We start from the raw sequence: 56,690 nt of genomic DNA, 5'->3' as shown, positions 1-56,690 counted from the left end.
CGAATGCGTCCGGCACCGGGTGCAGGTGCGCGGCGCTGTCGATGCGATCGCCTTCGTCCTCGGTGTCGAGGGGCTCACGCTCCGGGGCCGGCGGTACCACGCTGGCAGGCGTGGGCGCGGGCATGGGGGTCAGCATCGGCTGCTCGGATTCGGTGTCCAGCAGTGGCTCGTCGTAGGCCTCGGGTTCGGCTTGCAGCGGCGCAGCGGGTTCGTTCCAGGGCAAAGCCGGGTCGTCGGCGGAGTCTGCTTGCGCGACTGGCGCAGATCCCTGTAGCGAGGGGGCTTGCCCCCGATTCCCGGCCCCATCCGTATCCATAGCCAGCACTGGCGCTACGACGGCAGGCGCCGAACCTGTGGGAGCTGGCGCTGCCTGCGAAGCTTGCGTGGCGTGCGCACCGACGTCTTCGCGGGCAGAACTCGCTCCCACGGGGGCTGCGGCTGCTACCGGCACACTCGGGGCTGCGGCAGCGACTGGCGCACTCGGGGCAACCGCTGGCACCGCCACTGCTTTGGAAGAATCAACTGTGGCCTGGCTGATCCCCACTGGCTTTAGCGTTTGCGGCGGCGCCTCACTGTTGCCCGCCGGCCTGAACGCCAGCATGCGCAGCAGGACCATCTCGAAGCCGCTGCGCGGATCCGGAGCCAAGGGCAGGTCTCGACGCCCGATCAACCCCATCTGGTAGTAGAACTGCACGTCCTCGGCCGGCAACGCCTGGGCTACGGCCAGTACTCGGTCGCGGTCGCCCTGGCCGTTGTCCACGGCTTCGGGCAAGGCCTGCGCAATCGCCACGCGGTGCAGCACATTGAGTATTTCCGCGAGCACACCGTTCCAGTCCGGCCCCTGCTCGGCGAGATGACGCACGGCTTCCAGCAAACCGCGCGCATCGCCTTCGAGCAATGCCTGCAGCACGCCATAGACCTGGCCGTGATCCAGAGTGCCAAGCATGGCCCGCACATCCGCCGCCAGCACCTTGCCCTCACCAAAGGCGATGGCCTGATCGGTGAGGCTCATGGCGTCGCGCATCGAACCGTCGGCGGCACGACCCAGCAGCCACAGAGCGTCGTCCTCGAACGGCACGTTCTCGACACTCAACACATGGCTGAGGTGCTCGACCACGCGCTCGGGGGTCATGTTCTTCAGCGAGAACTGCAGGCAGCGTGACAGAATGGTCGCCGGCAGTTTTTGTGGATCGGTGGTGGCAAGGATGAACTTGACGTAGGGCGGCGGCTCCTCGAGCGTCTTCAACAAGGCGTTGAACGAGTGGCTCGAGAGCATGTGCACTTCGTCGATCAGGTAGACCTTGAAGCGCCCGCGGCTGGGGGCGTATTGCACGTTATCGAGCAGCTCGCGGGTGTCCTCGACCTTGGTGCGGCTGGCGGCGTCGATCTCGATCAGGTCGACGAAACGGCCCTCGTCGATCTCGCGGCACACCGAGCAGGTACCGCAAGGTGTCGAAGTGATGCCAGTTTCACAATTTACGCACTTGGCAATAATTCGCGCGATGGTAGTCTTGCCTACACCCCTGGTCCCCGTGAAGAGATAGGCATGATGCAGGCGCTGATTGTCCAACGCGTTGATCAAAGCCTTGAGCACATGGGTCTGGCCGATCATTTCGCGGAACGAGCGCGGACGCCATTTACGTGCAAGAACCTGATAACTCATCGAAAACCATCGCGACTGGGTTGCAAAAGACCGCTAATCGTAGCGGACAAGGGGGCAAAAAGCACCCAGCGAACGTGTGTATTACCCGACACCTGCCCAACGAACGCTGTTTTCCGACTTTCGGGGGCTTGATGCGCAACGCTTGGTGCACTTGGTTGGGCGCGCTTTTAGCCTCTACTCTGGTATCGGACGCGCTGGCGGACACCCGGCCGATACGCTTTATCGTCTCGGATTCCTGGTCCATGCCGTTGATGGAGATCGACAACGGCCAGCCCACCGACGGTATTTTGTTTCAGATCATGACCAGCCTGGCCGCCCAGATCGGCGCGCCGGCGGAATTCCATGTGCTGCCGCGCCTGCGGCTGCAAGCGGCGATGGAAAGCGGCCAAGTGGATGTGCGCTGCTACACCTCGCAGTCGTGGGGCCCGAACCTTTCGGGAGATTACATCTGGAGCCTGCCGCTGATCACTCAGAAGGATTACCTGATCGGCAGCGCCGACCATGCCCTGCCCGTGGGCCCGGGGCAACTGCCGGTACAGAAGATCGGTACCGTGCTGGGTTACAGCTATCCGAACCTGCAACCCTACTTCGACAGTCACAAGCTGATCCGCGACGATGGGCGCAATCAGGTGCAGGTACTGATGAAACTCAAGGCCGGACGCTATGAGTACGCCATGAGCAACCAGATGGCGCTCAACTGGTTCAACGGCACCTTGCCCGCCGATCAGCAACTGCACCCCTTGCGTCTGATGAGCGCCCAAGGCCTGGGCTGCTACGTGCGCAACGATCCGCAAGTCCCGGTGCAGCGGATCTTGCGCACCCTGCTGCGGATGAAGATGTCCGGTGAAATCGACCGGATCATCGAGCGCTACAGCGGCTCGGCGAGCCCCGATCAGCGTTGAGCTCAGTCCTTGCGCAGGCGCACGGTGTAGTGGGCCTCGACGGAACTCATCTGCGGCTGGAAGTGGGTGTTGGTGATCAGGTAGGTCTCGACGCTGCCGTCGGCGCGGATGCGCTCCAGGGTGTCGCCGGCCCCGGCATTGAGGGTCACTTCATAGATCAACGCCTTGTTGGGCTCGACCTCGGTGCTGTAGGGCCCGAAACGGGTACCGTCGATGCGCACGATATAAACCGTGTCGGTTGCGGTGTTGCGTGAGTGTTCCACTGACAAATGCTCCGTGACGTGTTCCAGGCTCGTAAACGGCTGAAATCATGAATCAGTCGGGCAGCGTTGTCCATGTGCGGATGTGTCTGAGCTTAGGTCCGCAAGTGTCTAAGGCGCCGCCGGGGCGGGTTCGGGTAAGATCGCGGACACCCCGATTTCGATCAAGGAAGAGCTCTATGCAATTCGATTGGCACAGCGCCGTCATTACCCGCGACACCCCGGTGACGAGCGGCTACAAGAACACTCAGAACGTGCGCCGGTTCATGGTTGAGCAGTGTGGCGCGTCGTTCAGGTTCGACCGGGAATTCATGGCATGGATCATTGATGGTGCGCCCAAGAGCATGGGGGATGTGGTGGATGAGTGGCTGAAGCGGCGGGGATAGGTGCTCAAATCCCCTGCCGCCGCTGCGCCCGCGCCAGCCGCTGAGCCTCCTGCACACCCTCGGCCAGCACTTCCTGCACGTAGTGAATATGCCGATTGGAGATGTCCCGCGCCTCTTGCGCGCGGCCTTCGATGATGGCGTTGAAGAGCTCGCTGTGCTGGGCCATCAGCATGTCCCGCGTCTCGTCACGCAGGGCGTACATGCCACCGATATTGGTCATCACGTTGCGCTTGAGCAGGTCGAACAGACCGCGGATGGTGTGCAGCAGCACCGCGTTGTGGCTGGCCTCGGCGATCGCCAGGTGGAAGTTGGCGTCGGCCAGGGCTTCCTGGGCGCGGTCAAGCTTGCCCTCGCTGGCATAGCATTGCTGCAAAGTTTCGAAGGCGTCGCGCAGGCGCTGATGATCGAGCCGGGTGGCGCGCTGAGCGGCGTAGAAGGCACAGGAGCCTTCGAGGGTGTGGCGAAATTCCAGCAGGTCGCGCTGCACGCTGGAGTTGTTCTCCAGCAAGTGCAGGAGCGGATCGCTGAAGGTCGAGCCCAGCGAATCGGCCACATAGTTGCCGCCGCCCTGACGACTGACCAGCAGGCCCTTGGCCGCCAGTTTTTGCAGGGCCTCACGCAACGATGGCCGGGACACGCCCATTTGCTCTGCCAGTGCACGCTCGGCGGGCAAACGCTCGCCGGCCTTGAGCGTGCCTTCGACGATCATGCTTTCCAGTTTGCTGACGATGTCATCCGACAATCGCCGCTGCTGTACCTGTCCGAATCCCATGCCCTTCTCCGAAAATTGACATCCTTCGCCCCATCCTTTTAATCTGGTTCGCACAACTTGTAAATTGGTAATACCAATCACCGCCGCCGCTCTCCCTATACAACAACAGAGAACGCCGCCCCATGATCATCTCCGCGTCCACCGATTATCGCGCCGCCGCGCAACGCAAGCTGCCGCCGTTTTTGTTTCACTACCTGGACGGCGGCGCTTACGTCGAACACACCTTGCGCCGCAACGTCGCCGACCTTGCCGACATCGCCCTGCGCCAGCGGGTACTGCGCAACATGTCCCAGCTGAGCCTGCAGACCCAGCTGTTCGGCCAGACCCTGGCCATGCCTGTGGCCCTGGCGCCGATCGGCCTGTGCGGCATGTTCGCCCGCCGCGGCGAAGTGCAAGCCGCCAAGGCCGCGGACGCCAAGGGCATCCCGTTCACCCTGTCGACGGTATCGGTGTGCCCCATCGAAGAAGTCGCGCCCGCCCTCACCCGGCCCATGTGGTTCCAGCTCTATGTACTCAAGGACCGCGGCTTCATGAAAAACGCCCTGGAGCGCGCCAAGGCCGCCGGTGTCACCACCCTCGTGTTCACCGTCGACATGCCCGTGCCCGGCGCCCGCTACCGTGACGCCCACTCCGGCATGAGCGGCCCCAACGCGCCACTGCGACGCATGTGGCAGGCCGTCACCCATCCAGCCTGGGCCTGGGACGTGGGGCTCAACGGCCGCCCCCATGACCTGGGCAATATCTCCAAATACCGGGGCAACCCGACAGGCCTGGCGGATTATATCGGCTGGCTGGGCAGTAATTTCGACCCGTCGATTTCCTGGAAGGATCTAGAGTGGATTCGCGACTTCTGGGACGGCCCGATGATCATCAAAGGCATCCTCGACCCCGAAGACGCCCGCGATGCCGTGACCTTCGGCGCCAACGGCATCGTCGTCTCCAACCACGGCGGCCGCCAACTCGATGGCGTGCTCTCCAGCGCCCGCGCGCTGCCGGCGATCGCCGACGCGGTCAAGGGCCAACTGGCGATCCTCGCAGACTCGGGAGTGCGCAACGGCCTGGACATCGTGCGCATGATCGCCCTGGGCGCGGACAGCGTGCTGCTCGGGCGCCCGTTCATTTACGCGCTGGCGGCCGCCGGCGGCCAAGGAGTGAGCAATCTGCTGGACCTGATCGAAAAGGAAATGCGCGTAGCGATGGTGCTGACCGGGGCCAAGTCGGTTAGCGAAATCAGCGGTGAATCACTGGTGCGGGAATTGCGGCAGGCCTCACTTTAACCCTTCATTTTGCCCATCCGGCAGCTTCTATAGCCAAAGGCTTACACGCGGTGGTGGTGTTTGGCTCTATTGCTCACCCCGCCGGCGCAGTAATCTGAACCCATCAACAGCAACGCAGGCAGCGCTGCTGGATCAGGGACGATCGACCATGGCCATGAGGCCGCCGACAAGGAGGTGGAATGGTCTTGGGAAAACCCGCTTCGGCGGGTTTTTTATTGCCTGCCATTTGCCCCTGCGGTGGCCGACATCAGGCCCTCGGCCCTTGGCAGACGCCATCGTATAACCCCTGCGCGAGATCTTCTCGGCTCGCGTCCACCCTCGCCGTGGACAGCTCCCATCCCAACCTCACCAACTCGGTACGCTGACGCGCGATCTCATTGGCATCGTTGCCATGCTGGACCACCAACACCGCGATGCGCTGCCGGCAGGCGCGCAACTCGGCGTTGGTCTCGTCGAGCTCGGTGGCCAGCAACGCGCATTGCTGCTCGAGCATCTCCAGCGCGGTAGGAAATGGCCCGCAGTCAGGTTCGTGGTTCAGGAGGTCAGTGTCGGTCATAAGCATGTGCCAGCCAGGAGAGGTATCTAGGTCCAGCCGACAGGGTAATGCCAACCACTGTATGGATCAACAGTGATCGACGAAGTATTTATCCTGCGCCTCTGCGCAGGAGGCTAGGGACAACGTCACGGGAAAGCTGTACAGATCAGATTGGGGCCGCGTCCAGAAACAGCACCCCGCCATCAAATAATTCCCTTTCGAAACCTCGGGTTACGCCCTGTTCTCGCGCTGCAGCCCGACTCGTGCAGCTTGAATTTTGTACAACCCCTGTATAGACCACTGTATAAAAAGCGACGAATGGCAGGTTTTTGGCGTCAAGTTTTTACTCTAAACGGGGATAACCCAGTAACTCGCAAGCGCAGCTTGCACCTGCTACCTGGTTATGGACGCCCTTTATGACTCCCCTCCGTAAAGCCCCGCTCGCTGCTGTCATCGCCCCCGGTATCGTCGTGGCGCTCCTCGCCTTCGCTCTGCTTTGGACCCAGCTGGGCGGGGCTTTGTCCTGGCCGCTGGTGGCAGGCTGCAGCCTCCTGCCGAGCCTGACAGCCAGTTTCTATTCGTTGTGGCTGGTGCGTAATACCGAGCGCCAGGGCCAGGCCCGGTTGCAGGCATTGAGCGAATCCCACGCGCAATTGCACACACAGGCGCCACGCCCGGTGGCAGAAAACCTGTTTCAACAGGCCTTGCCCATCTGGGTGCGGCAGATCGATACGTCGCGGGAACAGACCGAACAGGCCATCAACGACCTGACCGCACGCTTCGTCGATATTTCCGGGCGACTGGATCACACCGTGCAAGCCTCCCAGGCCGCAGCCGGCAACGGCGCGCAGGGCGCTGGCGGGCTCAGCACCAGTGAAAGCGAGCTGTATCAGGTGGTGGAATCGCTGCGCATCGCCCAGCAGAGCCGCGACGAAATGCTCGGCGAGGTCAGCAACCTCACCGCCTACACCGGCGAGTTGCGGGCCATGGCGGCAGACGTGGCAGCGATCGCCGCACAGACCAACCTGCTGGCGCTCAATGCCGCCATCGAGGCCGCCCGCGCCGGGGAAGCCGGACGGGGTTTCGCGGTGGTGGCCGACGCCGTGCGCACCTTGTCGAGCCAGTCCAGCGAGACCGGCCAGAAGATGTCCGTCAAGGTCGACATCATCAACAACGCCATCACCCGCCTGGTCGAGGTCGCCGGCCAGAGCAGCGAGCGCAGCCATGACAGCGTCAGCGCCTCGCAGGACACCATTGAAAGCGTACTCGCGCGGTTCGGCGCCATCACCAGCCAACTGCGCGACTCCGCCGACGGCCTGCTCAATGAAAGCGCCGGCATCGGCGAAGAAATCAGCCAGGTGCTGGTCGCCCTGCAGTTCCAGGACCGCGTCAGCCAGATCCTCGCCCAGGTGCGCGACCGCATGAACGCCCTGCACGGCGAACTGCAACAGGCCGAACAGCGCGGCCAGCCGATGGCGCTGGACATCAACGCCTGGATGGCCGACATGGAGCGCGGCTACGCCATGCGCGAACAACGCCAGAATCATCACGGCAGCGCCGCCAAGGCCGCCGACGAACACGCAATCACATTTTTCTAAGGAGAGGACTGATGGCCAAGACCGTATTGGTAGTCGATGACTCGGCGAGCATTCGCCAGGTCGTGGGAATCGCGCTCAAGGGCGCGGGTTACGACGTGCTCGAAGCCTGCGATGGCAAGGACGCGCTGAACAAACTCACCGGGCAGAAAGTGCACTTGATGATCAGCGACGTGAACATGCCGAACATGGACGGCATCACCTTCGTCAAGGAGGTCAAGAAACTCGCCGCGTACAAGTTCACGCCGATCATCATGCTCACCACCGAATCCCAGGAAAGCCGCAAGCAGGAAGGCCAGGCCGCCGGCGCCCGGGCGTGGGTGGTCAAGCCGTTCCAGCCGGCGCAGATGATGGCCGCCGTGGCCAAGTTGATTCTGCCGTGATCACCGCCCACAGCCTCGAAGGCATCACCCACATGGCCGTGCAGGGCGAGATGACCATCTACAGCGCCGCCGAATTGGCCGCCCTGTGGCTGCCGTGGCTCACCGATGCGCAGCGCTGGCAGCTGGATCTGACCAACGTCGCGGAAATGGACGGCGCCGGCCTGCAATTGTTGCTGCTGGCCCAGCGCGAACTGAACGCGGCCGGGGCCAGCCTGCAGCTGGTGGCGCAGAGCCCGGCAGTGGAACAGGTGCTGACCCTGTGCCAGCTCAAGGCGCAATTCACCGTAGCGCATTAAGCCCCCACCGCCTCAAGGACACCCGGGCCTGACACGCCCTTTGACAGGACAGCCACCGTGAACATCGACCTCGAACAGGCCCTGCAGACCTTTATCGCCGAAGCGCGCGAACTGCTCCAGGACATGGAGCAATCCCTGCTGCAGCTCGAACACGCGCCCGAGGATGCCGACCAGCTGGCCAGCATTTTCCGCGCCGCGCACACCATCAAGGGCTCGGCCGGGCTGTTCGGGCTGGAGCCGATCGTCAGCTTCGCCCATGTGGTCGAAGACGTGCTGGACCGCCTGCGTGACGGTCAGGTGCAGGCCAACCGTGAACTGATCGCCCTGATGCTGGAGTGCAACGACCACCTGCTGGAACTGGTCGAGGTGGTCGCGGTGCAGCGTTCGACGCTCGGCGCGCAAAGCCTCGGCCATGAAACCCAGCTGCGAGAACGCCTCAACCGCTACCGCCAGGCCCAGGAACCAACCGAACCAAACGCCGCAACGCCCCAGGCAGCCTGGCACATCTCGGTACGCTTCGGTCCTGACATGCTGCGCAACGGCATGGACCCGCTGTCCTTCCTGCGTTACCTGGCCACCCTGGGCGAACTGCTGGGTGTGGTCACCTGCGCAGAACAACTGCCAGCCGCCGCGCAGATGGACGCCGAAAGCTGCTACCTGGGCTTCGAGATCAGGCTGCTCTCGGAGCAGGACGAAGCGACCCTCGCCGAAGCCTTCGAATTCGTGCGCGACGACTGTCGCCTGTTCATCTTAGCCCCCGATACCGGCGCTGCGCAGTATCGCCAGTGGCTGCAGGAGATGGGCGCCGAAGGTCCATGGCTGGCCGACGCGCTGGTGCGCTGCGGCACCCTCACGGCCGACGATCTGCTCGAGCCCTCGCCGGCTCCCGGCGCTGAACACCCCGCAGCGCCGAGCGGCCCGGACAAAGCCGCTGGCGAGGTGAAAAGCCAGCGCTTCATCCGCGTGCGCGCCGACCAACTGGAAACCCTGATCGACCTGGCCGGCGAGCTGATCACCGCCAGCGCCGGCGCCCAATTGCTGGCCCGCGAACAAGGCGACGAACACCTGAGCGAGGCCACCTCGGTGGTCGCCAGCCTGGTCGAGCAGTTGCTCGATGGCGCCCTGGCCATGCGCATGGTGCCCATCGGCGATACCTTCAATCGCTTCCAGCGCGTGGTACGGGACGTCAGTGAAGAGCTGGGCAAAGACATCGAACTGATCATCAGCGGCGCCGACACCGAGCTCGACAAGGCGTTGGTCGAACGCATCGGCGATCCCTTGATGCACCTGCTGCGCAACGCCATGGACCACGGCATCGAAGCCCCCCAGGTTCGAGTCGCGGCCGGCAAACCGGCCCGTGGCACCCTGCGCCTCAACGCTTTTCATGACTCGGGCAGTATCGTTCTGGAGCTGATCGATGATGGCGCAGGCCTAAATCGCCAGCGCATCCTCGCCAAGGCGCGCGACAAGGGCCTGATCGGCGCCGTGGAGCCCAGCGAGCGCGAGCTGCTCAATCTGATTTTCGAACCCGGCTTCTCGACCGCCGAAGCCGTCACCAACCTGTCCGGGCGTGGCGTCGGCATGGACGTGGTCAAGCGCAACATCACCAGCCTGCGCGGCAGCATCGACCTGTACAGCCAGCCGGGCCTGGGCACCACAGTGCGTATCCGTCTGCCGCTGACGCTGGCGATGATCAGCGGCCTGCTGGTGGAAGTGGCCAGCGGCGGCTTCGTGGTGCCGCTGGACGTGGTGCATGAATGCATCGAGCTGCCCCACGGGCAGCGCGACACCCTGCGCGAGCGGGGCCATATCGACCTGCGTGGTGAAGTCCTGCCGCTGGTGTTCCTGCGTGAACACCTGGCGCTGGACGGCGACTTGCCGCGCCGGGAAAACGTGGTGGTGGTCAAGGCCCAAGGCCAGAAAGCCGGCTTGGTGGTCGATCGTCTGATGGGCGAACACCAGACTGTCATCAAGCCGTTGGGGCCGCTGTTCGGCGGCCTGCGCGGCATCAGCGGGTCAAGCATCCTGGGCAACGGCAGCGTGGCGTTGATCCTTGATATTCCCGCCTTGCTCAAGACCCTGATCGAACAGCACAGCCAGCCTCGGCAGCGTTCGCTCGAACACTCGACTCTTACTCGCAACACCTTCTAGGCCGGGCTAGTCCCAAGGACGTTCATCATGCAATGGTTCTACAACCTGAAAATCTCCACCAAGCTGCTGACCTCGTTCATTGCCGTGCTGTCGCTCACGGTCATCATGGGCGCGTTCTCCATCATCGAGCTGGCCAAGGTCAACGACACCTCGACCGAGATGAAAGAAAACTGGATCCCGTCGATGCGCACGGCGTCCGGCATGCGTTTCTATATGGCGCAGTACCGCACCCGCGAAGCGCGGCACGTGCTGTCGGAGGACAAGGACAAAGCCAGCATCGAAACCCAGATAGGGCAATCGCACGCGGATACGCAAAAACGCCTGGAGCAGTACGGCGCTCTGATCAGCAGCCCCGAAGAACGCCAGCTCTACGATTCGGTCAGCGCCGACATGACCACCTACTACAACCTCAGCAAAACCTTGCTGGAGCTTTCCCGCCAGGATCAAGTGGAGCAGGCGCGGACATTGCTCAACGGCGAGTCCAAAGTGGTGTTCGACCGGATCTCCGACACCCTGGCGCGGCTGGTCCAGCTCAACGACGACGGCGCAGGCGCTGCCAGCGCCGAGGGTGACCGGGTGTACGCCAGTGCCCGCGTGGCCATCGTCAGCGTGCTGATCGTCGCGCTGCTGCTGGGCCTGTTCATGGCCTGGTTCGTGTCGCGGATCATTTCCCGTCCGCTCAAGCAGGCTGCGGAAATGGCCCAGCGCCTGGCCGACGGCGACCTCACCGCCCATCTCGACGTCACCAGCCGTGATGAAACCGGGCAGTTGGTCGGCGCCATGCAGAACATGGTCGGCAAGCTGTCGCGCATCATCGGCGAAGTGCGCCACGCCGCCGACGGCCTGGCCAGCGCTTCGGAAGAAGTCAGCGCCACCGCTCAGTCGATGAGCCAGGCCACCAGCGAGCAGGCCGCCAGCGTCGAGGAAACCAGCGCGTCGATCGAACAGATGAGCGCCAGCATCAACCAGAACACCGACAACGCCAAAGTCACCGACGGCATGGCCAGCAAGGCCGCGCGGGAAGCCGGCGAAGGCGGTAAATCGGTGGACCAGACCGTCGCCGCCATGAAGAAGATCGCCCAGCGCATCGGCATCATCGACGACATCGCCTACCAGACCAACCTGCTGGCCCTCAACGCCGCCATCGAAGCGGCCCGGGCCGGCGAGCATGGCAAGGGCTTTGCGGTGGTCGCCGCCGAAGTGCGCAAGCTGGCCGAACGCAGCCAGGTGGCCGCACAGGAGATCGGCGAGCTGTCCACCAGCAGCGTCGATCTGGCCGAACGCGCCGGTGCCCTGCTCGGCGAAATGGTGCCGTCGATCACCAAGACCTCCGACCTGGTCCAGGAAATCAGCGCCGCCTCCGAGGAGCAAGCGGCCGGTGTGGCGCAGATCAACATCGCCATGGTCCAGCTCAATCAAGTGACGCAACAGAATGCCTCGAGCAGTGAGGAACTGGCCGCCACCGCCGAAGAAATGAGCAGCCAGGCCGAGCAACTGCAGCGCGCCATGAGCTTCTTCACCCTGGAATCCGAAAACAGCGAGCCGGCGCCCATGGCCCGCCCACGCACTCAGGTCCAGCGCCCGGCCCCGGTCCGCGCCAAACCGCGGGCTGCGCAGCCGGCACTGGAACTCAACGAAGCCGAATTCACCCACTTCTGAGGGCGCGACCATGAGTACCGCCGAGAAAATCCCGGCCAGCGATAGCCAGGACAACCAGTACCTGACCTTCACCATAGGCGAGGAGCTGTTCGCCCTGGCGATCCCGGGCATCAAGGAAATCATCGAGTTCGGCCAGCTCACCGTGGTGCCGATGATGCCCGACTATGTGCGGGGCGTGATCAACCTGCGCGGCGCCGTGGTGCCGGTGGTCGACCTGGCGGCGCGCTTCGGCCAGCCGCGGTCGACCATCAGCCGACGCAGCTGCACGGTGATCATCGAAGTGCTGGCCGAAGATGGCGAACGCCAGGTATTCGGCCTGTTGGTGGATGCGGTGTCGGCCGTGCTGGACATTCCCGCCGAGGCCATCGAACCGCCGCCTAGCTTCGGTTCGCGCATCCGCACCGATTTCATCAGCGGCATGGCGCGCATCGATGGGCGTTTCGTGATCGCTCTGGACGTCGATCATGTGCTGAGCGTCGAGGACATGGCCGTGCTGTCCCACGTCAACGCAGACAGCGCCGCATGAACAGCGTCGCCCTGAAGGACAGGGAATTCCAACAGTTTCAGGCCTGGCTGCACGCCACCGCCGGCATCCATATGAGCTCGGCGAAAAAGGCCCTGGTGGCAGGGCGCTTGTCCAAGCGTCTGCGCCACCATGAACTGACCAGCTACGGCGATTACTTTCGTTTGATCAGCAGCCAGGAAGGCGCCGCCGAGTCGTTGATGGCGCTGGACATGCTGACCACCAACGAGACCTATTTTTTCCGCGAGCCCAAGCATTTCGATTTTTTGCGCGAACAGGTCCTGCCCCACGCCTCGACCACCCGGCCGCTGCGGATCTGGAGCGCCGCCTGCTCCAGCGGCGAAGAACCCTACAGCATCGCCATGACCCTGGCCGACGGCTTGGGCAATGGCCCTTGGGAGGTACTGGCCTCGGACATCAGCACCCAGGTGCTGGACAAGGCCCGCGCCGGCCACTACCCCATGGAGCGCGCGCGCAACCTGTCCCACGATTTGCTGAGCCGCCACTGCCTCAAGGGCATCGGGCGCCAGGCCGGGACGCTGCTGGTGGAGCGGCGTCTGCGCGAGCGCGTGCAGTTCAGCCGCATCAACCTCAACGAGCCGTTGCCGCGCCTGGGCGAATTCGACGTGATCATGCTGCGCAACGTGATGATCTACTTCGACATGGCCACCAAACGCCAAGTGGTGCAGCGCTTGCTGCCGCACCTGCGCCGCGGCGGGTACTTTGTGGTCAGCCATTCCGAGAGCCTCAACGGCGTGTGCGACAGCCTCGACGTCATCTCGCCTTCGATCTACCGCAAGCCATGATGAACCGGATCAAAGTCATGGTGGTCGACGATTCGGCGGTGGTGCGCCAGGTCATCCAGGGCATCCTCGAAGGCGAGCCGGACATCCAGGTGCTGGGCGCCGCCAGCGATCCGCTGTTCGCTCTGGACAAGATGAACAAGCAATGGCCTGACGTGATCATCCTCGACATCGAGATGCCACGCATGGACGGCCTGACGTTTTTGCGCAAACTGATGAGCGAGCGCCCCACGGCGGTGGTGATCTGCTCGTCACTGACCGAAAAGGGCACCGAAACCGCCCTGCAGGCCATGGCGGCGGGCGCGGTCGAGGTCATCACCAAACCGCGCAGCGGCCTCAAGGATTTTCTCCAGCAAGCGGCCGCCGAGCTGCTCAGCGCGGTGCGCGGTGCGGCCAAGGCCAACCTGCGCGTATTGCAGGCACGCCCGCGGCCTGCCGTGGCGCCGCCGCAGCGCTGCAGCGCCGACGTCATCCTGCCAGCCAGCGGCCAGGCGATGGCGCAGACCACCGAACGCGTGGTCGCCATCGGCACCTCCACCGGCGGCACCCAGGCGCTGGAGCAGGTGCTCACGCGCTTGCCGAGGGTGTGCCCGGGGCTGGTGATCGTCCAGCACATGCCGGAAAAATTCACCGCCTCGTTCGCCGAACGCCTGAACAGCCTGTGCGCCATCGAGGTCCGTGAAGCGCGCAACAACGACCGCGTGTTACCAGGCCTGGCCCTGATCGCCCCGGGCGGCAAGCACATGGTGCTCAAACGCAACGGCGCCTTCTATCACGTACAAGTGCTGGACGGCCCCCACGTCAATCGCCATCGTCCCTCGGTGGACGTGTTGTTTCGTTCGGTGGCGCGCTTCGCCGGCCGTAACGCCACGGGCATCATCATGACCGGCATGGGCGACGACGGCGCCCGCGGGCTGAAGGAGATGTGCGACGCCGGCGCCGAAACCTTCGCCCAGGACGAAGCCAGCTGCGTGGTGTTCGGCATGCCCCGCGAGGCGATCAAGCTGGGCGGCGTGAATCAGGTGGTGACGCTGGACGACATCGCCGCGCGGGTGCTGGATAACGGCAGGCGGCGCTGAGGCTTTGCGTTCAACCACAGGCGCTATAGCCAAAGGCTTACATGACGTGGCGGCGTTTGGCTCTGTTGCTGGCCCCAGCGCCGCAGTAATCTAGACCCATCAACAGCAACGCAGGCAGCGCTGCTGGATCAAGGACGATCGACCATGGCCCGGAGGGCCGCCGACAGGATGTTGGGATGGTCTTGGGAAACCCGCTTCGGCGGGTTTTTTATTGTCCGCGATTCATGCCTGGCGCTATGAGCGGTCCGCCAGCCACTGTTGCAGGCGGTGCTGCGATAGGGCCAGCCTTGCCAGCTTCAATCGCCATCGGTATGGTGCCGACGTCGCTGCTCATCAGTGGCCGGGCTTGGTAACCCGATTTCATATTCATCAGCGCTCAACGATTCGCTGGCCGTATTTTCGCGCCTGCAAATCGTGTCATGGCGGCTGTACGCGGGAGGCCTTGTGCCTGCCGGGTGGGTATGACCGGTTTACCAACCCGCGTACAGCTGTCACCTTTCGCTTGGTAACGAACGGCGACAGCTCCTTCTCAAAGAGGAAGCTCGATCATGCCCGATTCAAAAATTATGACTGCCCCCGGCCACACCTTCTGCCCCACCGGCGAAGCCCACCTCGAACGCTGCCTGTTCAACGTCACCCCTGACATCCCTATCGCCGACGCGATGGAAACCGTCTCCGCCCTGCTCAACGCCCTGCATGCCTCGCTGCACGACACCGCCATGGGCACCCGAACGATTTCCAGTGAAGACGCCTTCGCCATGGCTCACACGCTCAAGTCAGCCAAAGCGGTGGTCGATTCGCTGATGGGTGGGTTGGACGCTTGAGGCAACGGGCGAGATAGCAACGCTCACCTGCAATGGAAGCTTGCCCCAGTTTGCGTACCGGAAGCCGCCGACGCTCTGATACGCCAAATTTGATGGCAAGCTCTCGCGCCCATTCGGCGGCGACGTAACCGTAAGACTTGGGGCGGTTACCTCCACTCCACCTGCCTCTTTGACGCAGTCAGTGGAGTAGTCTACGTGAGCAACGTTGACGCGGATGTCATCCTTCGACATAATCATTGGCAACAACTAACCCTCATGACCGGTGTGGCTTGACCATCTGGTTCGAGGGGGAAAAAGCCGGCGCTAGCCGGTTTTTTCGTTTCTGGAGTACGAGAAATGCAAGGAATGCCTGAGCTTGAGCCTCTGCGCACTCGCATCTACATCGACGGATACAACTTCTATTATGGCTGTTTGCGTGGCACTCCCCACAAATGGCTAGATCTGCTCCCCCTCTTCGAAAAACACATCCTGCCATCGGCGCTAGTCAGCGATGCCGAGGGTTGTATCAGGAATTCAACCCTGCTGACCTCCCCTTCGATCAAATTCTTCACTGCAAAAATCATCGAATCCGTAGCTCGAGCCCGTGACTCAGTGTCATACCAAGCCCGATATCACACTGCATTGCGCAAACTGCATGGCAGTCGAATCGAGCTGATCGAAGGCTACTAAGCGGTCAACAAGATGAAGGTGAAGATAGTCGACGCCGAGTACCCCGACAGGCTCCCCCGCGATTGTCAGGAAATTCAAGCATGGAAAGTTGAGGAGAAGCAGAGTGATGTCAATCTCGCCCTGCATGCCTATCACGACGCGATTACCGGGCAGATTGACCATGCTGTGATCGTCACAAACGACACAGACATTGCGCCGGCCCTGCAAATGATCAGAGCCCATACCAATGTGGTGATCGGGGTGGTCGTGCCAACCACCGATCAATCACGGCGGCCGAATACTGACCTTGTGAAGCTCGCGCACTGGAGGCGAGAGTATGTCAACGCGAGCGAACTCGCAGCTTGCCAGCTCCCCCGCGTCATTCAGAGCAGAAAGCCGACCACCAAGCCTGAATCTTGGTACGGGCAACCTGAGCTGTTGCAGGAGATCCTGGAATTGGCAATTCCTGTGCGCGGGAGTAAGGCTGCAGCGTTTAATTGGATGGAAAAGCCCAATCCCTATTTGGACGATAAGCGACCCATTGAGCTCGCTGAATCCGTCGAAGGTGCGACTCGCGTACTGGAGTACATGAAAAGCTGGATTACGCAGCATGCACAGGCCCGCGTTTCGGATGAGCAGGACGAAAGCTGATCCGACAAGAACCGCTTATGCAGGGTGTTTTGCTAAATCTGCACGGAGATCGTGCCAGTTACTGCCATATCAATGGATACCTGCTTGAGCTGCGCAAGCGTATGCTCCTCATTCTTAGTCATTAGCTAATCAAGCACGAATTGCTTCATTGCTGCCATCATCGCGACGACCAAAACAGCTAGCCCAATCGCCGACGTCCATTGGCTGAAGGGCTTTCTGAAAACCAGGAGCCTTTAACGGGGTACTTCCCGAGGGTGAGGGCCTTCATCAAAGGCCAACCGATAGGGAAGCAAATCGCTTGGAAAACAAAGTCAGCCAGTACGCCTAATAGGTCACTCAAAGCCAGATCCCGCTGAATATTCAGCCACCAGACCTATCCCATTCTCTACCCAAGAACCAGTTGCTGGACTGTAAAGAAACAGAGTTAGCTGTATGAATTGATCACGATACCATGCGTCCCGTGTGCACCACTCAGGTGTACTACGTAGCTGGTCCACTTCACGATTTTCTTGCTGATAAATCCTTGTAGATTCAAGGACTTAAAGAATGGAGGCAACCCCACCAGCCACACCCCGGCACACAATGTTCCCGCTGTGGCTGCTTCCTTCCGGATCTGACCAGGTTCACGGGTAATCGTTGCGGGGGGACCGATGGGGTCACCATGACGCGCTGCTCACCTGGCGGCGAGCGGGGCCATTGTACCGGTCTGGCGAGAACTTACAACCTCTGATCGCAGAGAAATTTCCATGGCCTTCAGGCACTTGCCGCTTGCGTTGGGGAACCTTGGCGGGGGACCCTGTTTGCCCTTCAAAACAGTGCTTAAGGTGGTCGTTGTGCAGCTGGTCGATTATCTGGACCTGACACCCGAGTAACGTCAGCAACTGCTGGACATCGAGGTGACGCCCGAGCAGAGGGACTTCAGTGGCGATATCGCCAGCGCCCTGTATAGCCTCGTGGGCCTGCCGGAAGATGCGGTGCGCGGCTTTGCGCTATTGGTCGATGGCGTGCCGTTGGCGTTTCTGCTGGTCAAGCGCGGGCAGATGCTGGCGCCGTGGGCCCACGCGCAGGCGGCGACAGTGAATGCCTTGCAGGTGGATTATCGCCAGCAGAAGCGCGGGCTGGGGCGGGCGTGCCTGGCGGCGCTGCCGGTGGCGGTGGGCAGGGTCTGGCCGCAGGTGATACGGCTGGAACTCTCGGTGGATGCCGGCAATGAGGCGGCGCTGGGGTTGTATACGGCGATGGGCTGGGTCGACAGCGGGGAGGCGTATAAAGGCCGGGTCGGGTATGAGCGGCGGATGGTGTTGGGGTTGTGAGGCAGGGTGTCTGTGCGGTTTTTTTGGGGGCAAGCCCCCTCGCTACAGGGGGCGGCGGGAAGTGTGGTCAGACGTTGAGGACTTCGTCGGCGCGCCCGCCGGCGTCCTGGATCACCAGATGGATGAAGTGCAGCTTGGCGATCACCGCCGGCGGCAGCACGAACGGGTAGAAATCCGGCTGGCCCATGGAGCGTGACAGCTCGTTAAGCATGCCGGCCAGTTCGATCCAGGCGTTGACGAACGCCAGAAACGCCGGGCCGCTCTTGTGCTCGGGGTCGTAGAGGGTCTCCAGCGGGAACGGCTGGTAGTCCAGGTCCATCTGCTTGGCACTCATGCCGAAGCCCAGGGCGGTGTCCACCGCATCCATCATGTGCAAGTAGTGCGCCCAGGTCTCGGCCCAGTCTTCCCAGGGGTGCATGGTGGCGTAGGCGCTCACGGTATGTGCTTGCCAGTCCAGCGGCGCCCCCTGATCGTAGTGGCGTTGCAGCGCGTCGGCGTAGCTGGCCTGCTCATCGCCGAACAGACTGCGGAAATCCTCCAGCCACTTGCTGTCGGCGATCAGGCGGTCCCAGTAATAGTGGCCGACTTCGTGGCGGAAGTGCCCAAGCAGCGTGCGGTAAGGCTCGCGCATCTGCAGGCGGACCTTCTCGCGGTGGGCGTCGTCGGCCTCCTTGATGTCCAGGGTGATCAGGCCGTCGGCATGGCCGGTGGTCGGCGCCACGCCACTGAGGTCGACGCCGACGAAATCGAACGCCAGCCCGGTGGCCTCGTCCTGGCTCTTGGGGATCACCGCCAAGCCGAGGTCCAGCAACTGCGCGACCAGGCGGCGCTTGGCGGTTTCGACTTTGCACCAGTAGCCGGGGTTTTCCGGGATCGACAGATCGGGAATGGTGCGGTTGAGCGCACAGGCGATGCACAGATCGCCCGTGTCGTTCAGCGGGATCAGCCAGTTGCAGGCCGCTGGGGTATCGAGGTTGGCGCATCGGCGGAACAGCCCGGCCTGCTCTTCGGCATCCAGGCTCCAGGTGCCCAGTTCAGGCCCGGCCGACAGCGACGACAGCATGCCGCGATGGGGCCAATAGCCCAACGCCGCCTGGCAGGCCAGGCACTGACTGTTACGAAAGAAGATCGACTGCCCGCACTGGCACTCCCAGACCTTGCTGTGACGGCGTTCTTTCTGGATGAAGGGGGCGGCGATTCTGGTGCTCAATTGCTCGAAAAAACGGTACATGACGCTCTCCTGGATGACCTGCCTGAGACTAGATCATGGCCACGAGAGAAAGGTTTCATCGAGGGGCCTAATGGCGTGGAGCGCCCGGCATGCGGTGGCTGCCGGGCGCTGACCATCACGGCGTGCTGGCCTGCTGCTGGACCGATATCGGCGCCTCGACATCGGCGGGCGGTACAACGGGCTGCGACTGCACGGTTTCATCCACGGGCTGCAATTGCGCGGGCATGGCGGGCGCTACCGGGACAACGGGAGTCGAGTTAGCAGGGGCGGCGGACGCAGCAGTGGCCGCTACCGCCTCGGCATGGGCATCGGCAGGCACCGCCGCCACTGAAGCCGCAGGGCTCACTGGCGTTGCCGGCACCACCGGCGCCGCTGCCGGGGCAGGCGCTATCGACCCCGGTACCACGGCAGGCGCCGGCACTGCAGGCGCCGCTTGCGCACCGGGCTTCTGCTCGGCGGGCTGCTCAGGCACGCCCAACTCGTCCTTGGATTTCACCTCGACGGTGGCCTTGGGTTTGGCGTCCTTGGGCAGGAAGTTTTCGACCAGGGCGAAATAACGGTCATAGAATTTGTCCGAGGTCACGGTTTCGCTGGCCACCTTGACCATCGAATCGTCCGTGGAACCGATCGGCATCGACACCGAACCCAGCACGCCGACCCCAAGGCTGGCCGAGTTGTTGGTCTTCTTCAGCGCATAACGGTCCTGCAGGGCGTTGGCGAACATGGTCGCGCCGTGCCCGCCATCGGTGGCGCAGACCACATTGAAGCTGATTTCCATGTGGGTATCGCCAGTCTGCTGAAAGCTCTTGTGGCCACTGACCAGCTTGGGATCGCTGCTGGTGATCATGTAGCCCTGGCTCAGCAACGCGCGGCGCGCGGCTTCGCAGGAGGCGACGTCGGTCACCGGATAGGTGCGGGAAAAGGTCCCCGACTCGTCGAAGTTTTCATGATCATAAATGGCGGGCTTGTTGCTGGAGCAGCCGGCCAGGCTGGCCAGCACAGCCGCCAGCGCCACCGCAGCGCGGGGCATACCGAAGCCTGTGAATCTGGACATTGCGAATCCCGAAAAAAGTCAGCGCCTATTGTGCCTCACAACACCGCAGTCGCGCCCATGAATTAGCGTGTGGGCAATGACACACGAGGCAACACCCTACTCGCCCCTGCCCTGCTCGCCAACCACCTGTCGCGCTACAAGCCCTCTTCGCAGATGAAATCGATGAACGCGCGCAATTTCGGGGTCAAAAAGCGACTCGACGGCCAGACCACCTGCATCTGCAGGGTACGCTCCAGTTGCGGCGCCATGATCGAGCGCAAGCGTCCATCCTCGAGGTCCTTGCGCACGGCGAACTCCGGCACGCAGGCCAGCCCCTGGCCCATCCGCGCGGCATGGATGAGCATCTCGATGTTATTGCAGACCAGCGTGACGGGAATCTTCGGCTCCGCCGTTGCCGCTACATCGCGAAACGGCCAGCGCTCCAGCTTGCCGCTGAACGCCAGCTTGTAATGCAGGCAATGGTGTTCGGCCAGTTGCTCGAGGCTGCTCGGCACGCCGAAACGCTCGAAGTACGCCGGGGCGCCGATGATATGAAAGGCGAAGTCGCCCAGACGCCGCGCCATCAGCCGCGAATCGTTGAGCACGCCGGTACGGATCACTGCATCGAAACCCTCCTCGATCACGTCCACCAGGCGGTCGGTGAACTCCAGGTCGAGCTGGATTTCCGGAAAGCGCTCCATGAACCGCGCCAGTTGCACGAACATCACGTTGCCGACCTGCGGCATGCTCACGCGCAACCGCCCTTTGGGCGACTCGGAGGTCATGAACAGCTCCTGCTCGGCGGCCTCCAGCTCGTTGAGGATGCGCCGGCAACGCTCCAGAAACATTGCGCCTTCGGCGGTCAGATTGATGCTGCGGGTGTTGCGGTGAAACAGCCGCGCGCCAAGCTTGTGCTCCATGCGCGCGATGCTTTTGCCGACTGCCGAGGCCGAAACCCCCAGCGCCCGACCCGTTGCCACGAAACTGCGGCTCTCCGCAACCTGCACGAACACGGTAATGCCATTGAGCTTGTCCATTGCGGGCTCCTAGATTGCGGACACAAACATCCGTTTAGATCGGAATTGTAACCTCTGTTTCTACGATTGCCCCCCCCGCTAACATCGCTTTATCAAAATTGTTTCAAATGGATTCTAAATGTCCGTCAATGTCCCGCTTCGTACGGTGCACGACTACGACCTGCTCAGCGCCGGCGCCATCGGCTGCCGCGTCGATGCAGCGCTCGAGTCGGCACTGCGCAGCGGGCATCTCGTGGGCGGGCAAGTGCGCATCGCCCTGGACGGACAGCTCATCTACCAGCGCGACATCGGGGTACTCGACCCTGCCCATCGCACGCCCGTCACCGCCAACTCGGTCTTGCGCCTGTCCTGCCTGTCGCGCCTGCTGGTCTCGGTAGCGGCTCTGGCCCTGGTCGAAAACGGTCGCTTGAGCCTCGACGAGGACATTCGCTGCTGGCTGCCGGACTTCACGCCGCTGCTGGTCGATGGCAGCCTCGCAGTCATCACCGTGCGGCAACTGCTCAGCCACTGCGCCGGTTTCCCCCGCCGTCTTCCCGCTGCCGCTGCCTCTGCTATGGCGTATCAGGATGCCAGCGTCGCCGACGACGCCCAACTGCCCATCACCCTGCGCCAGCTCGGCATGACTGCGCTGCGCTACCGCCCCGGCAGCGCCTGGGGGTACTCGATGGCCAGTGACGTGCTGGGCGCCGTGATCGCTCAGTTCGCCAACGGTTCGCTCGAAGCGGCGCTGCAACGCTATGTCATCGGCCCGTTGCGGCTGCGCAGCACCGGTTACGCCTTGGCCGATCAACCCCGGCCAGGGCCGGTATTCGTCAACGGCCAGCCGGTGCATCCGCTCAAGGATGGCCTGATGAGCACCGCCGACGACTATCTGCTGCTGCTCGAAGCCCTGCGCCAGGGTGGCGGTGTGCTGCTGTCCAAAGTGATGATCGGCGAAATGGCGGCGATCCAGACCGGCGACCTGCAATTGCAGGGCTGGCCCGGCCGCGGTTTCGGCCTGGGCTTCACGGTGCTGCGCGATCCGCTGGCCGCCGACAGCCCGGAATCGATCGGCACCTGGCGCCTGCACAGCGCTTGCGGCCACTCATGGTTCGTCGATCCGCTCAAGCACCTGAGCGGGGTCGCCCTCACCAACACAGCTGGAAACACAACGGACTCGGCTCTGGCCGTGCTCCTGCGCAACGCGGTCTACGGGGTGTGAGATAGCGCTCGCTCCACCCGTAACCGAGCAACCTCTCCATGACTTCTACCCTTCCGCCCACCGGCGTCGGACGAACTGCGCCCGCCGCCCACGAACCGGGCATGTTCGACTGGGAAAATCTGCGCCACTACCTGGCCTTTGCCCGTACCCACTCACTGAACGGCGCCGCCCGCGAGTTGGGCGTCGAACACGCCACCGTCGCCCGTCGCATCGCCGCCCTCGAACAGGCGCTCAACTTCAAGCTGCTCGACCGCCGCCAGCGCCAGTACCAACTCACCGCCTTTGGCCGGCGCGTCGCCGAAATCGGCCAGCGCATGCATCAGGAAGCCCAGGCCATCCGTAGAATCGCCCGCTCGCAAACCCAGCGCTTCGTGCCGCTGTCGATCAGCGCTCCAGCGCCCCTGGCATCGGCGTTCATCGCCCCGCACCTGGGCCATCTGCGACGGCAACAGCCGGCGATCGACGTCAGCCTGTTGCTACCCGATGACATCGGGCAGGATCAGGCCAACGCCAAAACGTCGGAACCCGACCTGCTGATCAGCCTGCGCCGCCCGGCCCAGACCGACATGGTGGTGCGCCGCCTGGCGAGCCTGTCCTACGGTCTGTACGCGGCGCCGGGCTACACCCACGCACGGCTGCCCGAGCAGTACGACTACATCGTCTACGACCAGACCATGAACGCCTCGCCCCAGCACGACTGGTTGCATGAGGTGGTCGGCGAACGGCCGATCGTGTTGCGCGCCCGCAGCCCGGAAGTCCGCGCCGCGGCGGCGCGCAGTGGCCTGGGCGTGGCGCTGCTGCCGGACTACCTGGCCCGTCAGGACCCGCTCCTGCAGCGCCTTGAATGCGCCGCTCCGGCGCTGATCGTGGATATCTGGCTCGGCGTCCACGTCGAACTGCGCAAGGACCCTTCGGTGCGCGCCGTCATGGACTTTCTGATCGATTGCTTCCCGGCCGGCGACAGCCTCTAGGCGACACCCCGCCAAAGGCGCGGCTCGGGCTTATTCGATAGCGCCTATCGAACACGCCAGCGCCCCGCCCCCGCAAGGGGAATTTTCTCCTGCCCCTGGCAATTTTTTGGGAATTTACCCTATTGCCTTTCGCCACGACCATCGACTCCCAGCAGTACCAGCATCCACTCAAGGGAATCGAGTCATGAGCCAAGTCAGAATCATTGATGTGACACTGCGTGATGGGGGGTATCGAAACAACTTCGAGTTCACCACCGATTACGCCATCAATGCCGTTGAGCATCTGGCCGATGTTGGCGTGCACTGCGCCGAGATCGGTTACTGCAACGGCTCGTTCATCCGCAAACCCGAGCATGGCGCCAACAGCGCCGTGACTGGCGACTATATAGACGCGCTGGTCAAGGTAGCGCAGGGGCGTCTGGGCCTGTGCGTGATGGTCCATCCGCGCAACGTCAATGCCGTCGACCTGGCGCAACTGGCCGAACGTGGCGTGACCATGGTGCGAGTCTGCCTGCGCCTGGATCAGCTCGACGAAGGCCTGCAGACCCTGGCCCTGGCCAAATCCTTCGGTGTTCAGGTCAGCGCCAACATCACCCACGTCACCACCCAGCCGGCCGCAGTGCTGGCCGACATGGCCAAGCGCGCCGAAGGGGTCGGCGTGGATGTCATCTGCTTCGCCGACTCCAACGGCCACATGCTGCCCGACGACGTGCGCCAGCTATTCACCCGCACCGCCCGCGACGTGCACACGCCCCTGGGCTTTCATGCCCACAACAATCTGTCGCTGGCCTTGGCCAACGCCATGGCCGCCATCGACGCCGGCGCCGAATACATCGATGCCTCGCTGTGCGGCATGGGCAAAGGCGCCGGTAACCTGCCGCTGGGCATGCTGATCGGCTACCTGCATCGCTGTGACCACCGTGATCGTCACGACCTGGTCAAGGCCCTGGAATTGTCGGAATACACCGCGCAGCGGGTCGCCTCCAGCAACCTGCCCGCGCCGCTGGTCGACGTGATGCTGGGCGCCTACAACCTGCCGTTCGACGTACAGGCGCGGCTGGACGAAGTCATGACCCGTCTGCAACTGGACTCGACCTTCCATGGCCTGCGCGCCCTGCATGAGCAAAACCTCACGACGCGACGCGTAGAGGGGGCCCGACCATGACCCGCCATCGCGTATGCGTATTGCCCGGCGACGGCATCGGCCCGGAAGTCACCGACGCCGTGCTGCCGCTGTTCGACGCCCTGCAGTTGCCCATCGACCTGGAGTTCGCCGAGATCGGCTGGGAATGCTGGCGGCGCGACGGCGACCCGGTACCGGCCCGTACCTGGGCGCACATCGCCGCGGCCGACGCCACGCTGCTCGGCGCCATCACCAGCCAGCCCCTGCACGAGGCCGAGGCGCAACTGCCCGAGCACCTGCGGGGCCAGGGCCTCGACTATGTGTCGCCGGTGATTCAATTGCGCCAGCAACTGGGCCTGTACGCCAACGTGCGGCCGGTCACCGATGTGCTGGGCGACGACCGCTTTCGCTTCACGGTGATCCGCGAGAACACCGAGGGCCTGTATGCCGGGCTCGATTACGGCCGCGTGCCGGCCGAACTCGAACCGCTGCTGCAGCAACGCGAACTGCACGGCGCGCCCTGGACTCGCAACGGCCCGGACGACGCCTGTGTGGCCCTGCGCCTGCAAACCCGCAATGGCCTCACGCGCTTGTTCCACTTCGCCTTCGAGCACGCCCGTCAGCAGGGTTTCGACCGCGTGACCCTGGCCGACAAGCCCAACGTGCTGCGCCACAGCGGCGCCTTCGCCAAAGGTATCTTCGACGAAGTGGCACTGCACTACCCGCAGATCAAGGCCAACATCGATAACGTCGACGCCGTGGCCCTGTGGATGATCCGCCGCCCCGAGCGCTTCGGCGTGGTGGTGGCCGAGAACATGTTCGGCGACATCCTCTCCGACCTCGGCGCCGGGGTGATGGGCGGCCTGGGCCTGGCCCCCAGCGCCAATTTCGGCAGCAAGGCGGCGTACTTCGAACCCGTGCACGGCAGCGCCCCGGCCTACGTCGGCCGCGAGGTGGCCAACCCCAGCGCGATGTTCCTCAGTGTCGCCTTGCTGCTGGACCACCTGGGTTACAGCGACCAGGCCCACGCCATTCAGCGTGCGGTCACCCAGGTGGCCCGGCGCGTCTGCCAGACCCCGGACCTGGGCGGCACCGCCAGCACCCGCCAGGTCGCCAGCGCCATCATCGAACGCAGCCTGGCCAACAGCCTGGCCAGCCGCACCCTTCACTCCGTTGGAACGCCCTCATGAACGCCACTGCCGATCCCCTGCTGCTGCGTTGCGCCGCCCTCGACACCGCCGCCCTGAGCGACGCCCTCGACAGCCTCGGCATCGCCGGCGGCCTGCTGGGCCTGCACCAGCAAGTGCCCGGCACACGCTGCTGCGGCTACGCCTACACCGTGCAATACCAACCGGTGACCGAGCACGGCGGCTTTCGCAATGCCGCCAACTACATCGATGAAGTACCCGCCGACTCGGTGATCGTCTCCTGCAACGATGGCCGTCTGGATGCCACCGTGTGGGGCGACATCCTCACCCACTTCGCCAGCCAGCGCGGCATCAACGGCACCCTGATCGACGGCGTCGGCCGCGACCTCGACACGGTCGGACGCCTCGACTATCCGCTGTTCAGCCGCGGCCGCTTCATGCAGTCGGGCAAGAACCGCGTGCAGCTCAAGGCGGTGCAGGTGCCAGTGCGCATCAGCGGCGTGGCGATCTACCCCGGTGACGTCATCGTCGCCGACGCCAGCGGCTGCCTGGCCATTCCCCGCGCGCAGTTCGAAGCGGTGCTGGCACGCGCCGAAGCCGTGGAGCGGACCGAGCGCGAAATCATCCTGTCGATCAGCCGCGGCTTGTCTCTGGGCGACGCCCGCCGCCTGCATCGTTACGACCAGCCTTGGCTCAACGCGCAAACGAACGTCAAAGACACCCCGCAAGGAGCAGCACAATGACTGCAATCACCCGCAAACCCAACCCCATGTTCAGCAGCAGCAACCGCCTCAAGCTCGGCGTGTTCGGGATCAATATCGAAGGCGGCTGCACCCTCACCTCGGCCCCGGAGCGCCTGGCCGCCGCCGATTGGACCGCGAACCTGCAACTGGCGAAAAAAGCCGACCGCGCCGGCTTCGAACTCTTGCTGCCAGTGGGCCGCTGGCGTGGCTGGGGTGGCGACAGCGACCCCATGGGCGTGTCGTACGAAACCTACACCTGGGCCGCCGGCCTGGCCTCGGTGACCGAACAGATCGCGCTGTTCACCACCTCGCACCTGTCCACCGTGCACCCGCTGTTCGCCGCCAAGCAGGCGGCCACCATCGACCACATCAGCGGCGGGCGCTTCGGCCTCAATATCATCTGCGGCTGGTACGGCAAGGAGATGGGCATGTTCAACGGCGGCACCCAACTGCCCCACGACCGCCGCTACGACCATGCCGACGAGTGGCTGAGCGTGGCCCGCAAGGCCTGGACCGAACCCCAGGCCTTCGATTTCAAGGGCGAGTTCTTCAACATCGCCCAGGGCGTGTCGCAACCCAAACCGCTCAACCGGCCGTTTCTGATGAACGCCGGGGGCTCGGAACGCGGCCGACGCTTCTGCGCCGAGCATTGCGACGCGGCGTTTTTGATCCTCAAGCAGGAAGACGGCCCCGACGCCATGCGCGCGCAGATCAACACCTACCGCGACCTGGCGCGCAAGGAATTCGGCCGCGAAATCCAGATCTGGGTGTACGCCTACGTGGTGCAAAAAGACTCCCTGGCAGAGGCCGAACAGTACCTGGACTACTACGTCAATCAGCACGGCGACGAGGCCGCGCTGGATAACGTCACCGCCGAAATCGGCGTGCAGAGCGGCATGTTCGCCAACGCCGAGGACGCCGAGCGTTTTCGTTTCCACTTCAAGGCGGGCTTTGCCGGCATGCCGCTGGTGGGCACCGCCGAGATGATCGCCGAGCAGTGCAATGCCTACAGCGAACTGGGCATCGACGGCCTGTGCCTGACCTGGCTGGACTATCACCAGGGCCTCGCTGACTTCGTCGACGGCGTGCTGCCGCGCCTCGAACAGCAAGGCCTGCGCCAACCCTATTCGCCGGCCCTGGAGGACGTGGCATGACCGATTTCGCCAACAACGAGCAAGACGCCATCTATCTGGTCAACGTGGTGCATGTCGACGACGGCCAGCAGGACGCGGCGCTGAACGTGCTGCGTTCGGCCGTGGGCTATGTGGCGCGCACCTATCCCTCGTTCGAGTGGAGCCGACTGTACAAGAGCATCGACGGCAAGACCGTGATCAACCAGGCGCTGTGGCGCGATCAGGCCGAGTTCGAGTCGCTGTTCGAGGACGACGAGTTCAACCGCCGCTATCTGAAACTCAAGGAGACCGGCAGTTGGGAATTCCATCTGTACCGTGTCACCGATTACATCCCCAGCGCCCTGGAGGCAGCTGTTAGCGCGTCTTGACCGGCGCGGCGCGGCTTGCTCCGCGCCGCTTCTTTTACCGGCATCGCGTCCTCCGAGTGGAGGCGCGAGTGCCTGCAACGGAGCCTGCACCTGATGAGTACCCTGGATTCGAAACTGTGCCGACTGTTCAATGTCCCCCATCCCGTGATACTGGCGCCCATGGGCGCGGTGTCCGGCGCGCGCCTGGCCACGGCGGTGTCGCGCGCCGGCGGGCTGGGGCTGGTCGGCGCCAGCTATGGCGACGCCACCTGGATGAAAACCGAGCTGGAGCCGATGCGTGAAGTCAGCGAGCCGTGGGGCGTCGGCCTGGTGATGTTCACCGTGGCCAAGCACATGGCCCTGCTCGACCTGGCCCTGGAATACCAGCCCCACGTGGTCGCCCTGTCGTTTGGTGACGTGCGCCCCTTCGTTGCGCCGATCAAGGATGCCGGGGCGCTGGTGGTGGTGCAGGTGCACGATGTCGATCAGGCCCTGGCGGCCCTCGATGCCGGCGCCGATGCCCTGATCGTGCAGGGCGCCGAGGCAGGCGGGCACAGCCTGCGTCGCGCCAGCCTGCCGTTGATTCCGGCGGTGCGGGACGCGGTGGGCGAGCAGCCGGTGTTGATCGCTGCCGGTGGCATCGCCGACGGCCGTGGCCTGGCTGCGGCCATGCTGCTGGGGGCCGACGGGGTGATGATGGGCACGCGGTTTCTGGCCAGCGACGAAGCCCTGCCCTCCACCGGTCTCAAGCAACGGGTGGTGCGAGGCGTCGCCAGCGACACCGTGCGCACCCGCGGTTTCGACCAGATCCGCGGCATCGACTGGCCGGAGCACTACAGCGGCCGCGCCCTGGCCAATCAGTTCACCGACCGCTGGCTGGGCCGCGAACATTTGCTGAGCAGCGCGGCGTCCAGCGTCGCCTACGACTATGCGGCGGCGCTGCGCGACGACAACCTCGATGTACGGGCGATCTGGGCGGGCGAGGTGGTGGATCTGGTCAACGACATTCTGCCGGCCGGGCAACTGGTCGAGCAGATCGTCGCGCAGGCGCGGGAAGTGCTGCAACGAGGGGTGCGCCGATGCCTGTGAAGCCTTTTGCCGATCTGCCGACTGGCGATTCGGGCAGCGTAGCGCCGAGTGGCCTGGACTTGAGCGCCGCTGGAGCAAATGGCGCGTCCTGCAACGGCAGGGACATCGCCTGTGTCAGCCACGGCCACGGCCCTGCCCTCGCGGTGGTCATGGCGCCGGTGATGCCCTATTGGGACGAGGGGCAGTTCTTCGCGCCGCTGACCGAGCGGCTGGTGGCGCTCGGGTATCGGGTGATGATCTTCGACAGCCTGTCGCTGCAACCGGCGCCTGGGGATCTGCCGAGCTTTGCCGATGCCTGGCGCCGGATTCTCCAAGGCCTCGGGCCGATCCAGCTGCTGGCGGGCGGGGCCTTGGGCGGTGCTGTGGTGCAGAGTCTGCTGGCCAGCCGCTGGGCCGCGCAAATACCCGCGACCCTGTTGATCAGTGCGCCGACCCAGGCGGATGCGCGACTGGATGAACGGTTGGGGTATATGGCGCAGCTGGCAGCCGCCGGTGAGCTGACCACGGCATTGCGCTGGCTGGATCACTGGGTGGCAGCCGATACCAATACCCCTGTAGTGAGGGGGCTTGCCCCCGAGAGGCCAGACGTGCATTGCGCGCAGCATCAGCCACAACCTCTCGGGGGCAAGCCCCCTCACCACAAGGCCATGGCCAGCGCTTGCGAACGACTCCAACGCGGCTTCGGCCTGCTGGCGAAACTCGATCTACGCAGTGCGGTGCACGCCTACCCCGGCAAGCTGCTGAGCCTCTACGGCGAACAATCGCACCTGGTCCGCGCCAGCAACGTCAGCTTCCCGCGCACCGCCCGCCACCTGGCCGCCAGCATCCCCGCCAGCGGCATGCGCCCGCATATGGAACAACCGGCGCGGGTCTGGGCCTGCGTGCAGGAACACCTGCATCTGAGCGCGCAGATCGCGCCATGAACTGAATCTTCGCAAAGCGTACCGGCCCCTTCGCGAGCAAGCTCTGCTCCCACAGGTGAAGCAAGTTTCGCTCCCCCGGTGGGAGCAGAGCTTGCTCGCGAAGAGGCCGGCCCAATCAACCTCGATCCCCACACAGGCACCGCCATGAACATCACCGACGCGCAATTCATTGACGTGCACTACCACGCCGGCCCCGACGCCTACCTGCGTCGCCACAGCGCCACCGCAGCCGGCGAGCGCTATCGGGATCATCACGGCTGGGTGGTGCTCAAGAACCACCTCGGCTGCACTGCCGCCCAGGCCTGGGAGGCCCGCGCCCGCGGCCTGCCGGTGTCCGGTTCGATCGTGCTCAACGAAATCGCCGGCGGCCTCGACCCGCGTGTGGTGGAACGTTCGCTGTGCCAGCACGATGCCGATCTGCGCTTTATCGTGCACCTGCCCACGGTCACCGGGCGCCAGCACAGCAGCCGTCTGACCCGCACCCTCAGCCATCCGATTCTCAGCCAGCGGCCGATCCAGGCCCTGACCGTCAGCGGTGCCAGCGGCCAGCTCAGCGCCGCCACCCTCGACCTGCTGCGCATGAGCCGCGACTATCCGCTGGTGATTTCCACCGGGCATGCCAATGGGCCGGAAGTATTGCGGCTGGTGGAAGCGGCGGATCGTCTCGGCGTGCCACGCTTGATGCTCAATCAGCCGGCCAACCCGCTGACCGGGCTGGATGCGACGGCGCTCGAGGCGCTGGGCGACTTGCCGTTCCTGTACATCGAGCAGACCGCCCTCACCTACCTGCTGGGCTACCAGCCGGCCACTGACTTTGCCACCGTGCTGAGGAAGTTGCCGAGGGTGCTGTACAGCTCCGACCTGGGCCAGACCAGCCAGCCTGACCTGCCCCAATGGCTGACCTTGAGCCAGCAATGGACGAAAGACTTCAACCTCAGCGCCGAGCGTGTCGATGACATCACCCGGCGCTGGCCACTGCAGATGTTGAGCCTGTGATGGTTTGGCTGGCGCCCCCGCCGCCATGAAAACCTTGATTCGGCCGGACTGTATCGCGTCATCCTGGCGTCGACGCTCGCCCACGCGAGCGCAGATTTTATTCGCTCCGTGCCTGTAGACTGGGCAGCAACAGCCGGAAGTCGAACGGACGTCTCAGACCCAGCCGACCCGACCACGCCATAAGGATTGCCCATGTCACGCTCCGAACCGCCGGTGACAGCCAGCCGCACCCTTGATGAGACCGACAGCGCCGTTGCCGCCAGCGTGGCGTGCGGGCCCTTTCGCGGGCAAGCCTTGCTCCTATAGATGCACGACGCTGCACCGTGGAAGCAGGGCTTGCCCGCGAAGGCGTCCTTAGGGCCTACCCAAGACCCAGGGCCCGGGCCAGATACGGCGCCGTGCGGCTGCCCTTGATCTTGGCGACCTGCTGCGGTGTCCCCGCTGCCACCAATTGCCCACCCTGGTCCCCGGCGCCCGGGCCGATGTCGATGACCCAGTCACTCTGCGCCACCACGCGCATTTCATGCTCGACCACGATCACCGTATGCCCGCCGTCCACCAGCGCATTGAGCTGCGCCAACAGGCGATCGACATCCCGTGGATGCAGGCCGGTGGTGGGTTCGTCCAGCACATACAACGAGGCACCGCGCTGGTTGCGCTGCAGCTCGGTCGCCAGCTTGATCCGCTGCGCCTCCCCACCTGACAGCTCGGTGGCCGGCTGCCCCAACCGTAGGTACCCCAGGCCGATGTCCGCCAGCACCTGCAGCGAGCGCAACACCGTCGGTTGCTCGGCGAACACCGCCAAGGCCTGCTCCACGGTCAATTGCAGCACCTGAGCGATGGTCAGCCCCTGCCAGTGAATCGCCAGGGTCTCGGGGTTGTAGCGGGCTCCATGGCAGGTCGGGCACGGCGCATAGACGCTGGGCATGAACAATAACTCGACACTGACGAAACCCTCACCCTCACAGCCCGGGCAGCGTCCCTTGGCGACATTGAACGAGAACTGCCCCGCGTCAAAGCCGGCGGCGCGCGCCTCGTTGGTGGCGGCGAACAGCTTGCGCACGTTATCGAACAGCCCGGTGTAGGTGGCCAGGTTCGAACGCGGGGTGCGGCCAATGGGCTTCTGATCCACCTGCACCAGGCGCTTGATCCGTTCCAGGCCGCTGGTGACCCGCCCTTCGCTGCTCTGCGGCGTGTCGTCTTCGAGATCGAGCTCCTGCGGCTCGCCGCTGTCCTGGGGCTGCCCTAGATAGCTGCCCACCAACTCCAGCAGCGCCTGGCTCACCAGGCTGGATTTGCCCGAACCGGAAATCCCCGTCACCGCGGTAAAGCAGCCCAGCGGGAACTCGGCGTTGAGGTTGCGCAGGTTGTTGCGAGTGACACCTTCGAGTCGCAGCCACCCCTGGGGTGCGCGCCGTGCCTCGACCTTGGGGCTGTGATCGTCGAACAGATAGGAGCGGGTCTGCGAGGCCTTTACCTTCGCCAGCCCCGCGGGCGGGCCGCTGTACAACACCTGCCCGCCGTGCTCCCCCGCCGCCGGGCCGACATCGATTAGCCAGTCGGCGCGGCGCATGATCTCGGTATCGTGCTCGACCACGAACAACGAGTTGCCCGCCGCCTGGAGTTTCTGCAGCGCTGCGTAAAGCGCTTCACCGTCAGCCGGGTGTAAGCCGGCGGAAGGCTCATCGAGCACATAGATAACGCCGAACAGCTGAGAATTGAGCTGCGTGGCCAGGCGCAGGCGCTGCAATTCACCCGACGACAGGCTCGGCGTACTGCGCTCCAGCGCCAGATAACCCAGACCCAGGTCGGTCAGGGCCTGCACCCGTTCGAGCAGGTCCTGGGCGATGCGCTGGGCGGCCAAACGCTTTTCCACGGTGAAGGACGAATCGTTGCTGCCGTGATTATGGCCTTCACGGTTCTGCGCCACCGGCTCGAGCAATTCGGCCAGTTGCAGCAATGACAGCCGCGACAACTCGCCGATGTCGACACCGGCGAAGGTCACCGACAACGCCTCGCGCTTGAGGCGCTTGCCGTCGCACAGCGGGCACGGGCTGCCGATCATGTATTGGCTGACGCGTTTTTTCATCAGCACGCTTTGCGAATGGGTGAAGGTGTGCAGGATGTAGCGCCGGGCCCCGGTAAAGGTGCCTTGATAGCTCGGTTCGGCCTTGCGCTTGAGGGCGGTGCGGGTCTGCGCCGGGGTCAGGCCGGCGTACACCGGCACGGTCGGATGCTCCTCGGTGAACAGAATCCAGTCGCGTTGTTCCTGCGGCAGCTCGCGCCAGGGCACATCGACGTCATAGCCCAGGGTCACGAGAATGTCGCGCAGGTTCTGCCCCTGCCAGGCCAGCGGCCAGGCGGCGATGGCCCGCTCGCGAATGGTCAGCGACGGATCCGGGACCATGGTCGCCTCGGTGACCTCATAGACCCGCCCCAGGCCATGGCATTCGGGGCAAGCACCTTGGGGCAGATTGGGCGAAAAGTCCTCGGCATAAAGCATCGCCTGGCCCGGCGGGTAATGCCCGGCACGGGAATAGAGCATGCGCACCAGGCTCGACAACGTAGTCACGCTGCCCACCGACGAACGCGTGCTCGGCGTGCCGCGCTGCTGTTGCAGGGCCACGGCCGGTGGCAAGCCGTCGATAGCATCGACATCGGGCACGCCGACCTGATCGATCAAGCGCCGCGCGTAAGGCGCCACCGACTCGAAGTAGCGCCGCTGCGCCTCGGCATAGACCGTAGAAAACGCCAGCGACGACTTGCCCGAACCCGACACCCCGGTGAACACCACCAGGGCATCGCGGGGAATATCGACGTCGACATTCTTGAGATTGTGCTCGCGGGCGCCGCGAACCTTGACGAAGCCGGAGCTGCCCGGCAGTGGTTGAGGAGGTGTCGCAGAAGGATGCTTGGGTGCCATGGGTCCCGCCCGTTCAAAAGTAAAGGAATCCAGCCATGCAACGCTCAGGCTGGCGGCGGAAACTCGCCCTCGCGGCCCCGTTCGAGCAAGCGCTGGCGCACGGCCCGTTCGATCTCGGCATTGTCGGCCATGGGCCCGCTGCGGATATAGACGCGCTTCAGGTTCTGCTCGTGGGTGCCTTCGCTCATCATTTCATGGCTGACCACCTGGGTTGCACGCCACAGGCAACGCTGCGGCTCGGCCAGCCAGATCTCGGTGCAGGCATCCGACTCGCCACGTTCAAGGCCAGCCAGATCGGTATACAAGGTTTCCATCGGGGCTCTCCTGAGCTTCACTTGTGTGTTGGAAAGCGGGCCGACGGGTTCGGTTCAGCGCAATACGTGCCACGTACGATTTGCTCAGCGTCCAAGCCATCAGTGCGCAAACTTTATCAGCGGCTGCTACTGTCAGACGCGCGTCGTTCTCGAACGCTCATGACCTTGTCGATTGCCTCGACGACTCTTCTATAAGGATCAAGATGCTCGCCTTCATTCTTTACTCCGTACTCACCGGTGTCGCCGCCACTGCCCTGCTCGACCTATGGGCGCAGTTGCTCAAAGCCGTGTTCAACCTGCCGACGCCGCCCTGGCATCTGGTCGGTCGCTGGTTCGCCGGCATGCCCCACGGCACCTTCGTACACCCGCACGGCATTGGCCAGTCTCCCGAAGTCGCCAACGAACTGCGCCTGGGCTGGATCATGCATTACGTGGTGGGGATCATCTTCGCTGCCGCGCTGCTGCTGATCTGGGGCGTGCAATGGGTGCATGCGCCCACCTTCGCACCCGCGTTGATCGTCGGCCTGGTCACGGTCGGTGCCGGCTGGTTCATCCTGCAACCGGGCATGGGCGTCGGCGTGGCCTGTTCGAAAGCGCCCAATCCGAATCTGGCGCGGGCGCTGAATATCATTGGCCACGTGGTCTTCGCCATCGGTCTGTTCGTCAGTGCGCTAATAGTTGGCTGACTCCACAGCCCTCTTCAGTGAATGAGCGGACCGCCGATAACAAGGGGTCGGATACCGAACGCGGATGTCACCATGCTTGCCAGCAGTTACAACAGCCTCTATGTGGTTTTTTCCCTGATCGTTGCGATCATCGCCTCCTATACCGCGCTGAACATGGCCGGGCGCGTGTCCCGTACCCAGGGCAGCGCCTCCGCGTTATGGCTGGCGGGCGGCTCGTTCGCCATGGGCACGGGCATCTGGTCGATGCACTTTATCGGCATGCTGGCCTTCAAGCTGCCCATTGCCCTGGGCTACGACCTGACGCTCACCGCGCTGTCGCTGCTGATCGCCATCGCCTCATCGGCCTTCGCCCTGTGGCTGGTGTGCCAGAAAGACCTGCCCGCGGCGCGCCTGGTAGGCGGCGCGATCCTGATGGGCATCGGCATCGCCGCCATGCATTACACCGGCATGCACGCACTGTTGATGAGCCCGGATGTGCAGTACATTCCGTCACTGTTCGCCTTGTCGGTGGTGATCGCCATCCTCGCCTCCGGCGCCGCGCTGCGGATCGCGTTTCATTTGCGCGGTGAAGGCAAGAACATCCCCCTGTGGCGCTTTCTGGCCTCGCTGATCATGGGCGTGGCGATCGTCGGCATGCACTACACCGGCATGGCCGCGGCGCAGTTTCCGGTCGGCAGCATCTGTGGCGCTGCGGGTGACGGCATCGACAGTAAATGGCTGGTGGTGCTGGTGATCGTGGTAACGCTGGCGGTATGCGCCATCGCCTTGATCGTGTCGATGCTCGACGTGCGCACCCGTCTGCTGGCGAGCTCCCTGGACCGGGCCAACAGCGAGCTGGTGCAGCTGGCCCTGCACGACAACCTGACACGCCTGCCCAACCGCGTGCTGCTCCACGACCGGGTCAACCAGGCCATCGCCAAGGCCGCGCGGCAGAAGATCCATTTCGCCGTGTTGTTCATGGATCTGGACGGCTTCAAGGCGGTCAACGACGCCTATGGTCACCACACCGGGGACTTGCTGCTGATCGAGGTGGCCAAACGCATCCAGGACGCCAAGCGCGGCGAGGACACCGTGGCGCGCCTGGGCGGCGATGAATTCGTGCTGCTGATCGATCCGGGCGAGCCTGAGGACGCAGCGGTGCTGGCCCAGCGCCTGGTCGAATCGATCCGCGCGCCCTATCTGATCAGCCGCCAGACGGTGCATGTTTCGACCAGTATCGGCATCGCCATCTTCCCTCAGGATGGCGACAGCAACCATGAGCTGATGGTCAACGCCGACGCCGCCATGTACCACGCCAAGGAACAGGGTCGTGACGGTTACTGCTTCTTCGAAAGCGCCATGAACGTCAATGCACACCAGCAGTTGCAGCTGCAGCAGGACCTGCGCAAGGCCCTGGACCAGCATGAATTTCTGCTGCACTTCCAGCCCAAGATGATTGCGCCCGATGGCCCCATGACCGGCGTCGAGGCTCTGTTGCGCTGGGAGCGACCGGGCGAGGGACTGGTGCCGCCGGACCGTTTTCTGCCGCTGGCCGAGCGCACCGGGTTGATCGTGCCGATCGGCAACTGGGTGATCTTCGAGGCCTGCCGGCAAATGAGCGAGTGGCATGCCCAGGGCCATGAAAACTGGAACATCGCGGTCAATCTGTCGACCGTGCAACTGGCGCACCCGGGGCTGGTCGAGGTGGTCCGCGAGGCCCTGCACAGCAATGGCCTGCCGCCCCACTGCCTGACGCTCGAGGTCACCGAATCCACGGCCATGCGCGATGCCGAAGCGGCGCTGATCGTGCTCGATCAACTGGCGGCCCTGGGGGTGAGCATCTCCATCGACGATTTCGGCACCGGCTATTCGAGCCTGCTGTACCTCAAGCGTCTGCCGGCCAACGAGTTGAAGATCGACCGCGGCTTCGTCACCGAGCTGGCGCAGGACAACGACGACGCCGCCATCGTTTCGGCGATCATTGCGCTAGGCAAGACACTGGGGCTGAAGATTGTCGCCGAAGGGGTGGAAACCACCGAACAGCAGGAAATGCTCACCGAGCTGGGTTGCACGACCTTGCAAGGTTACCTTCTGGGCAAGCCGATGAGCGCCCAGCGCCTGCTGGAAAGCGTCCAGCACCCCAACCCCCTGTAGCGAGGGGGCTCGCCCCCGAAAAGATATCCGCCAGATGAAGCTGTAACGTCTGCTGAAGCTTTCGGGGACAAGGGGCGTCGGTCAAGGATTGCGCGCGATATGCTCGGGTTGCAGCACCCGCTTGGCGTCCCGATAGGTACGGGCCCAGTACGGATTGTTGAGGTAGTCGAGACGCACCGTGCCGCCCGTGGCCGGCGCATGCACGAAGCGCCCTTCCCCCACGTAGATGCCGGCATGGCTCACTTGCGAGCCTTCAGTGGCGAAAAACACCAGATCCCCTGACTGCAACGCGGCCTTGTCGACCTGCGGCGCGCGCATGCCGACCAGGTCCCGGGTGGTACGCGGCAGCGCGATATGGGCCGCGTCGCGGTAGACGAAGCCGATCAGCCCACTGCAATCGAAACCGGAGTCAGGGGTGTTGCCGCCCCAACGATAAGGCGTGCCCACCAGCCCGAGGGCACGAAACAGCACATCGTCGGCAGCGGGAGCGAAGTCGGTGGGATAGCTGATGACTGACTGCTGCACCATACGTGGCGCAGACGGCGGCGGCGCACTGGCGCAGGCGCCCAACAAGGCGATCACCAGCAACAGCGAGAAACGGGCGCAATACGACATAGAAGAACATCCTGATCCAACTGCCGAAGAAAACAGCTCGAAACCGAAAACTCAAAATCTGAAAACACACAAACGACGGAGGTCGTCAGCCCCCGTCGCTCGTTGGTATTGCCTGTGTTAACAGCCGTGATTTATTTGCGCGAAATCACGGTAGTCGGCGCCATCGCCAAGGCCCGCTTGGCCTCGATGAAGGTCTTGCTCCAGTAGGTGTCGTCGAGGCTATCGATACGGACGCCGCCGCTGCGATGACTGCTGGAGTGGATGAACTGATCGTCGCCCAGGTAGATCCCGGCGTGGCTGACACGGCCACGGCCGCGGGTGCTGAAGAACAGCAGATCGCCAGGCTTGAGACTGTTGCGCGCCACCAGTGGCGCCTTGACGTTGATCATTTCGCGAGTGGAGCGCGGCAAGGTCATACCAGCCTCTTCACGAAACAGATAACCGATGAAGCCGCTGCAATCGAAGCCCTTTTCGGTCGAACCACCGGTGCGGTAGCGGGTACCGATCAGCGATTTGCCGCGTTCCAGGATGCTGTCAGCCAGGGCTGGCATCTGGTAGGCGTTGTTGCTGGAGAAACGCGCCAGTTCGTTTTCAGTGGCGATTTCGTCTTCGAATACGGAGGAAGCGTTGGCGGAAGCGATCGAGCTGCTGCGGCCGTGGCCTTGAGTCTGAGACTGCGCGTGGAGTGAAGATTGCGCGATGACTGGATCTGTAACCTGCTGTTGCGACACCGGTGACTGGGCGGCGCAACCTGCGAGCAGGGTAACAAGTGCAATGGGCACGAGGGGTGCTAAGCGAGCAAGCATGGGCACGACCGTGGGTAAGAAAATTATGAAGTGGCGATATTGCCTTTTATCGTCGTCATTTGCAAATTCAATCGAACATTTTGTGACTCAACGGTTTCGCGATGACATCTAACCCGCCCCTCATACCCCCAGACCTCGTCCAAAGCCGCAGAAACACTGGCCACTGACTTGATATCACTGATGAAATCATCAAGTGGCACAAAGCCAATATTGGATAAAGTTTTGGCGTCAATCCGTTGAAAACGCTCTACATCGCGGTTCGAGGCTAAAGGTCCATAGATTGTTTGAATCGATGGACGCGCAACAATCTTCTAAAAAACCGGTTTGTCAGGGGGAAACGTCAGAAAGACGGTAACAGCGGCCTAGTGGCTTCTTGACATAAAGCAAGGTCCGGGCCAATAGCCGAGGTCACCGGTTTTTTTGCTGACGAAGTGCCGTTACCAGCCCAGGGTTTCCTTGAGGAAAGGGATGGTCAGCTTGCGTTGGGCTTGCAGGGATGCCTGATCCAGCCGTTCGAGCAGGTCGAACAGTGCACTCATGCTGCGGGTGCCGCGGGTGAGGATGAAGTGCCCAACTTCGTCGGTGAGGTGCAGACCCCGACGTGACGCGCGCAATTGTAGGGCACGCAGTTTGTCTTCGTCCGACAATGGGCGCATCTGGAAAATCAGCGCCAGGGTCAGGCGCGACTTGAGGTCGGCCAGTTTGATCGGCAATTCCCGGGGCGAATGAGACGCGGCGATCAGCAGGCGCCGACCGCTGTCGCGCAGACGATTGAACAGATGGAACAGCGCCTCTTCCCAATCGGCACGCCCTGCCACCGCCTGCAGATCATCGAGGCACACCAGCTCGTATTGCTCGAGGTTGTCGAGCAGCTCGACGCCGCGATCCATCAATTGCGCCAGTGGCAGGTACACCGCCGGCTCACCCAGTTGCTCGAAGCGCAGGCATGCGGCCTGCAACAGATGCGTGCGCCCGACTCCGTGTTTGCCCCACAGGTAGATGAGGCTTTCGGTCCAGCCGGCATCGGCCTCGCACAAGCGCTCGACATAGCCGAGAGCCGCCGCGTTGGCACCTGGGTAGTAATTGACGAAGGTGGCGTCGTCGCGCAGACGCACACCCAAGGGCAGCTGAATCGGTTTCATGCTGGCTGAACGGCTCTGGCGAGCCGCAAAGGGCCTCTGGATGAAGTCGGCAAAGTCTATACCCCTCGCGCTAGACGCACAATGCGGCAGACCACAAGCAAAATCAAAGGTTTGCGACCGCCGCGCTACAGCTCAGGGTCTTCGCTGCCGCCGTAGATATCCGACTCTTTATAGAGGTCTTGAACATGGCGGACCAGCACCATGATCACTGCGGCGACCGGCAAGGCCAACAATACTCCAGTGAAGCCGAACAATTCACCGCCAGCAAGGATGGCAAAGATCACCGCCACCGGATGCAGGCCGATTCGATCACCCACCAGCAAAGGCGTCAGGACCATGCCTTCGAGCAACTGGCCGACCATGAACACCGCCGCGATACCCGCCATATGGGTGGGGTCGAGGCCGAACTGGAACAACCCGGCGACGATGGCCGAACCGATGCCGATGATGAAACCCATGTACGGCACGATCGCCGCCAGGCCCGCGACCATGCCGATCAACAGGCCCAGATCGAGGCCGACCAGCATCAGGCCGGCGGCATAGATGAAGCCCAGAGCGACCATCACCAGCAACTGGCCGCGAATGAACGCTCCCAGCACTTCGTGACATTCGCCCGCCAGGTTGACCACCTGATCTTCGCGATGGCGTGGCAGCAGGCTGCGGATCTTGGCCATCATCACGTCCCAGTCGCGCAGCAGATAGAAACCGACCACCGGGATCAGCACCAGGTTGGTCAGCCAGCCGATCAGCGCCAGGGTCGAGGTGGTGGCTTGCGCCAGCACCACGCCGACGATGTCGCCGGTCTGCCCCATGTGCTCGGAAATGGCCGCCTTGATCTTGTCAAACTTCCAGAAGCCGTCACTCAGGCCCACGTGCGACTGCACCCAGGGCAATGCGGTCTGCTGCAGCCAGTCGAGCATCTGCGGCGCCAACTGGTACAGGCTGACCAATTGCTTGGCGAGCATCGGCACCAGCACCGCCAGGGCAATGACCACGATCAGGGTGAAGAAGGCGAACACCACCACCACGCTGAGCGTGCGGGACAGCTTCAGCTTCTCCAGGCGATCGGCCAGTGGGTCGCCCATGTAGGCAAGCAGGATGGCGATCAGGAATGGCGTAAGAATAGGGTGCAACAGGTAGACGAAGGCACACAGCAGCAGCACCGCACCTAACCAGAACCAGCGACGCATGTCGGTCATTTATATTTCCATTTGTTCAGCGAGGGGCCTGGCCCCTCGCTACAGGGGAAGAGCGTTTTCGAAAAACGTGTTCAATAGTGGAAGTGCAGGTCATTGGCAGACACCGCCGGGGCCGCGACCACCGGAGCGGGTGCTGCCGGTGGCACCGGCGCGGCAGCGGGGGCTGGCGCGGCTGGCTGCACCTCATGCAACTTGGCCAAGGCCATTTGCGAACGAATCTGATCGGCACTGGCGGTGACCTTGTAAGTCACGCTGTCGCCATTGACGCTTTTGACCTGCCCGCCGAACGCCTCGAGCAAGCGGCCCATCTCGGCGTAATGATCGAGGGTCATCCCGCCGATCTCCACGGTCAGGTCGGCCGAGGCGCCGGGCTTGGCCACATAACGCGGCGCCAGCCGCTCACTCACCGCCAGCAGGACGGCATCGGCCAGTGCGGCCTGATCGGCGCCTTCGCTGGTGCCCTGTTCTTTCTGCCCGCCCAGCCACAGCCGCCATTTGGCCTGCCACTTGTCGCCATTCTGGGTGGCGTGCACAGCCAGCAAGGCATCGGCGCCATAGCGTTCGGAGGCGCCTTGCAGCGGCGCCGGGTCGGTGCCCTCGAGATTCTTGGCAGTGCCGACCAGTTGCTCGCTGAGATCGGCCAGCGGCAGGCGCAATGGCAGGCCACGGTGGCGCGACGCCGTGCGCAGCGGTTGCGCCGCGGCCTGGCCATCGCCGACCAGGCTGGCGCCATCGGTGCTCTCATTGAGCCACCAGCCGAGGATCACTGGCCGGTTGTTACCCCACATCGCCAGCCCGGCGCCGCGCAGGGCCTTGTCGGTGCTGACCGGATCGAAATCGACTTGCAGCGCTTGCGGCGGGCCGGCTTCATAGCCGTACTGGCTGATGATCTGCTGGGTATTGCCCTTGATCGTCGCCAACCCCGGATTGTTGATGGCCTTGGGGTCGCCGGTGAGGCGCAGCACCAGCGTCTCCAGGGCACGCTGAATGGCCTGGGTGCGTTCATCCGGGGTCTGGCTGGCGACAGGTTCCTGGACCTGATACAGGTTGGCAACCACCTCGGCATGGGCGGACAGACTCATTACGGATAAACAGCTGGCGAACAGATAGTGGTGCAGACGCATGAAAGATTCCCGACGGGCAGAAGCGGACTGTGCTGTGTGACCACACTTTCCCGCAATTCATTCAGCTAGCCAATAAAAGAATTCGTAATCGTTGCGTCCGCACCTCCCCGCCAGCGCGGGATATTCACCGTGCAGCGCAAAATAAATCGGCCAATACCCCCCTGCCCGTCGGCCTGAGGATGGCCGCTAACCGGCAAGCCTGATAAAATCGCGCGCCTTCGCAGACCGACGATGACCGAGCCGGCCGTTTGCGCCTCGTGTGCGCAAGGCTCCTCTTATCCGTTGCGGTCGTATTCCCGAATCCCTCCCTCTAAAAAGGCCTGGATCATGAGCAAGCAACCCTCCCTGAGCTACAAGGACGCCGGTGTAGACATCGACGCCGGCGAAGCATTGGTCGAACGCATCAAAGGCGTCGCCAAGCGCACCGCGCGCCCCGAAGTCATGGGCGGCCTGGGCGGTTTTGGCGCCCTCTGTGAAATCCCGGCCGGCTACAAGCAGCCCGTGCTGGTCTCCGGCACCGACGGCGTCGGCACCAAGCTGCGCCTGGCGCTGAACCTCAACCGTCACGACAGCATCGGTATCGATCTGGTGGCCATGTGCGTCAACGACCTGGTGGTCTGTGGTGCCGAGCCGCTGTTCTTCCTCGACTACTACGCCACCGGCAAGCTCAACGTCGACACCGCCGCTGACGTGGTCACCGGCATCGGCGCCGGTTGCGAACTGGCCGGTTGCTCGCTGGTAGGTGGCGAAACCGCCGAGATGCCGGGCATGTATGAAGGCGAAGACTACGACCTGGCCGGCTTCTGCGTCGGCGTGGTGGAAAAGGCCGAGATCATCGACGGCTCCAAGGTCGCCGCTGGTGATGCGCTGATCGCCCTGCCGTCGTCCGGCCCGCACTCCAATGGCTACTCGCTGATCCGCAAGATCATCGAAGTCGCCGGTGCCGACATCGAGACCGTCCAGCTCGACGGCAAGCCGCTGACCGATCTGCTGATGGCGCCTACGCGCATCTACGTCAAGCCATTGCTGCAACTGATCAAGGACACCGGCGCAGTCAAGGCCATGGCCCACATCACCGGCGGCGGCCTGCTGGACAACATCCCGCGCGTCCTGCCCAAAGGTGCTCAGGCCGTGGTCGATGTGGCCAGCTGGCAGCGTCCGGCGGTGTTCGACTGGCTGCAGCAGCAAGGTAACGTCGATGAGCACGAGATGCACCGCGTACTCAACTGCGGCGTCGGCATGGTCATCTGCGTGGCCCAGGCCGATGTCGAGAAATCCCTGGCCAGCCTGCGCGCTGCCGGCGAACAACCCTGGGTGATCGGCGAAATCGGCATTGCAGCCGAAGGCGCCGCGCAGGTCGAGCTGAAGAACGTCAAGGCTCACTGATGCCGGCAACCTGCAATGTCGTGGTCTTGCTGTCGGGTACCGGCAGCAATCTGCAAGCCCTGATCGACAGCATCGGGGCGGTTGCTGCGGATGCCCAGGTTCACCCGGCACGCATCGGCGCGGTGATTTCCAATCGCGCCGATGCCCTCGGCCTGCAGCGTGCCCGCGAGGCAGGCATTGCCACGCAGGTACTGGAGCACGCCGGCTTCGAGGGTCGCGAGGCCTTCGACAGCGCCCTGATGGCCTTGATCGACAGCTTCGATGCCGATCTGGTGGTGCTGGCCGGCTTCATGCGCATCCTCAGCCCTGCCTTCGTGCGTCACTATCAGGGGCGCCTGCTCAACATCCACCCTTCCCTGCTGCCCAAGTACAAGGGCCTGCACACACACCAGCGCGCACTGGATGCCGGCGATGCCGAGCATGGCTGCAGCGTGCACTTCGTCACCGAGGAACTCGATGGCGGACCGTTGGTCGTACAGGCCGTGGTGCCGGTCGCCGCGAACGATACGCCGCAAACACTGGCGCAACGCGTGCACGCCCAGGAGCATCAGATTTACCCACTGGCCGTACGCTGGTTTGCCGAGGGCCGATTGTGCCTCGACGAACAGGGTGCCATGCTTGACGGCAAGCGCCTTCCGGCCAGTGGTCATTCGATTCGACTTTAGGAGATTCTATGCGTCGCGCTCTACTGCTCGCTCTTGCATTGTTCACGCTGCCGGTTGTCCAGGCCGCAGACCTCAAGCCCTTCTCCGCCAGCTACACCGCCGACTGGAAGCAACTGCCCATGAGCGGCACCGCTTCGCGCGAGCTCAAGTCCAACGGTGACGGCACCTGGACCCTCAATTTCCAGGCGTCGATGATGATCGCCAACCTCAACGAAAGCAGCGTCATCAAGGTCGAAAAGGACGCCCTGCTGCCGCAGAGCTACCACTTCGAACGCGGCGGGCTGGGCAAGGCCAAGAAAACCGATCTGGATTTCGACTGGAGCACCAAGACGGTCACCGGCACCGACCGCGGCGATGCCGTGAAGGTCGCGCTCAACGCCGGCATGCTCGACAAGTCGACCTACCAGCTGGCATTGCAACGCGACGTCGCCGCCGGCAAGAAAGCCATGAGCTACCAGGTGGTGGACGGCGGCGACGTCGACACCTATGACTTCCGCGTGCTGGGCACTGAAAAAGTCGCGACCGAAGCCGGCCAGGTCGATGCCGTAAAGGTCGAGCGCGTGCGCGACCCGACGCAAAACTCGCGTACCACCGTGCTGTGGTTCGCCAAGGACTGGAACTACCTGCTGGTCCGCCTGCAACAGGTTGAAAAGGACGGCAAGGAATACAACATCATGCTCAAGGACGGCACGGTGGATGGCAAGGCGGTCAAAGGCAGCTAAGCCCTGCCCACCCGCAAAAACCCCGCCCGGTGCGGGGTTTTTTATTGCCTGTAGCGAGGGGGCTTGCCCCCGAAAGAATCCGGAAGTTAAAAAATATTCGTCGGCCATTTTCGGGGGCGAGCCCCCTCGCTATAGAGAGGGTCGAGCGTTCGCTTGCGAACCATGAATTTTCTTTCATGTTCGATTTTCACCTGCGACAAAACGCCACAGACCTTGAATTCTGCGGGCTACAGCGATCGTGAATTTTCTGCCATGAAAGTGAACCGAAAATATCAGTTTACTTAGGATCCTAACCAATTCTATAACGTAGTCACTGCACCACTTCTCCGATGCAGATCTCAAAACTGGAGTTTGCAGAATGACAGTAAAAGTAAGTGAACGCGACGATGCCCATTTGTCCCACGAAGCCGTAGCACACGGCGTGCGGATCTGGGATGTATACCAACAGGATTTGCTGGTCGGCATGTTCCATGACGAACGTGACGCACTGAGCTACAAGCAGGAACTCGAGACCCTCGAGGCGCAACGTAGCCAGCTGTCATAACGCTTGCAAAAGCGGCCCCAGCCAGACAAAACCCCGCCATTGCGGGGTTTTGTCTTTTTACCGGTTGTGCATTTGCCGGGTTACCACATCAGATCGTCCGGGATCTTGTAGGCCGCGTACGGATCGTCCTCGGCAGGCTCTTCGACCTGGGTGTTGAGCAGCAGAATGCGCTGCGGGTCGCGCTCCTGGATCTTCAGCGCCGCCTCACGGGGAATGACCTCGTAGCCGCCTCCGTGACTGACAATCGCCAGCGAGCCACTGCTGAGCTTGCTGCGCATCAGGCTGTTGACCGACAGACGCTTGACCTTCTTGTCGTCGACGAAGTTGAAATAGTCCTCGGTGGTCAGCTTGGGCAGGCGTGATGCCTCGATCAATTGCTTGACCTGGGCCGCACGGGCCTTCTGCTCGGCTTTCTCCTGCTGCTGGCGGTTGAGCTCCTGATCACGCTTGACCTTCTCGGCCATGGCCTCCTGGGCCGCACGCTGCTGGCTGTCATCGACTTCGACCTGGCCTTTGTTCTCCAGGCGTTTCTGCTTTTGCTTCTCTTTGGTGACTTGCTTGACTTGCTTCTGGTTGACCAGACCGGCTTTCAACAATTGGTCGCGCAGGGAAAGGCTCATGGGTGCTCGCTCACTTATGCAACGGCTCAGCCACAGCTGGGCAGGTTGTGTTCCTGACGTTTGGCTTCGCCCCACAGAGCGTCCAAATCCTCAAGGGTGCAATCTTCAATGGGACGGTGGGTGTCGCGCAATGCCTGTTCGATAAAACGAAAGCGTCGCTCGAATTTGCGATTGGCGCCACGCAGGGCGTTTTCCGGGTCGATCTTGAGGTGTCGGGCCAGATTGACCACGCTGAACAGCAGGTCGCCAACTTCCTCGCTGACGCCAGCCTGGTCGCCACTGGCCATGGCTTCGAGGACTTCATCGAGTTCCTCGCGGACCTTGTCGAGCACCGGCAACGCCGCTGGCCAGTCGAAGCCGACGCCGGCCGCGCGCTTTTGCAGTTTGGCGGCGCGGGACAACGCCGGCAAGGTGGCCGGCACGTCGTCGAGCAACGACAGCTGCTCAGGGGCTGCGCAGGCCTCGGCACGTTCCTCGGCCTTGATCTCCTCCCAACGCCGCTTGACCTGCTCTTCGCTCAGGCGCGGCACGTCCAGCGGCGCGTAGAGATCGCCCGTAGGAAACACATGGGGATGGCGGCGAATCAACTTGCGGGTGATGCCATCGACCACGCCGGCGAATTCGAAGCGCCCTTCTTCGCGCGCCAACTGGCTGTAATAGACCACCTGGAACAGCAAGTCGCCGAGTTCGCCCTGCAGGTGATCGAGATCGCCGCGCTCAATGGCGTCAGCGACCTCATAGGCCTCTTCGAGGGTGTGGGGCACGATACTGGCGTACGTCTGCTGGATGTCCCACGGGCAGCCGTACTGCGGGTCACGCAGACGGGCCATGAGGTTGAGCAGGTCGGGGAGGCTGTACATCCTGGAAATCTCTGAATAGGCGGGTGGCCCTTTCGGGGGCAAGCCCCCTCGCTACAGCGTCGAGCTTGTAGCGAGGGGGCTTGCCCCCGAAAGGCCATCAAGGCGTACGATTACGCCGCGTCTCGATGATGTTCGGCAGCTGCGATATCCGCCCCAGCAAACGCCCGAGGGCCTCCAGGCCGGGAATCTCGATGGTCAGCGACATCAGCGCGGTGTTGTCTTCCTTGTTCGAGCGGGTATTGACCGCCAGCACGTTGATGCGCTCGTTGAGCAGCACCTGGGAGACGTCGCGCAGCAGCCCGGAGCGATCGTAGGCACGGATGATGATGTCCACCGGATAGGTGAGCACCGGGATCGGCCCCCAGCTGACCTGGATGATGCGCTCCGGCTCGCGGCCGCCCAACTGCAGCACCGAGGCGCAGTCCTGACGGTGGATGCTGACGCCACGACCCTGGGTGATATAGCCCACGATCGCATCGCCAGGCAGTGGCTGGCAGCAGCCGGCCATCTGCGTCAACAGGTTGCCCACGCCTTGGATCTGGATATCGCCGCGCTTGCCTGGCTTGTAGCCGGTGGCTTTGCGGGGGATCAGCTCCAACTGCTCGGTACCGCGCTCGGGCTCGACCAGTTGCTGGGCCAGATTGACCAGTTGGGTCAGGCGCAAGTCACCGGCGCCCAAGGCCGCGTACATGTCTTCGGCCGTGCGCAGATTGGCTTTTTCGGCCAGACGCTCGAAGTCCGGCTGCGGCAGATCGAGACGGCTCAATTCGCGCTCGAGCAGGCTCTTGCCGGCCGCGACGTTCTGATCGCGGGCCTGCAGCTTGAACCAATGAACGATCTTGGCCCGCGCCCGCGAGGTGGTGACGTAGCCCAGGTTGGAGTTCAGCCAGTCGCGGCTCGGCGTACCGTGCTTGCTGGTGATGATTTCCACCTGCTCGCCGGTATTGAGGCTGTAGTTGAGCGGCACGATGCGGCCGTTGATCTTCGCGCCCCGGCAGTTATGGCCGATCTCGGTATGCACCCGATAGGCGAAGTCCAGCGGCGTGGCGCCCTTGGGCAAGTCGATGGCATGGCCGTCGGGGGTGAACACGTAGACCCGATCAGGCTCGATATCGACCCGCAGCTGTTCGGCCAGACCGCCGATGTCGCCCAGCTCTTCGTGCCATTCGAGCACCTGACGCAGCCAGGAGATCTTCTCTTCGTAATGGTTGGAGCCGGATTTGACGTCGGTGCCCTTGTAGCGCCAGTGCGCGCAGACGCCGAGCTCGGCCTCCTCGTGCATGGCGTGGGTACGGATCTGCACCTCGAGGACCTTGCCTTCCGGGCCGATCACTGCGGTATGCAGCGAGCGGTAGCCGTTCTCCTTGGGGTTGGCAATGTAATCGTCGAATTCCTTGGGGATGTGCCGCCACAAGGTGTGCACGATGCCCAGCGCGGTGTAGCAGTCGCGCATTTCCGGGACCAGCACGCGCACCGCACGCACGTCGTAGATCTGGCTGAATTCCAGGCCCTTGCGCTGCATTTTGCGCCAGATGGAATAGATGTGCTTGGCGCGGCCGCTGATGTCGGCCTTGACCCCGGTATCGAGCAGTTCGTTGTGCAGCTGGCTCATGACGTCGCTGATGAAGCGCTCGCGGTCGAGCCGCCGCTCGTGCAGCAGTTTGGCGATCTGCTTGTACTGCTCGGGCTCCAGGTAGCGGAAGGACAGGTCCTCCAGCTCCCACTTGATATGGCCGATACCCAGGCGGTGGGCCAGCGGCGCATAGATGTCGAACACCTCACGGGCCACACGGTTGCGTTTTTCATCGTCGGCGCTTTTGACCGCACGAATCGCGCAGGTCCGCTCGGCCAGCTTGATCAGGGCCACACGCACGTCGTCGACCATCGCCACAAGCATCTTGCGCAGGTTTTCGACCTGGACCTGCGAGCCCAGTACCAGTGACTGGCGCGGGCTGAGGCTGGCACTGATGGCGGCCATGCGCAGCACGCCGTCGACCAGCTTGCCCACCGTGGCGCCGAACAGCTCGGTGACCTCTTCGAGGGTCGCCTTGCCTTCACGCACGGCACGGTAAACCACCGCAGCCACGAGAGAATCCTGGTCGAGCTTGAGATCGGCGAGAATTTCCGCGATCTCGAGCCCCGCCTGGAAACAGGCGGTGCCATCGGCCCAAGAATGCTTGGCCGCATTACCGTTCAACTCCGCTTGCTGGGCGAACTCGCAGGCCGTTTTCAGGGCCTCGCGGTCGAGCGCCAGATCAACGGTGACGATATGATCGAGCCACGCGTCGAGATTGATACTGCCGTCGGTGTTGATCGGCTGGTTCGCTCTCACCTGTACCATCTTGCTACCTTCCCTACGACGCCCTCGCGGGGCATCAACTGTCGCTGGCTTTGGCCCTTGCCAGGCTCAGGCAGGGACCAGGCATTCGCACGCCAAACGGATTAGACGAGCATCCTAGCTCGCTTCAAATAAAGCCATGGCCTCGACGTGTGCGGTCTGCGGAAACATATCGAGTATCCCGGCACGTTTTAACCTGTAGCCCTGCTTGAGCAACTCCACCGTATCGCGGGCCAGAGTCGCCGGATTGCAGGATACATACACCACTCGCTTCGCACCCAAGGCCTTGATATTGCGCACGATTTCCAGTGCGCCATCGCGAGGCGGATCGAGCAGGATCGCCTCGAAACCCTGGGTCGCCCAGGCCGCCGTTGCCAGCGGCTGGGACAGGTCGGCCTGATAGAAGCCAACATTTTGCAAATTGTTACTGACGGCATTCTGCGCCGCCCTTTCCACCATGGCGTCGACACCCTCGACCGCGATCACTTCGCGCGCCAGGGTCGCCAGGGGCAAGGCGAAATTGCCCAGCCCGCAAAAAAGATCCAGCACCCGCTCCTGCTTGCCTGGGGCCAGCCACGCCAGCGCCTGCTGGATCATGGCAGTATTGACCGCCGCGTTGACCTGAACAAAATCCCCTGGCCGATAGGCCAGCTCCAGCTGCCATGGCTCCAATCTGAAGCCCAGGCGCGCCTGCGGATCGACAGGGTACGGGCGATCTTCGCCCTGCAACCACAACTGCGCCTCATGACGCAGACAGAACGCCAACAACGTCAGTCGATCAGCCTCGGCCAACGGCGCCACATGGCGAACCATCACTGCCAGCGCGGTACCACTGAACAATTCAACGTGGCCCAGCACCTGCGGTTTCGCGAACGACCCCAGTAACGCCGGTAACTCATTGAAAATACTCTGCAAGGGCTGTACCAGCACGCTGCAATCTTCGATAGCGACGATGTCCTGGCTGGCCGTGGCGCGGAACCCTACCTGCAACTGGCGGGTTTTTGGCTCCCAGCGCACGGCCACCCGCGCCCGCCGCCGATAGCCGAATTCGGGTCCGGTGAGCGGCGCCGCCCAGGCGTCGGGTTCGACGCCAGCGATGCGCGAAAGTTGCTCGGCGAGCATCCGCTGCTTCAAGGCTAGCTGATCGGCGTGGGGCATGTGCTGGACATTGCAGCCGCCACAAATATCGGCCTGAGCACAGGGCGCCGGGCGACGTTGCGGATTGGCCTTGAGAACCCGCTCGCTGCGCGCCTCGACCACCTTGCCGTGGGCATTGAGGACTCGCGCGTCCACTTCTTCGCCGTCCAGCGCGCCGGAGACGAACCAGGTGCGCCCGTCGATAAAGGCGATACCGCGGCCGTCGTTGCTCAGGCGCTGCAAAATCAGGCGCTGCTTCTTGCCCGCAGGGATCTGCGGGGCACTACTGCCGCCGGCCGGCTGAAAGCGCAGGCCTGTAGTTTTTTTAGCCATCAGTTGGGCGCATCGAAAATACCGCTCGACAGGTATCGGTCGCCGCGGTCGCAAATAATCGCGACGATCACCGCGTTTTCGACTTCCTGGGACAGGCGCAACATCGCCGCCACCGCACCACCGGAAGACACGCCGCAGAAAATGCCCTCTTCGCGAGCGAGACGACGGGTCACATCCTCGGCTTCGCTCTGGGCCATGTCGACGATGCGATCGACCCGATCAGCCTGATAGATCCTGGGCAGATATTCGGTCGGCCAGCGCCGGATGCCGGGGATGGCCGAGCCTTCCATCGGCTGCAAGCCGACGATCTGCACCTGAGGATTTTGTTCCTTCAGGTAACGCGAGGTCCCCATGATGGTACCGGTGGTGCCCATGGAGCTGACGAAGTGGGTAATGCTGCCACCCGTCTGCTGCCAGATTTCCGGTCCGGTGCTGCGGTAGTGCGCCTCGGGGTTGTCGCCGTTGGCGAACTGATCCAGCACCTTGCCACGGCCTTCGGCCTGCATGCGCTCGGCCAGGTCGCGGGCGCCTTCCATGCCTTGCTCGCGGGTGACGAGGATCAACTCGGCGCCATAAGCGGTCATGGCCGCCTTGCGTTCGGCGGTGGAGTTGTCCGGCATGATCAGGATCATCTTGTAACCCTTGATGGCCGCAGCCATCGCCAAGGCGATACCGGTGTTGCCGGAGGTCGCCTCGATCAGGGTGTCGCCGGGCTGGATCTGGCCACGCCCCTCGGCGCGGGTAATCATCGACAGCGCCGGGCGGTCCTTGACCGAGCCTGCAGGGTTGTTGCCTTCCAGCTTCAGCAGAAGGGTGTTGCTGGTGACGCCGGGCAGTCGTTGCAGACGAACCAGCGGCGTGTTGCCGACGCAATCGGCGATAGTGGGATACTGCAGGGTCATGGCGAATTCGCAATCCAGACTGCGGGGGCGCCTATCATACCGGCAAACGTGCGCGGCCCATATCACGCAAAGTGCGGGTGATATTCCCCTGCGTTATAAGCCGCCGTCAGGCACAGGTTCATGCGCAGCCCGCGGTTGCCGTTCTGTGCCCACAGCGCGCCGCCCTGGCGTAGCAGAGCGTTGCGCGCGATGCTCAAGCCGAGGCCGAAACCGCCGTCTCCCGGCCGCGAGCCATCGAGGCGAATGAAAGGCGCGAATATCCGTTCAAGATCGGCCTCGGCGACCCCGCCGCCCTGATCCTCCATCCACAGATGCCAGCGGCCGTTTTCCAGATGGCCGCCGAAGGTGACGATGCCGCCGACCGGTGAATGACGGATGGCATTGCGCAGGATGTTCTCCAGGGCCTGGGCCAGGCTGTTGAGGTTGCCCTCGACCCAGCAGTCGGCACCCACCCGGCAGTGCAGCTGCGTTACGGGCCAGGCGCTTTCGAAGCAGGCGTTTTCGGCGATCATTTCCCACAGCGCCTGGATCTGGATCGGCTCCTGCGCCATCGGTGCCCGCTCGGTGTCCAGCCATGCCAGCTGCAGGGTGTCTTCGACCAGCCGCTGCATGCCGTCGACCTCGCGGCTCAGGCGCTGACGCATGGGCTCGAGCGCATTTTCGGTTTCGCAGGCGACCCGCAGCCGGCTCAGCGGGGTGCGCAACTCGTGGGACAGATCACGCAGCACCTGTTGCTGAAACTGTACGGTGGTCTGCAGACGCTCGGACATCTGATCGAAAGCTCGCCCCAGCTCACCCAGTTCGTCGTGGCGGCGGGCGACCTCGATCGGCAGACGCGTGTTGAGCTGATCGCCGCGCCAGGCCTTGGCCTGCTCGCGCAATTGATTGAGCGGCACCACCAGCATGCGATAGAGCCCCACGCACAGCAGCAGGGTCAGCAATGCCGGGGTCAGGCCGTTGGTCAGGAATTGCCAGAGCAGCAGATAGCGGCCCGGCACAAAGCGCTCGGGCAGCTCTATTACCAGCATGCCCGCCGCTGGGGTATCGGGGAAAGGCACTTTAATCCACGGCGGCACTTTTGCCCTGCGGCTGGTGGGCCAATCAAGGCCGCGCAAGAAGGTCATGCGCTGCATGTCGGCGTCACTCAAAGGCTGACTGCTCAGCGATTGCAGGTTGGGCCCGACCACCGCCACCCAGCTGGTTTCGCGCTGGCGGATCTTGCTCAGCCAGGCGTCGAGCCCGTATCGCCCACCCTGCTGCCAGGCGTGCTCGGCTTCTTCGGCGTACCCCCTAAGGGTCTGGCGCGCCTCGCCAGACAGAAAGGCGTTCTGGGTCTCGATATAACGCCCCCAGGACCAGCTCAGCCAGATCATCAGCAGGCAAAAGGCAATCAGCAGTCCCGCCAGCTTCCAGAACAGCGAGTGGCGATCGGGCAGGTCAACCGAGCGCATGGTCGGCGTTCGGCGTCGAACCTGTCGTGCTCGCGGCCGCACTCAAGGTATAACCGCGCCCCCATACGGTCCGCACCACCCGCGCTTCGTAGCCGATGGCCTTGAGCTTGCGGCGGATCTGGCTGACGTGCATGTCCAGGCTGCGGTCGTGCTGGGCATAGCCGCGCTGCAGCACGTGCTGATAGAGGAAGGCCTTGGTCAGGACTTCCTCATCGCTGCGGTGCAAGGTTTCCAGCAGGCGGTACTCACTGGGGGTGAAGCCGGCCCAGCGGCCTTCATGGCAGACGTCGGCGCGCTGCTCGTCGAACGACAACGCATCGACCGGAGCGGCGGGCAGCGGTTGTTGATGGCGGCGCTCCATGGCGACGCGGCGCAGAATGGCCTCGACCCGCACCTGCAGCTCATCGACGCTGAACGGCTTGGGCAGGTAGTCATCGGCACCGCGGCGAAAACCATTGATGCGGTCGGCCTCCGACCCCAGGGCCGACATGAGGATCACCGGCGTGGCCGAGTGCTTGCGCAGGTGGCCGAGTACATCGAGGCCGTTCATGCCGGGCAACAGCACGTCCATGAGCACCACGTCGTAGGCGCTGCCGCGAGCCATGTCGAGGGCCAGCTTGCCATCCCGACACCAGGTCACCTGAAAGCCGCAACGGCCGAGCTGATCGTGCACGAAGGCGCCGAGGACCGGATCGTCTTCGACAGCCAGAATAGAGGCGGGGCCAAACGGAGCGGGATTCATTGGCTTCTGCTGTTGGTTCTCATTTCCTGAATTATTCGTTAAACACCGGAGATGGGCAAGCAGCGTATCCGGTTGTGTACCTCGTGATATCACTCACCCTGTGGCGAGGGGGCTTGCTCCCGATACGGTGTATCAGCGCCAAAGATGTGGCTGACACACCGTATCGGGAGCAAGCCCCCTCGCCACAGGAGAATAATTGCGCTCGACTTACCGCGTGCACCCCGGCGCGTCTCGGGGTATTTTTCACCGACGGATAGCCCGCACGGGCCATGGTGGAGAGTGCTGTGCTGAACAAATTGGGGCTCAAGAGCCGAGTGATGCTGCTGGCCCTGCTGCCAGCGGCGCTGATGGCGGTGCTGCTGGGGGGCTACTTCGCCTGGCAGCAGCAGGATCAGTTGCAGAACAACCTGCTGCGCCGCGGCGCCCTGCTCACCGAGCAATTGGCGCCGCTGGTGGCCCCGGCACTGATCAAGCATGACGACGCCTGGCTCGAGCGCATCGCCGCGCAGGCGTTGGAGCAGGCCGATGTACGCTCGGTGGCGTTCCTCGATGCCGACAAGCACTCCATGGCTCATGCCGGGCCGAGCATGATCAACCCCGAGCCTGAAGGCAGCGGCCAACGGCAGTTGCAAGTCAGTGGCAACGACGCCACCCGCTATCTGCAACCGGTATACGGCCATCACCGCGACCTGGCGGGCGATGCCGTGCCGGGCGAAGCCGACCGGCTGCTGGGCTGGGTCGAAATCGAAATTTCCCACAGCGGTACCTTGCTGCGCGGTTACCGCATCCTGTTCATGACCGTGGTGCTGATGGCCGGCGCCCTGCTGCTGACCGGTCTGTTGGCGCTGCGCCTGAGCTACGGCATCAGCGCGCCCATCGCGCGGATCCGCCAGGCGGTGGCGCAGCTCAAGGACGGCAATCTGGAAAACCGCCTGCCGCCGCTGGGCAGTCATGAGCTCGACGAACTCGGCGCCGGTATCAACCGCATGGCCGAGACCCTGCAGGAAGCCCAGTCGGAACTGCAGCACAGCATCGACCAAGCCACCGAGGACGTCCGCCAGAATCTGGAAACCATCGAGATCCAGAACATCGAGCTCGACCTGGCGCGCAAGGAGGCCCTGGAAGCCAGTCGCATCAAGTCGGAATTCCTGGCCAACATGAGCCACGAAATCCGTACCCCGCTCAATGGCATCCTGGGCTTTACCCATCTGCTGCAGAAAAGCGAGCTGAGCCCGCGTCAACTCGACTACCTGGGCACCATCGAAAAATCCGCCGACAGCCTGCTGGGGATCATCAACGAGATCCTCGACTTCTCCAAGATCGAGGCCGGCAAGCTGGTGCTCGACAGCATTCCGTTCAACCTGCGCGATCTGCTCCAGGACACCCTGACCATCCTCGCCCCCGCCGCCCACGCCAAGCAGCTCGAACTGGTCAGCCTGGTGTACCGCGACACACCGATCTCGCTGGTTGGCGACCCGCTGCGGCTCAAGCAGATCCTCACCAACCTGGTCAGCAACGCGATCAAGTTCACCCGCGAGGGCACCATCGTCGCCCGCGCCATGCTCGAGGACGAAGACGAGGACAACGCACAGTTGCGCATCAGCGTTCAGGACACCGGGGTCGGCTTGTCCAGCCAGGACGTGCGCGCGCTGTTTCAGGCGTTCAGCCAGGCCGACAATTCGCTGTCGCGCCAACCCGGCGGCACCGGCCTGGGGCTGGTGATTTCCAAACGGCTGGTCGAACAGATGGGCGGCGAGATCGGCGTCGACAGCACACCGGGCGAGGGCTCGACGTTCTGGATTTCACTGTCGCTGCCCAAGGCCCGGGACGACGCGGAAGATCGCCCGGCGCCGCCCTTGCTGGACCGCCGCGTGGCCATTCTGGAGAGCCACGAGCTGGCGCGTCAGGCCTTGCAGCATCAGTTGGAAGACTCGGGACTGGTAGTCAGCGCCTTCCCGACGGCGCAAAAAATGATCGCCGCCGTCGAGGCCGCGCAACTGGCCGGCCAGCCCATCGAGCTGGCCGTGCTGGGCGTCACCAGCCACGACATGCCCCCCGATCAGCTGCAGCAGCACGTGCGCGGCCTGGAACAGTTCGGCTGTCAGCCACTGGTGCTCTGCCCGACCACCGAGCACACGCTATATCAGCCGCGGGTTACCAATGCCCACAGCCAGCTGCAGGCCAAGCCCTCGTGCACGCGCAAACTGCGTCGCAGCCTGGCCGACCTGATCAACCCCAAGCGTTTGTCTCTGGGCATGGGCAACAACCTGGAGACCGGCAACAGCCGGGTGGCCAAGGTGCTCTGCGTCGACGACAACCCGGCCAATCTGCTGCTGGTGCAGACGCTCCTCGAAGACCTCGGCGCCGAAGTGCGGGCCGTGGACAGCGGCATGGCGGCCTTGCAGGCGGTGCAGGCCGAGCATTTCGATCTGGTGCTGATGGATGTGCAGATGCCGGACATGGACGGCCGCGAGACCACCGAGCGCATCCGCCAATGGGAGAGCGCGCAGATCGGCCCGTCGTTGCCGATCGTGGCGCTGACCGCCCATGCCATGGCCAACGAGAAGCGCGCGTTGCTGCACAGTGGCATGGACGATTACCTGACCAAGCCGATCAGCGAGCGGCAACTGGCCCAGGTGGTGCTGAAATGGACCGGCCTGGTGCTGCACCTGAGCCCGGCGCGGGGCTTCGAGCCGCCACGGGAAGTCGGCCCGCTGGCCGTGCTCGATCAGCAGGAAGGGCTGCGCCTGGCGGCGGGCAAGGCGGACCTGGCCGCCGATATGCTGGCGATGCTGCTGGCGGCCCTCGACAGTGACCGTCAGGCGATCCGCGCGGCCCGGGACACTGGTGATATCACTGCCCAGATCGAGCGCGTGCACCGTCTGCATGGCGCCACCCGCTACTGCGGCGTGCCGCAACTGCGCGCCGCCTGCCAGCGCAGCGAGACCCTGCTCAAGCAGAACGATGACAGCGCGAGCGAAGCGCTGGACGAACTCGAGCAAGCGATCGTGCGGCTGGCCGAGCAGGCGCGGGAAGAGGCCTGAGCCCTGTGGCGAGGGGGCTTGCTCCCGATACGCCCGGTCAGTCACTCAGGCTGTGTCTGGAAGATCGAATCGGGGGCAAGCCCCCTCGCTACAGAGTCCACGGCGTGCCATACGATAAGGGCTGCTGTGCCGCCGTGGAGGAGGCTTGAGTATCCGCATTCCGTCAACCACCCTGTGGCGAGGGGGCTTGCTCCCGATACGTCCGGTCAGTCACTCAAGCGGTGCCTGGAGGATCGAATCGGGGGCAAGCCCCCTCGCTACAGAGTTCATGGCGTGCCATACGATAGCCACACAGCGGCTACCTGAAGC

Annotated in this window: 51 protein-coding genes, 1 other RNA gene and 1 pseudogene (1 of these 53 running past the window's edge); 31 read left to right on the top strand and 22 right to left on the bottom strand. The window is 63.6% G+C overall.

What is annotated here, in order from left to right:
• On the bottom strand, positions 1–1,663 hold the 5' portion of the coding sequence (gene dnaX / locus AC3WJP_RS08495) for a DNA polymerase III subunit gamma/tau (protein WP_493721035.1). 569 nt of this gene lie to the left of the window's left edge; only the first 1,663 of its 2,232 coding nucleotides appear in the window; its start codon is at positions 1,661–1,663; its stop codon lies off the left edge, out of view.
• A 131-nt stretch (positions 1,664–1,794) separates the two neighbouring features.
• Here dnaX and AC3WJP_RS08490 point away from each other — a divergent pair, with 131 nt between their 5' ends.
• The gene (locus AC3WJP_RS08490) at positions 1,795–2,565 is read left to right on the top strand and encodes a substrate-binding periplasmic protein (protein WP_493721034.1); all 771 of its coding nucleotides are present in this window, start codon (positions 1,795–1,797) and stop codon (positions 2,563–2,565) included.
• A 2-nt stretch (positions 2,566–2,567) separates the two neighbouring features.
• On the opposite strand, the gene AC3WJP_RS08485 is transcribed toward AC3WJP_RS08490, so the two are convergent.
• Positions 2,568–2,828 carry a hypothetical protein gene (locus AC3WJP_RS08485; protein WP_493721033.1) on the bottom strand — a complete coding sequence of 87 codons (261 nt, stop codon included), beginning with the start codon at positions 2,826–2,828 and terminating at the stop codon, positions 2,568–2,570.
• 176 nt (positions 2,829–3,004) lie between these two features.
• On the opposite strand from AC3WJP_RS08485, the gene AC3WJP_RS08480 reads away from it, so the two are divergent.
• Positions 3,005–3,211 carry a DUF6434 domain-containing protein gene (locus AC3WJP_RS08480; protein ID WP_493721032.1) on the top strand — a complete coding sequence of 69 codons (207 nt, stop codon included), beginning with the start codon at positions 3,005–3,007 and terminating at the stop codon, positions 3,209–3,211.
• 4 nt (positions 3,212–3,215) lie between these two features.
• Here AC3WJP_RS08480 and AC3WJP_RS08475 read toward each other — a convergent pair whose 3' ends face one another.
• Positions 3,216–3,983, bottom strand: a complete 768-nt coding sequence (locus AC3WJP_RS08475) for a GntR family transcriptional regulator (protein WP_493721031.1) — start codon at positions 3,981–3,983, stop codon at positions 3,216–3,218.
• A gap of 122 nt (positions 3,984–4,105) precedes the next feature.
• Here AC3WJP_RS08475 and lldD point away from each other — a divergent pair, with 122 nt between their 5' ends.
• Positions 4,106–5,260, top strand: a complete 1,155-nt coding sequence (gene lldD, locus AC3WJP_RS08470; protein ID WP_493721030.1) for an FMN-dependent L-lactate dehydrogenase LldD — start codon at positions 4,106–4,108, stop codon at positions 5,258–5,260.
• A 247-nt stretch (positions 5,261–5,507) separates the two neighbouring features.
• Here lldD and AC3WJP_RS08465 read toward each other — a convergent pair whose 3' ends face one another.
• Positions 5,508–5,816, bottom strand: coding sequence for a hypothetical protein (locus AC3WJP_RS08465; protein ID WP_493721029.1), 309 nt, complete (start codon positions 5,814–5,816; stop codon positions 5,508–5,510).
• A 395-nt stretch (positions 5,817–6,211) separates the two neighbouring features.
• Between AC3WJP_RS08465 and AC3WJP_RS08460 the strand changes: the two genes are divergently transcribed.
• The 10 genes and pseudogenes from AC3WJP_RS08460 to AC3WJP_RS08415 all read left to right on the top strand — a co-directional run bounded on the left by AC3WJP_RS08460 (position 6,212) and on the right by AC3WJP_RS08415 (position 16,407).
• The gene (locus tag AC3WJP_RS08460) at positions 6,212–7,393 is read left to right on the top strand and encodes a methyl-accepting chemotaxis protein (protein WP_493721028.1); all 1,182 of its coding nucleotides are present in this window, start codon (positions 6,212–6,214) and stop codon (positions 7,391–7,393) included.
• 11 nt (positions 7,394–7,404) lie between these two features.
• Entirely contained in the window at positions 7,405–7,773 is a 369-nt protein-coding gene (locus AC3WJP_RS08455) for a response regulator (protein ID WP_493721027.1), read from the top strand.
• Entirely contained in the window at positions 7,770–8,069 is a 300-nt protein-coding gene (locus AC3WJP_RS08450) for an STAS domain-containing protein (protein WP_493721026.1), read from the top strand. Before AC3WJP_RS08455 ends, AC3WJP_RS08450 begins: the two co-directional genes overlap by 4 nt.
• Before the next feature lie 57 nt (positions 8,070–8,126).
• Positions 8,127–10,220, top strand: coding sequence for a chemotaxis protein CheA (locus AC3WJP_RS08445; protein WP_493721025.1), 2,094 nt, complete (start codon positions 8,127–8,129; stop codon positions 10,218–10,220).
• Positions 10,221–10,247: 27 nt separating this feature from the next.
• Positions 10,248–11,879, top strand: a complete 1,632-nt coding sequence (locus AC3WJP_RS08440; protein WP_493721024.1) for a methyl-accepting chemotaxis protein — start codon at positions 10,248–10,250, stop codon at positions 11,877–11,879.
• Between the two features lie 10 nt (positions 11,880–11,889).
• The gene (locus AC3WJP_RS08435) at positions 11,890–12,405 is read left to right on the top strand and encodes a chemotaxis protein CheW (protein WP_493721023.1); all 516 of its coding nucleotides are present in this window, start codon (positions 11,890–11,892) and stop codon (positions 12,403–12,405) included.
• The gene (locus AC3WJP_RS08430) at positions 12,402–13,208 is read left to right on the top strand and encodes a CheR family methyltransferase (protein ID WP_493721022.1); all 807 of its coding nucleotides are present in this window, start codon (positions 12,402–12,404) and stop codon (positions 13,206–13,208) included. The genes AC3WJP_RS08435 and AC3WJP_RS08430 overlap by 4 nt, the downstream gene beginning before the upstream one ends.
• The gene (locus tag AC3WJP_RS08425) at positions 13,205–14,284 is read left to right on the top strand and encodes a protein-glutamate methylesterase/protein-glutamine glutaminase (RefSeq protein WP_493721021.1); all 1,080 of its coding nucleotides are present in this window, start codon (positions 13,205–13,207) and stop codon (positions 14,282–14,284) included. Before AC3WJP_RS08430 ends, AC3WJP_RS08425 begins: the two co-directional genes overlap by 4 nt.
• Positions 14,285–14,832: 548 nt before the next feature.
• Positions 14,833–15,108: a DUF3077 domain-containing protein gene (locus AC3WJP_RS08420; protein ID WP_493721020.1), complete on the top strand. Its 276-nt coding sequence runs from the start codon at positions 14,833–14,835 to the stop codon at positions 15,106–15,108.
• A 336-nt stretch (positions 15,109–15,444) separates the two neighbouring features.
• A pseudogene (locus AC3WJP_RS08415) lies at positions 15,445–16,407 on the top strand (antitoxin Xre/MbcA/ParS toxin-binding domain-containing protein).
• 556 nt (positions 16,408–16,963) lie between these two features.
• Here the strand turns inward: AC3WJP_RS08415 and ffs are convergent.
• Positions 16,964–17,060, bottom strand: an RNA gene (gene ffs, locus AC3WJP_RS08410) — signal recognition particle sRNA small type.
• A gap of 243 nt (positions 17,061–17,303) precedes the next feature.
• Here ffs and AC3WJP_RS08405 point away from each other — a divergent pair.
• Entirely contained in the window at positions 17,304–17,720 is a 417-nt protein-coding gene (locus AC3WJP_RS08405) for a GNAT family N-acetyltransferase (RefSeq protein WP_493721019.1), read from the top strand.
• A 67-nt stretch (positions 17,721–17,787) separates the two neighbouring features.
• On the opposite strand, the gene AC3WJP_RS08400 is transcribed toward AC3WJP_RS08405, so the two are convergent.
• The 3 genes from AC3WJP_RS08400 to AC3WJP_RS08390 all read right to left on the bottom strand — a co-directional run bounded on the left by AC3WJP_RS08400 (position 17,788) and on the right by AC3WJP_RS08390 (position 21,021).
• Positions 17,788–18,951, bottom strand: a complete 1,164-nt coding sequence (locus AC3WJP_RS08400; RefSeq protein ID WP_493721018.1) for a zinc-binding metallopeptidase family protein — start codon at positions 18,949–18,951, stop codon at positions 17,788–17,790.
• 115 nt (positions 18,952–19,066) lie between these two features.
• Entirely contained in the window at positions 19,067–20,005 is a 939-nt protein-coding gene (locus AC3WJP_RS08395; protein ID WP_493721017.1) for a DUF2242 domain-containing protein, read from the bottom strand.
• Between the two features lie 134 nt (positions 20,006–20,139).
• Positions 20,140–21,021, bottom strand: a complete 882-nt coding sequence (locus AC3WJP_RS08390; protein WP_493721016.1) for a LysR family transcriptional regulator — start codon at positions 21,019–21,021, stop codon at positions 20,140–20,142.
• A gap of 118 nt (positions 21,022–21,139) precedes the next feature.
• Between AC3WJP_RS08390 and AC3WJP_RS08385 the strand changes: the two genes are divergently transcribed.
• The 10 genes from AC3WJP_RS08385 (at position 21,140) to AC3WJP_RS08340 (ending at position 30,695) form a co-directional block, all read left to right on the top strand.
• Positions 21,140–22,222 carry a serine hydrolase domain-containing protein gene (locus AC3WJP_RS08385; protein ID WP_493721015.1) on the top strand — a complete coding sequence of 361 codons (1,083 nt, stop codon included), beginning with the start codon at positions 21,140–21,142 and terminating at the stop codon, positions 22,220–22,222.
• A 38-nt stretch (positions 22,223–22,260) separates the two neighbouring features.
• Complete coding sequence (locus tag AC3WJP_RS08380; protein ID WP_493721014.1) at positions 22,261–23,193, top strand: LysR family transcriptional regulator; 933 nt, start codon at positions 22,261–22,263, stop codon at positions 23,191–23,193.
• A gap of 184 nt (positions 23,194–23,377) precedes the next feature.
• Complete coding sequence (locus AC3WJP_RS08375) at positions 23,378–24,358, top strand: hydroxymethylglutaryl-CoA lyase-like TIM-barrel protein (protein ID WP_493721013.1); 981 nt, start codon at positions 23,378–23,380, stop codon at positions 24,356–24,358.
• On the top strand, positions 24,355–25,506 hold the full coding sequence (locus AC3WJP_RS08370) for an isocitrate/isopropylmalate dehydrogenase family protein (RefSeq protein ID WP_493721012.1): 1,152 nt from the start codon (positions 24,355–24,357) through the stop codon (positions 25,504–25,506). Before AC3WJP_RS08375 ends, AC3WJP_RS08370 begins: the two co-directional genes overlap by 4 nt.
• Positions 25,503–26,207, top strand: coding sequence for an RraA family protein (locus AC3WJP_RS08365; RefSeq protein WP_493721011.1), 705 nt, complete (start codon positions 25,503–25,505; stop codon positions 26,205–26,207). Before AC3WJP_RS08370 ends, AC3WJP_RS08365 begins: the two co-directional genes overlap by 4 nt.
• Entirely contained in the window at positions 26,204–27,361 is a 1,158-nt protein-coding gene (locus AC3WJP_RS08360; RefSeq protein WP_493721010.1) for an LLM class flavin-dependent oxidoreductase, read from the top strand. The genes AC3WJP_RS08365 and AC3WJP_RS08360 overlap by 4 nt, the downstream gene beginning before the upstream one ends.
• Positions 27,358–27,708: an antibiotic biosynthesis monooxygenase family protein gene (locus AC3WJP_RS08355; RefSeq protein WP_493721009.1), complete on the top strand. Its 351-nt coding sequence runs from the start codon at positions 27,358–27,360 to the stop codon at positions 27,706–27,708. The genes AC3WJP_RS08360 and AC3WJP_RS08355 overlap by 4 nt, the downstream gene beginning before the upstream one ends.
• Positions 27,709–27,801: 93 nt before the next feature.
• Positions 27,802–28,776, top strand: coding sequence for an NAD(P)H-dependent flavin oxidoreductase (locus AC3WJP_RS08350; protein ID WP_493721008.1), 975 nt, complete (start codon positions 27,802–27,804; stop codon positions 28,774–28,776).
• A complete protein-coding gene (locus AC3WJP_RS08345; protein WP_493721007.1) occupies positions 28,767–29,699 on the top strand; it encodes an alpha/beta hydrolase in 933 nt (310 codons plus the stop codon). Before AC3WJP_RS08350 ends, AC3WJP_RS08345 begins: the two co-directional genes overlap by 10 nt.
• A gap of 144 nt (positions 29,700–29,843) precedes the next feature.
• Positions 29,844–30,695 (top strand): DUF6282 family protein, encoded by an 852-nt coding sequence (locus AC3WJP_RS08340; RefSeq protein ID WP_493721006.1) that lies wholly within the window; start codon positions 29,844–29,846, stop codon positions 30,693–30,695.
• 361 nt (positions 30,696–31,056) lie between these two features.
• On the opposite strand, the gene AC3WJP_RS08335 is transcribed toward AC3WJP_RS08340, so the two are convergent.
• Complete coding sequence (locus AC3WJP_RS08335; RefSeq protein WP_493721005.1) at positions 31,057–33,618, bottom strand: excinuclease ABC subunit UvrA; 2,562 nt, start codon at positions 33,616–33,618, stop codon at positions 31,057–31,059.
• A 44-nt stretch (positions 33,619–33,662) separates the two neighbouring features.
• Positions 33,663–33,932: a hypothetical protein gene (locus AC3WJP_RS08330; protein WP_493721004.1), complete on the bottom strand. Its 270-nt coding sequence runs from the start codon at positions 33,930–33,932 to the stop codon at positions 33,663–33,665.
• 203 nt (positions 33,933–34,135) lie between these two features.
• Here AC3WJP_RS08330 and AC3WJP_RS08325 point away from each other — a divergent pair, with 203 nt between their 5' ends.
• Together AC3WJP_RS08325 and AC3WJP_RS08320 are read left to right on the top strand one after the other, a co-directional pair.
• On the top strand, positions 34,136–34,618 hold the full coding sequence (locus AC3WJP_RS08325; protein WP_493721003.1) for a DUF2938 domain-containing protein: 483 nt from the start codon (positions 34,136–34,138) through the stop codon (positions 34,616–34,618).
• Positions 34,619–34,690: 72 nt separating this feature from the next.
• A complete protein-coding gene (locus AC3WJP_RS08320; protein ID WP_493721002.1) occupies positions 34,691–36,751 on the top strand; it encodes a putative bifunctional diguanylate cyclase/phosphodiesterase in 2,061 nt (686 codons plus the stop codon).
• Positions 36,752–36,832: 81 nt separating this feature from the next.
• Here the strand turns inward: AC3WJP_RS08320 and AC3WJP_RS08315 are convergent, their stop codons facing one another.
• The 5 genes from AC3WJP_RS08315 to AC3WJP_RS08295 form a co-directional block, all read right to left on the bottom strand.
• Complete coding sequence (locus tag AC3WJP_RS08315) at positions 36,833–37,366, bottom strand: C40 family peptidase (RefSeq protein ID WP_493721001.1); 534 nt, start codon at positions 37,364–37,366, stop codon at positions 36,833–36,835.
• 131 nt (positions 37,367–37,497) lie between these two features.
• A complete protein-coding gene (locus tag AC3WJP_RS08310; protein ID WP_493721000.1) occupies positions 37,498–38,172 on the bottom strand; it encodes a C40 family peptidase in 675 nt (224 codons plus the stop codon).
• Positions 38,173–38,609: 437 nt separating this feature from the next.
• Entirely contained in the window at positions 38,610–39,314 is a 705-nt protein-coding gene (gene hda, locus AC3WJP_RS08305; RefSeq protein ID WP_493720999.1) for a DnaA regulatory inactivator Hda, read from the bottom strand.
• Between the two features lie 125 nt (positions 39,315–39,439).
• Entirely contained in the window at positions 39,440–40,513 is a 1,074-nt protein-coding gene (locus AC3WJP_RS08300) for an AI-2E family transporter (RefSeq protein WP_493720998.1), read from the bottom strand.
• Between the two features lie 71 nt (positions 40,514–40,584).
• Complete coding sequence (locus AC3WJP_RS08295; RefSeq protein ID WP_493720997.1) at positions 40,585–41,637, bottom strand: DUF2066 domain-containing protein; 1,053 nt, start codon at positions 41,635–41,637, stop codon at positions 40,585–40,587.
• A 327-nt stretch (positions 41,638–41,964) separates the two neighbouring features.
• On the opposite strand from AC3WJP_RS08295, the gene purM reads away from it, so the two are divergent.
• From purM to AC3WJP_RS08275, 4 genes are all read left to right on the top strand, one after another.
• Positions 41,965–43,023 carry a phosphoribosylformylglycinamidine cyclo-ligase gene (gene purM / locus AC3WJP_RS08290; RefSeq protein ID WP_493720996.1) on the top strand — a complete coding sequence of 353 codons (1,059 nt, stop codon included), beginning with the start codon at positions 41,965–41,967 and terminating at the stop codon, positions 43,021–43,023.
• Positions 43,023–43,688, top strand: coding sequence for a phosphoribosylglycinamide formyltransferase (gene purN / locus AC3WJP_RS08285; protein ID WP_493720995.1), 666 nt, complete (start codon positions 43,023–43,025; stop codon positions 43,686–43,688). Before purM ends, purN begins: the two co-directional genes overlap by 1 nt.
• An 8-nt stretch (positions 43,689–43,696) precedes the next feature.
• Positions 43,697–44,410 carry a DUF3108 domain-containing protein gene (locus tag AC3WJP_RS08280; RefSeq protein WP_493720994.1) on the top strand — a complete coding sequence of 238 codons (714 nt, stop codon included), beginning with the start codon at positions 43,697–43,699 and terminating at the stop codon, positions 44,408–44,410.
• A gap of 358 nt (positions 44,411–44,768) precedes the next feature.
• The gene (locus tag AC3WJP_RS08275) at positions 44,769–44,954 is read left to right on the top strand and encodes a hypothetical protein (RefSeq protein ID WP_493720993.1); all 186 of its coding nucleotides are present in this window, start codon (positions 44,769–44,771) and stop codon (positions 44,952–44,954) included.
• Between the two features lie 80 nt (positions 44,955–45,034).
• On the opposite strand, the gene AC3WJP_RS08270 is transcribed toward AC3WJP_RS08275, so the two are convergent.
• The 7 genes from AC3WJP_RS08270 to AC3WJP_RS08240 form a co-directional block, all read right to left on the bottom strand.
• Positions 45,035–45,574, bottom strand: a complete 540-nt coding sequence (locus tag AC3WJP_RS08270) for a DUF2058 domain-containing protein (protein ID WP_493720992.1) — start codon at positions 45,572–45,574, stop codon at positions 45,035–45,037.
• 26 nt (positions 45,575–45,600) lie between these two features.
• A complete protein-coding gene (gene mazG / locus AC3WJP_RS08265) occupies positions 45,601–46,434 on the bottom strand; it encodes a nucleoside triphosphate pyrophosphohydrolase (protein ID WP_493720991.1) in 834 nt (277 codons plus the stop codon).
• 97 nt (positions 46,435–46,531) lie between these two features.
• Complete coding sequence (relA, locus tag AC3WJP_RS08260) at positions 46,532–48,775, bottom strand: GTP diphosphokinase (RefSeq protein WP_493720990.1); 2,244 nt, start codon at positions 48,773–48,775, stop codon at positions 46,532–46,534.
• 114 nt (positions 48,776–48,889) lie between these two features.
• On the bottom strand, positions 48,890–50,242 hold the full coding sequence (gene rlmD, locus AC3WJP_RS08255) for a 23S rRNA (uracil(1939)-C(5))-methyltransferase RlmD (RefSeq protein WP_493720989.1): 1,353 nt from the start codon (positions 50,240–50,242) through the stop codon (positions 48,890–48,892).
• Positions 50,242–51,144 carry a cysteine synthase CysM gene (cysM, locus tag AC3WJP_RS08250; protein WP_493720988.1) on the bottom strand — a complete coding sequence of 301 codons (903 nt, stop codon included), beginning with the start codon at positions 51,142–51,144 and terminating at the stop codon, positions 50,242–50,244. Before cysM ends, rlmD begins: the two co-directional genes overlap by 1 nt.
• 62 nt (positions 51,145–51,206) lie before the next feature.
• Positions 51,207–52,595: a sensor histidine kinase gene (locus tag AC3WJP_RS08245; RefSeq protein ID WP_493720987.1), complete on the bottom strand. Its 1,389-nt coding sequence runs from the start codon at positions 52,593–52,595 to the stop codon at positions 51,207–51,209.
• The gene (locus tag AC3WJP_RS08240) at positions 52,582–53,337 is read right to left on the bottom strand and encodes a response regulator transcription factor (protein ID WP_493720986.1); all 756 of its coding nucleotides are present in this window, start codon (positions 53,335–53,337) and stop codon (positions 52,582–52,584) included. Before AC3WJP_RS08240 ends, AC3WJP_RS08245 begins: the two co-directional genes overlap by 14 nt.
• Before the next feature lie 284 nt (positions 53,338–53,621).
• Between AC3WJP_RS08240 and AC3WJP_RS08235 the strand changes: the two genes are divergently transcribed.
• Positions 53,622–56,381 carry a response regulator gene (locus tag AC3WJP_RS08235; protein WP_493720985.1) on the top strand — a complete coding sequence of 920 codons (2,760 nt, stop codon included), beginning with the start codon at positions 53,622–53,624 and terminating at the stop codon, positions 56,379–56,381.
• The last annotated feature ends 309 nt before the right edge of the window (positions 56,382–56,690 follow it).

Source organism: Pseudomonas sp. GW821-FHT01A09 (assembly GCF_058986725.1).
The sequence above is the reverse complement of the archived record's forward strand: the minus strand, read 5'-3'. Positions and strand labels throughout refer to the sequence as shown.

What these genes read in the sequence shown, in the direction of transcription:
- AC3WJP_RS08490 (WP_493721034.1), top strand. Translation starts at nt 1,795, where the DNA reads ATGCGCAACGCTTGGTGCACTTGGTTGGGCGCGCTTTTAGCCTCTACT.
- AC3WJP_RS08480 (WP_493721032.1), top strand. Translation starts at nt 3,005, where the DNA reads ATGCAATTCGATTGGCACAGCGCCGTCATTACCCGCGACACCCCGGTG.
- AC3WJP_RS08475 (WP_493721031.1), bottom strand. Translation starts at nt 3,983, where the DNA reads ATGGGATTCGGACAGGTACAGCAGCGGCGATTGTCGGATGACATCGTC.
- lldD (WP_493721030.1), top strand. Translation starts at nt 4,106, where the DNA reads ATGATCATCTCCGCGTCCACCGATTATCGCGCCGCCGCGCAACGCAAG.
- AC3WJP_RS08465 (WP_493721029.1), bottom strand. Translation starts at nt 5,816, where the DNA reads ATGACCGACACTGACCTCCTGAACCACGAACCTGACTGCGGGCCATTT.
- AC3WJP_RS08460 (WP_493721028.1), top strand. Translation starts at nt 6,212, where the DNA reads ATGACTCCCCTCCGTAAAGCCCCGCTCGCTGCTGTCATCGCCCCCGGT.
- AC3WJP_RS08455 (WP_493721027.1), top strand. Translation starts at nt 7,405, where the DNA reads ATGGCCAAGACCGTATTGGTAGTCGATGACTCGGCGAGCATTCGCCAG.
- AC3WJP_RS08440 (WP_493721024.1), top strand. Translation starts at nt 10,248, where the DNA reads ATGCAATGGTTCTACAACCTGAAAATCTCCACCAAGCTGCTGACCTCG.
- AC3WJP_RS08435 (WP_493721023.1), top strand. Translation starts at nt 11,890, where the DNA reads ATGAGTACCGCCGAGAAAATCCCGGCCAGCGATAGCCAGGACAACCAG.
- AC3WJP_RS08430 (WP_493721022.1), top strand. Translation starts at nt 12,402, where the DNA reads ATGAACAGCGTCGCCCTGAAGGACAGGGAATTCCAACAGTTTCAGGCC.
- AC3WJP_RS08425 (WP_493721021.1), top strand. Translation starts at nt 13,205, where the DNA reads ATGATGAACCGGATCAAAGTCATGGTGGTCGACGATTCGGCGGTGGTG.
- AC3WJP_RS08420 (WP_493721020.1), top strand. Translation starts at nt 14,833, where the DNA reads ATGCCCGATTCAAAAATTATGACTGCCCCCGGCCACACCTTCTGCCCC.
- AC3WJP_RS08400 (WP_493721018.1), bottom strand. Translation starts at nt 18,951, where the DNA reads ATGTACCGTTTTTTCGAGCAATTGAGCACCAGAATCGCCGCCCCCTTC.
- AC3WJP_RS08395 (WP_493721017.1), bottom strand. Translation starts at nt 20,005, where the DNA reads ATGTCCAGATTCACAGGCTTCGGTATGCCCCGCGCTGCGGTGGCGCTG.
- AC3WJP_RS08390 (WP_493721016.1), bottom strand. Translation starts at nt 21,021, where the DNA reads ATGGACAAGCTCAATGGCATTACCGTGTTCGTGCAGGTTGCGGAGAGC.
- AC3WJP_RS08385 (WP_493721015.1), top strand. Translation starts at nt 21,140, where the DNA reads ATGTCCGTCAATGTCCCGCTTCGTACGGTGCACGACTACGACCTGCTC.
- AC3WJP_RS08380 (WP_493721014.1), top strand. Translation starts at nt 22,261, where the DNA reads ATGACTTCTACCCTTCCGCCCACCGGCGTCGGACGAACTGCGCCCGCC.
- AC3WJP_RS08375 (WP_493721013.1), top strand. Translation starts at nt 23,378, where the DNA reads ATGAGCCAAGTCAGAATCATTGATGTGACACTGCGTGATGGGGGGTAT.
- AC3WJP_RS08370 (WP_493721012.1), top strand. Translation starts at nt 24,355, where the DNA reads ATGACCCGCCATCGCGTATGCGTATTGCCCGGCGACGGCATCGGCCCG.
- AC3WJP_RS08365 (WP_493721011.1), top strand. Translation starts at nt 25,503, where the DNA reads ATGAACGCCACTGCCGATCCCCTGCTGCTGCGTTGCGCCGCCCTCGAC.
- AC3WJP_RS08360 (WP_493721010.1), top strand. Translation starts at nt 26,204, where the DNA reads ATGACTGCAATCACCCGCAAACCCAACCCCATGTTCAGCAGCAGCAAC.
- AC3WJP_RS08355 (WP_493721009.1), top strand. Translation starts at nt 27,358, where the DNA reads ATGACCGATTTCGCCAACAACGAGCAAGACGCCATCTATCTGGTCAAC.
- AC3WJP_RS08350 (WP_493721008.1), top strand. Translation starts at nt 27,802, where the DNA reads ATGAGTACCCTGGATTCGAAACTGTGCCGACTGTTCAATGTCCCCCAT.
- AC3WJP_RS08345 (WP_493721007.1), top strand. Translation starts at nt 28,767, where the DNA reads ATGCCTGTGAAGCCTTTTGCCGATCTGCCGACTGGCGATTCGGGCAGC.
- AC3WJP_RS08340 (WP_493721006.1), top strand. Translation starts at nt 29,844, where the DNA reads ATGAACATCACCGACGCGCAATTCATTGACGTGCACTACCACGCCGGC.
- AC3WJP_RS08335 (WP_493721005.1), bottom strand. Translation starts at nt 33,618, where the DNA reads ATGGCACCCAAGCATCCTTCTGCGACACCTCCTCAACCACTGCCGGGC.
- AC3WJP_RS08330 (WP_493721004.1), bottom strand. Translation starts at nt 33,932, where the DNA reads ATGGAAACCTTGTATACCGATCTGGCTGGCCTTGAACGTGGCGAGTCG.
- AC3WJP_RS08325 (WP_493721003.1), top strand. Translation starts at nt 34,136, where the DNA reads ATGCTCGCCTTCATTCTTTACTCCGTACTCACCGGTGTCGCCGCCACT.
- AC3WJP_RS08320 (WP_493721002.1), top strand. Translation starts at nt 34,691, where the DNA reads ATGCTTGCCAGCAGTTACAACAGCCTCTATGTGGTTTTTTCCCTGATC.
- AC3WJP_RS08315 (WP_493721001.1), bottom strand. Translation starts at nt 37,366, where the DNA reads ATGTCGTATTGCGCCCGTTTCTCGCTGTTGCTGGTGATCGCCTTGTTG.
- AC3WJP_RS08310 (WP_493721000.1), bottom strand. Translation starts at nt 38,172, where the DNA reads ATGCTTGCTCGCTTAGCACCCCTCGTGCCCATTGCACTTGTTACCCTG.
- hda (WP_493720999.1), bottom strand. Translation starts at nt 39,314, where the DNA reads ATGAAACCGATTCAGCTGCCCTTGGGTGTGCGTCTGCGCGACGACGCC.
- AC3WJP_RS08300 (WP_493720998.1), bottom strand. Translation starts at nt 40,513, where the DNA reads ATGACCGACATGCGTCGCTGGTTCTGGTTAGGTGCGGTGCTGCTGCTG.
- AC3WJP_RS08295 (WP_493720997.1), bottom strand. Translation starts at nt 41,637, where the DNA reads ATGCGTCTGCACCACTATCTGTTCGCCAGCTGTTTATCCGTAATGAGT.
- purM (WP_493720996.1), top strand. Translation starts at nt 41,965, where the DNA reads ATGAGCAAGCAACCCTCCCTGAGCTACAAGGACGCCGGTGTAGACATC.
- purN (WP_493720995.1), top strand. Translation starts at nt 43,023, where the DNA reads ATGCCGGCAACCTGCAATGTCGTGGTCTTGCTGTCGGGTACCGGCAGC.
- AC3WJP_RS08280 (WP_493720994.1), top strand. Translation starts at nt 43,697, where the DNA reads ATGCGTCGCGCTCTACTGCTCGCTCTTGCATTGTTCACGCTGCCGGTT.
- AC3WJP_RS08275 (WP_493720993.1), top strand. Translation starts at nt 44,769, where the DNA reads ATGACAGTAAAAGTAAGTGAACGCGACGATGCCCATTTGTCCCACGAA.
- AC3WJP_RS08270 (WP_493720992.1), bottom strand. Translation starts at nt 45,574, where the DNA reads ATGAGCCTTTCCCTGCGCGACCAATTGTTGAAAGCCGGTCTGGTCAAC.
- mazG (WP_493720991.1), bottom strand. Translation starts at nt 46,434, where the DNA reads ATGTACAGCCTCCCCGACCTGCTCAACCTCATGGCCCGTCTGCGTGAC.
- relA (WP_493720990.1), bottom strand. Translation starts at nt 48,775, where the DNA reads ATGGTACAGGTGAGAGCGAACCAGCCGATCAACACCGACGGCAGTATC.
- rlmD (WP_493720989.1), bottom strand. Translation starts at nt 50,242, where the DNA reads ATGGCTAAAAAAACTACAGGCCTGCGCTTTCAGCCGGCCGGCGGCAGT.
- cysM (WP_493720988.1), bottom strand. Translation starts at nt 51,144, where the DNA reads ATGACCCTGCAGTATCCCACTATCGCCGATTGCGTCGGCAACACGCCG.
- AC3WJP_RS08245 (WP_493720987.1), bottom strand. Translation starts at nt 52,595, where the DNA reads ATGCGCTCGGTTGACCTGCCCGATCGCCACTCGCTGTTCTGGAAGCTG.
- AC3WJP_RS08240 (WP_493720986.1), bottom strand. Translation starts at nt 53,337, where the DNA reads ATGAATCCCGCTCCGTTTGGCCCCGCCTCTATTCTGGCTGTCGAAGAC.